Raw genomic sequence first — 51,693 nt, 5'->3', positions numbered from 1 at the left:
GCCGTGGCGTGATACCGCCACCCCTGCTCGAACAACGCGACAACCGCACCACGCTGCCCCTCGGTCAACGAACTACGAGGATGCAAAAAAGTACTCCCCAGAACAAGGAACTGAACTTCTCAGTCCAACTTCTGGGGAGCACTTCAGTTCAGGGGGTTTCGTGTCTGCTCGCGCAGAAAGGCTCAGACGGAGGCCTTCAGGTCGTCGACCTTGTCGAGCTGCTCCCACGGCAGTTCGATGTCGGTACGGCCGAAGTGGCCGTACGCGGCGGTCGGCGCGTAGATCGGGCGCAGCAGGTCCAGGTCGCGGATGATGGCGCCGGGACGCAGGTCGAAGACCGAGGTGATGGCCTTCTCGATGCGGGCCGGGTCGAAGTGCTCGGTGCCGAAGGTCTCGACGAACAGGCCCACCGGGGCCGCCTTGCCGATGGCGTAGGCCACCTGGACCTCGACGCGGTCGGCCAGGCCGGCAGCGACGACATTCTTGGCCACCCAGCGCATCGCGTACGCGGCGCTGCGGTCCACCTTTGACGGGTCCTTGCCGGAGAAGGCGCCGCCGCCGTGGCGGGCCCAGCCGCCGTAGGTGTCGACGATGATCTTGCGGCCGGTCAGGCCGGCGTCACCCATCGGGCCACCGACCACGAAGTTGCCGGTCGGGTTGACGAGCAGCCGGAAGTCGGAGGTGTCCATGGTCTCGTGCGCCAGGTCGGCCAGCACGGTCTCGACGACGTGGCGGCGGATGTCCGGGGCCAGGGTGCCGTCCAGGTCGACGCCCTCGGCGTGCTGGGTCGACAGCACCACGGTGTCGAGGCGGACCGGGACGTTGTCGCGGTACTCGATGGTGACCTGGGTCTTGCCGTCGGGACGCAGGTAGTCGACGGTGTTGCTCTTGCGGACCTCGGACAGGCGCCGCGACAGCCGGTGCGCCAGCGCGATCGGCAGCGGCATCAGCTCGGGGGTGTCGTTGATGGCGTAGCCGAACATCAGGCCCTGGTCGCCGGCGCCCTGGGCGTCCAGCGGGTCGCCGGCGCCCTCGACGCGCGCCTCGTGGGCGGTGTCGACGCCCGCGGCGATGTCCGGGGACTGCGCACCGATGCCGATGTTCACGCCGCAGGTGGCGTAGTCGAAGCCCTTGTCGGAGTGGTCGTAGCCGATCTGGCGGATCCGGTCACGGACGATCAGCGGGATGTCGGCAAATGCTTCCTTGGCGTTGGTGGTCACCTCACCGACGACGTGCACCTGACCCGTGGTCACCAGGGTCTCTACCGCGACCCGCGACTTGGGATCCTGCGCGAGCAGCGCGTCCAGCACGGAATCGCTGATGGCGTCGCAGATCTTGTCCGGATGTCCTTCGGTCACTGACTCGCTGGTAAACAGCCGACCTTCACTCACGTCGCAATTCCCTTCCAAAACTTTAGTCCGGCGCATAATATCCGCGCCCGCCTAACAACTGTCGTGTACCCCCGCGCAGCAAACCCGGCTGCGGCACGGTTCAGGCGATGCTCATTCGTCGTTGCCGCGCAGGAACGCCGCGATCGCGTCGGCGATGCGGCTGCCCATCAAGGTCTTGGACCCGTGCTCCAGCGCTGACTCGGTCCCGTCCGCCGCCAGCAGCCAACCGTCGTTGACGTCGACCTCGAAGGCCCTGCCGTCCCCCACCGCGTTGACAACCAGCAGGTCACAGCCCTTGCGCTGCAGCTTGGCCCGGGCGTGGAACAGCACGTCGCCGTTGGCGTCGCCGGTCTCGGCGGCGAAGCCGACGATGGCGCGCAGGTTCGGCAGCTGACCGTCCGTGCGGGCCCGCACCGCGCCGGCGAGGATGTCGTCGGTCCGGGTCAGTTCGATGACGGGCGCGGCGTCCGCTTCACCGGGGCCGTGCTTCTTTTTGATCTTGCTGGTCGCTACCTCGGTAGGACGGAAATCGGCGACGGCGGCGGCCATCACCAGCACCTGCGCGTCGGGCACGTACTTGAACACCGAGTCCCGCAGCTGCGCGGCCGAGCTGATGTGCACGACGTCCACGCCGGCCGGATCGGCCAGGCCTGCGGTGTTTCCGGCGATCAGCGTGACCTCGGCGCCGCGCTGGGCCATGACGCGAGCCACGGCGTAGCCCTGCTTGCCGGAACTGCGGTTACCGATGAACCGGACCGGGTCGATGGCCTCTCGGGTGCCACCAGCGGTGACGACGACCTTGACCCCGGCCAGATCATGGGGCAACGCATCACCGCGCTCCAGGAGGAGCTGCGCGAAGGTGGTGATCTCCTCGGCCTCCGGCAGGCGTCCGGGGCCGCTGTCGGCGCCGGTGAGGCGCCCGGAAGCGGGGTCCAGCACCACGACGCCGCGACGCCGCAATGTCGCGACGTTCTCGACGGTGGCGGGGTGCAACCACATCTCGGTGTGCATCGCCGGGGCGAACAGCACCGGACAGCGCGCGGTGAGCAGGGTGGCGGTCAACAGATCATCGCCGCGGCCCGCCACCGCACGTGCCATCAGGTCGGCGGTGGCCGGCGCGACCACGACCAGGTCGGCCTGCTGGCCGAACCGGACATGCGGTACCTCGGAGACGTCCTCGAACACTCCCGTGTGCACGGGATTGCCGGACAGTGCTTCAAAGGTGGCGGCGCCGACGAACTTCAGCGCCGACTCGGTCGGCACCACGCGGACCGAGTGGCCGGCCTCGCTCAGCTGACGAACCAGGGTGCACGCCTTGTAGGCGGCGATACCTCCGGCGACTCCGACGACGATGCGCTTGCGGTCGGCCATGTTCGGCGCCTACGCGGCCTTACTCGCCCTCGGTGTGCTCGAGCAGGTCGCCGTGGATCTCGCGCATGGCGATCGACAGCGGCTTCTCCTGCAGACCCGGCTCGACCAGGGGGCCGACGTACTCGAGGATGCCGTCACCGAGCTGGTTGTAGTAGTCGTTGATCTGGCGCGCACGCTTCGCGGCGTAGATCACCAGCGCGTACTTGCTCGACACGCGATCCAGCAGCTCGTCGATGGGCGGATTGGTGATACCCAGCGGCGTGTCGTAGGCGATGGCGGCGTCGGAGTCGATGCTCTCGACAGTGGTGCTCACGAAGTGTTCTCCCGGCGTTCGGTGTGAAGATTGGAGTCGCTATCAGCGATATCTGGGCGTTAAGCGCAGACCGCTCAGCGGCCCACCAGCAAGGATACCAATTCTGCACAGGCGGATTCCAACTGACTGTTGACAACAGTCACATCGAAACTGTCCTGAGCGGCCAGTTCGGCCCGCGCGGTAGCCAGACGACGGGCCTGGACCTCGGCACTCTCGGTGCCGCGGCCGATGAGCCGGCTCTCCAGCGCTTCCCAACTGGGCGGCGCGAGGAAAACCGTCAGCACCTCCGGCATGGCTTGTTTGACGGCCCGAGCGCCGGCCAGATCGACCTCGATGAGGACGGGTCGACCAGCGGCGATGGCCTCCCGGACCGGCCGGGCGGGGGTACCGGAGCGCTGCAGTCCCCCATGAATTTCGGCCCATTCGAGCAGCTCACCGTCATCGATGAGGCGCTGGAACTCTTCGGCCGAGACAAACGTGTAGTCGACACCGTCGACCTCGCCCGGACGCGGTGCACGCGTCGTGGCGGAGACACTGAAATGCAGGTCGGGCACCTGCTCACGCAGGCAGCGCACGACCGTGGATTTACCCACGGCAGAGGGGCCGGCCAGCACAACAACACGGTTCATCGCCGTCCGGCCCCTACTGCTCGTCAGTCTTGCGTCAGATCAGGAAAAGTCGAACTTTTCCAGCAGGGCCTTGCGCTGACGGTCGCCCAGTCCGCGCAGACGGCGGGTCGGAGCGATCTCCAGCTCGGTCATGATCTCCTGCGCCTTGACCTTGCCAACCTTGGGCAAGGCTTCCAGCAGAGCGGAAACCTTCATCTTGCCGAGAACCTCGTCGGTCTCGGCGTCCGTCAGGACCTGCTTGAGGTTGGTGCCGCCGCGCTTGAGCCGGTCTTTCAACTCGGCACGTGCTCGACGTGCGGCAGCAGCCTTCTCCAACGCTGCCGCGCGCTGTTCGTCGGTCAACTGGGGAAGGGCCACGGGGTTCCTCCGTATCTCCGTCAAATAATTTCTGTCACGGCTGGGGTGAACCAGCCAGCGACGACGACCGTACCCACGCTCGCCGACAAGCGCTAACCCCACCCCCCGGGTAACGAAGCTAAAAGCCCAGCGTGTAGTGCGAACGGCGGCTCCAGATGGCTGCGAAGTGCAAGCTCGGCAGGGGCTGCGCTCAAGCGCTCCAGCCACAGATCTGCCTGCGTATCAAGGGTTTTGAGCACTCAGTGGGACGACGGCCGCTCGACCGGGACCGTGTCCGGCCGATTTTCGGGCCGTCATCCGGGGCGATTCAGGAAAATTTTCGCAGGTCACGGCGTGTCGGGCGTGTCGGTGCCGAGTCCGATCGGGTCGGTGCACCGCCGGTGACGCGCTGGTGGCCCAGAGCCGCGATTTGGGTGGTTGGACCGCCCAAATAGCCCCATTTCGGCCCGCTCAACGGCCGGTTCGGCACCCCGGGAGTCGGGCAACACCGCGCCGATGTGCGCTGCCACGCAAACTCCGCAAACTCGGATGCGTCATGATTCCCGCGGCAACCGAGCCGGCTCGGCGCCGGACCCGTGGCACGGTCGTGATGAAACTGTTTCCTGCCCAACGTTTTCCCATGTGGTCGCACTTCCCACAGGCAACGATCAGCGCCTCGTGGCCAAACTGTTGCGGCACGCACAGCACACACCTAATGACGCCAAAGTGCACACACATTAGGCGGTCCTAACTTGAGTTCCAGTGTGGCGACAACCCGCCCACCACATGGAAGAGGAAGGTGAGCCGCGATGAACTTCAAGCGAGCGTTGACCGCATCCACCCTGGCTGCCGGTATCGGTGTCGCCGGATTGTTCGGCGTCGGCCTGGCCGGCGCCAATGCCGACCCGGGGTGCCCACCGAACGCGCCGTGCGGCCAGCACGACAACAACCGCGGTCCGGGTGACAACCGCGGTCCAGATGACAACCGCGGCCCTGGCGACAACCGTGGCCCGGCCGCCCCGGTCGGCCGTGACGACGGCTGGCACGACAACCAGGGCCGCGACTGGCAGCACCGCGGCATCGACGACGCCCGCTTCGACCACCAGCCGTTCGACTACAACGGCCAGTGGGTGAACCCGGTATGGGACAACGGGCACAACGCCTGGGGCTTCTGGCTCGGCCCGATCTGGATTCCGCTGTGATCGAGGCCTGGTAACCGGACCTGCGGCAAGACGGCCCGCCACGTCATCGTGGTGGGCCGTCTGGCATCTGCAGGGCAAACTCGGCGTGCACGATCGCAACTTCACGACGGCATCGAACCAGCGAGACATCGGCGACGAAAATTGCTCCCGCACAATGCCTTCCCAGACTCCCCGGAAACCAACAGGAAACGTTCAGCGCGGCGTTCCCGCAACGTGACCGCATACACAGCACACACCTAAGTTCAGCTAAGTGCACGCCCATCGGGCCGCCATAGCGTCAGCTGCATGAAGATCAAACAGGCATTGACCGCGTCCACCCTGGCGGCCGGCATCGGCGCCGCCGGACTCTTCGGCATCGGCCTGGCGACCGCGAGCGCCGACTGGTGCCCCCCGGGAGCACCGTGCGGGGGGCATGACGACCACCGCGACGACCGCGGCGGCGACCGAGGCGGCTGGGGTGGCGACCGTGGCGGCTGGCAGCGCGGCATCGACTGGCACAACGACCGGGACGGCTGGCGTGACGACCGTGGCCGTGACTGGCATGGCCGCGGCATCGACGACGGCCGCTGGGACCACCAGCCGTTCAGCTACAACGGCCAGTGGGTGAACCCGGTGTTCGACCAGGGCTTCAACGCCTGGGGCTTCTGGCTCGGCCCCATCTGGATTCCGCTGTGACCTGAGGCGCGCGGCCGGTACGTTCATGCCGATGGCTGTCGCGTACCGGTTGCTGTGCGTCTCGATGCTGATGTTGGCCTCCCTGACGGCGAATATCGCAGCTCCGGCATGGGCCTGCGGCTGTGGCGCCTACATCCCCGACCGCGCCGGGGCCGCCGTCGTCGACGAACGGGCGCTCATCGCGTGGGACGGCAGCACGGAGAACATCCTCATGTCGTTCGGGATTCGCGGCGCCTCGGATCGGGCCGCCTGGGTGATGCCCGTCCCGTCGGCCGCCCAGGTCACCTTGGGCGACGCGACGGTATTCGACGAGCTGGCGCGCATCACCGCGCCGCGGATCGAATACCGGGACGACTGGTGGCCCACCTTCGACTGGCTCACCGGAGGTTCGCGGGGTGCACTCGAAGGGGCGGGCGCGCGTCCCGGCGGCGTCAACGTGTTGTCCAGCCGGCGGATCGGGCCGTTCGACGTCACGCGCCTGGCAGCCAACGACCCGGCCGCCCTCACGAGCTGGCTGACAGCCAAAGGCTTCCCCCACCCCGACGGACTCGACGCCAACCTGGCGTCCTACGTCGCGGCCCATTGGGAGATCGTTGCGATCCAGCTCGCGCCGGACGCCGCTGACACCACGCTGTCGGGAACCTTGCAGCCGCTGCGGCTGTCGTTCGCGTCCGACACCGCCGTCTATCCGATGCGGCTGTCGCGGTCGGCGACCGGGCCGCAGAGTGTCGACCTGTACGTGCTGGCCGACCACCGGATGGATCCGAGCTCGGTACCCGTCGCCGGGAACGCCCCGACCCTGCAGTACGCCGGCCGGACCGACTCACCGGCCCTGGCCGGCTACCGGGGCCACTACCTGACCCGCTGGACCAACTATCTCGGCCAGCCCCAGCTCATCGACAGCGACTACGTATTCACCCGTGCCGCAACGGATTCCGACTACGCGCAGGTCATCTACCGGACCCGCGACCGCGGCGGCGTCACGGGTCTGGCACTGATCGCAGCCGCACTCGGCGGCGGGGTGTTGGTCGCGGTGCTCTGGATTCGCCGGCGCCGCAGGCGTCAGGCCGAGTAGGCCTCAGGCCAGATAAGCGACGGCATCGCGCAACCGCTCCCCCGCGGCCCGCACGGCCGCGACGTCCGGTCCGGCCCGCAGCACCTCACGCGAGACCGCAGGCAGCAGCGTGCCGGGCTGGGCGCCGCCGAGCCCGGCCAGCGCGTCCGGACGGCCGCCCTGCGCGCCGACTCCCGGCATCAGCACCGGCCCACCCAGCTGGGACAGATCGGGCACCTCCGCCAGCGTCGCGCCGACCACGACGCCCACCGAGCCGTCGGCGGCGGCGTTCACCGCGGCGACGGAATCCACGATCGACTGCGCCACCGTGCGGTCACCGGCCACCGCGCGCTGCACAGAAGCACCCTCCGGATTGGACGTGGCAGCCAGCACGAACACCCCACGGCCATTGGCGGCCGCGACGTCGAGCAATGGCTGCAGCGAGCCGAAGCCGAGGTACGGCGACGCCGTCACCGCGTCGGCGGCCAGCGGCGAATCACCGGCCCAGGCCTGGGCGTAGGCGGCCATGGTCGAGCCGATGTCGCCGCGCTTGGCATCGGCCAGCACCAGCACACCGGCCTCCTGCAGCCGGGCGATGGTCCGCTCCAGGACGGCGAACCCGGCCGAACCGTAGGCCTCGAAAAACGCGACCTGCGGCTTGACGATCGCGAAACCCGCGAACGCCTCGACGCAGATGTCGCTGAACGCCGCCACGCCGTCCGCCGAAACGGGCAGACCCCAGGCGCTCAAGAGCTCCGGGTGCGGGTCGATGCCAAGGCACAGCGGACCCCGCTGTGCCATGGCAGCGCGCAGTTTTGAGCCGAAGCTCACTTGGCACCCAACTGGCTGTGCAGCTCCTGCAGCGACCGGACCCCGATGTCTCCGCGGATGCCGGCTTCGATGCCCTGCACCGCGGCCGAGGCGCCCTGCACCGTCGTCACGCACGGGATGCTGGCCGACACGGCGGCCGACCGAATCTCGTAGCCGTCGATACGCGGACCCGAGTTGCCGTACGGCGTGTTGATCACCATGTCGACCTCGCCGGCCTTGATGGCGTCGACCGCCGACATCGCCGGCCGGTCCGGGCTGGGTTCTTCGAAGTTCTTACGCACGACCTCACACGGAATGCCGTTGCGGCGCAGCATCTCCGCGGTACCCTCGGTGGCCAGCACCCGGAAGCCGAGATCGGCCAGGCGCTTGACCGGGAACACCAGCGAGCGCTTGTCGCGGTTGGCCACCGACACGAACACCGTGCCGCCCGAGGGCAGCGAGCCGTAGGCCGCGGTCTGGCTCTTGGCGAAGGCGGTACCGAAATCGCTGTCGATACCCATGACCTCGCCCGTCGACTTCATCTCCGGCCCGAGCAGCGAATCGACCTGCGAGCCATCGGCTTTGCGGAACCGGTGGAACGGCAGCACGGCTTCCTTCACCGCGATCGGCGCGTTGGACGCGACAGTGGCACCGTCGCCCTCGGCAACCAGGATGCCTTCGGCACGCAGCTGGGCGATGGTGGCGCCCAACATGATCCGGGCACAGGCCTTGGCGAGCGGCACGGCGGTGGCCTTCGAGACGAAGGGCACGGTGCGGCTGGCACGCGGGTTGGCCTCCAACACGTAGAGCACGTCGTCCTTGAGCGCGTACTGCACGTTGAGCAGCCCGACCACGCCGATGCCGTGGGCGATGGCTTCGGTGGCCTTCCGCACGGCGGCGATGTCGGTGCGGCCCAACGTGACCGGCGGCAGCGCACAGGCCGAGTCGCCGGAGTGGATACCGGCCTCCTCGATGTGCTCCATCACGCCGCCGATGTACACCTCGGTGCCGTCGCACAGGGCGTCGACGTCGATCTCGATGGCGTCTTCGAGGAACCGGTCGACCAGCACCGGGTGCTCGGGTGAGAGCTCGGTGGCGCGCTCGATGTAGCCCTGCAGGGTCTGCTCGTCGTAGACGATCTCCATGCCGCGGCCGCCCAACACGTACGACGGACGCACCAGGACCGGGTAACCGATGTCGGCGGCGATGCGGCGGGCCTGCTCGAAACTCGTTGCGGTGCCGAAGCGCGGGGCGGGCAACCCGGCCAAGCGCAGCACCTCACCGAACTCGCCGCGATCCTCGGCCAGGTCGATGGCCTTGGGGCTGGTACCGACGATCGGCACGCCGGCCTTCTCCAGCCGGTCGGCCAGGCCCAGCGGCGTCTGGCCACCGAGCTGGACGATCACGCCGACCACCCCTGGGCCGCCGGCCCCCGAGGCCTGCTCGGCGTGGTAGACCTCGAGCACGTCCTCGAAGGTGAGCGGCTCGAAGTACAGCCGGTCAGCGGTGTCGTAGTCCGTCGAGACGGTCTCCGGGTTGCAGTTGACCATGACGGTCTCGAAACCGGCCTCGCTCAACGTGGTTGCCGCGTGCACGCAGCTGTAGTCGAACTCGATGCCCTGCCCGATGCGGTTCGGGCCGGAGCCCAGGATCAGCACCTTGGGCTTCTCGGTCTGCGGGGCCACCTCGGTCTCGGCCGCGGGGTCCAGCTCGTAACTGCTGTAGTGGTACGGCGTCTTGGCGTCGAACTCGGCGGCACAGGTGTCGACGGTCTTGTACACCGGCCGGATGCCGAGCCGCTCGCGCAGCGCGCGCACGCCGGTCTCGCCCGCCAATTCCGGCCGCAGCGCGGCGATCTGGCGGTCGGACAGGCCGCTGTGCTTGGCCCGGCGCAGCAGGCGCTCATTGAGCACCGGGGCGTCGACGAGTTCGCCGCGCAGCGCCACCAGGGTGGCGATCTGGTCGATGAACCACGGGTCCACCCCGGATGCCTCGGCCACGGCCTCGACCGAACCACCAAGGCGCAGCGCCTGTTCGATGTCATAGAGCCGGCCGTCGGTCGCGGTGCGCAGTCCGTCGAGCAGCTCGTCGAGGGTCTTGTCGACATCAAGACCGGTCCAGAAGCCGGCCCGCTTGGTCTCCAGCGACCGCATCACCTTGCCGAGCGCCTCGATGAAGTTGCGGCCCAACGACATCGCCTCGCCCACCGACTTCATGGTGGTGGTCAGGGTCTGGTCGGCGCCGGGGAACTTCTCGAACGCGAACCGCGGCGCCTTGACCACGACGTAGTCCAGGGTCGGCTCGAAACAGGCCGGCGTTTCCTTGGTGATGTCGTTGACGATCTCGTCGAGGGTGTAGCCGATGGCCAGCTTGGCGGCGATCTTGGCGATCGGGAAACCCGTTGCCTTGGAAGCCAATGCACTCGACCGCGACACCCGCGGGTTCATCTCGATGACGATCAGGCGGCCGTCGGCCGGGTTGATGGCGAACTGGATGTTGCAGCCACCGGTGTCGACACCGACCTCGCGCAGGATCGCGATGCCCAGGTCACGCATCTTCTGGTATTCGCGATCGGTCAGGGTCATGGCGGGCGCGACGGTCACCGAATCACCGGTGTGCACACCCATCGGATCGAAGTTCTCGATCGAGCAGACGATCACCACGTTGTCGTGATGGTCGCGCATCAGCTCGAGCTCGTATTCCTTCCAGCCGTAGATCGATTCCTCGATCAGCACATTGGCAGAAGGCGATGCGGCCAGGCCCTCGCCGGCCATCCGCTCCACGTCCTCGTTGGTGTAGGCCATACCCGAGCCCAGGCCACCCATGGTGAACGACGGGCGAACCACCACCGGCAGACCCAGGTCGGCGACGGTGTCGCGGACCTCGTCCATGGTGAAACAGACCCGGCTGCGGGCCGATTCGCCGCCGACCTTGGCGACGATGTCCTTGAACTTCTGCCGGTCCTCGCCGCGCTGGATGGCGTCGAAGTCCGCGCCGATCATCTCGACGCCGTACTTCTCCAGCACACCGTTCTCGTGCAGCGCGACCGCGGTGTTGAGCGCCGTCTGCCCGCCGAGGGTGGCCAGTACCGCGTCGATCTTGTTCCCGCGCTCGGCCTGTTGCGCAAAAATCTTCTCGACGAAGGCCGCTGTGATGGGCTCGACGTACGTGTTGTCGGCGTACTCCGGGTCGGTCATGATCGTGGCCGGGTTGGAGTTGATCAGGCTGACCTGCAGCCCCTCGGCGCGCAGCACGCGGCAGGCCTGGGTGCCCGAGTAGTCGAACTCACAGGCCTGGCCGATGACGATCGGGCCGGACCCGATGACCAGGATGTGGTTGAGGTCTGTACGGCGCGGCATTACTTATCCCCTGCCATGAGATCGGCGAACTTGTCGAACAGGTACTCGGCGTCGTGTGGGCCGGCCGCCGCTTCCGGGTGGTACTGCACCGAGAAGGCGCGACCGTCGAGCAGCGAAACACCCTCCACCACACCGTCGTTGGCGCAGGTGTGGCTGACCACCGCGCGGCCGAACGGGGTGTCGAACTCTTCCCCGGCTTCACCTTCCAGCGCGAAGCCGTGGTTCTGCGCGGTGATCGCGATGCGGCCGGTGGCCTTTTCCACCACCGGAATGTTGATGCCGCGGTGGCCGAAGGTCATCTTGTAGGTGGACCGGCCGAAGGCGCGGCCCAGAATCTGGTTGCCGAAGCAAATGCCGAACAACGGAATTCCGGCCGACAGCACCTGCTTGGTGAACTCGACCATGTGGTCGGCGGTCGCCGGGTCACCCGGGCCGTTGGACAGGAACACCCCGTCGACCTTGAGGTCGGCGATCTCGTCGAACGTCACCGACGACGGCAGCACGTGGCTACGGATGCCGCGGGCCGCGAAGTTGCGCGGGGTGTTGGTCTTGATGCCGAGGTCGATGGCCGCGATAGAAAAGCGGTGCGCCCCATTGGGTTCCACCACATATCCGCCATCGGTGCTGACCTCGCCGGCCAGGTCCGCGCCGAGCATCGACGGCTGGTTGCGCACGCGGTCCACCAGCTCATCGACGGACGCCGGACCCGCGCCTGATGTCGCCGCCAAAGCGGCTCCGGAGAACACGCCGGCCTTCATCGACCCGAAGTTGCGCAGGTGGCGCACGATGGCGCGGGTGTCGACGCCGGCGACGCCGACGATCCCCTGACGCACCAGCTCGTCGTCGAGGGTGCCGGTGGCCCGCCAGTTCGAGGCGCGCGGCGACGGGTCCCGGACCACGTAGCCGGCGACCCAGATCTTGTCGTCGCGGCTCTCGTTGTCCTCGCCGTTCCAGCCGGTGTTGCCGATCTGCGGGGCGGTGGCCACCACGATCTGCCGGTGGTAGCTCGGGTCGGTCAGGGTCTCCTGGTAGCCGGACATGCCGGTGGAGAACACCGCCTCTCCCAGGGTCTGGCCCACGGCGCCGAACGGTGTTCCGGTGAACACCCGGCCGTCCTCCAGCACCAGCACGGCGGTCTGGTCACTCGTCACTTACTGTCCTCCTCAACCCATTTGGCCAGTTCGCGACGGTCGTCGCTGCGGAATCCGGTATCGATTTCGGTGCCCGACGGGAGTTGCCACCGGATGGCGAGAATCCCGTCGTAGGTGAGCACCTTGCCGGCGATGGCCCGCTCGGTGCGGATCGCGGTGATGGATTCCTCGGGAATCCAGATCGGGCTGCCGCCGGTGAGCTGCAGCATGATGCCTTCGGGGTAGCGCGTCAGCACGGCCTTGCTCCGAAAACCGAGGGAGCCCACGGCAATTCGGTCCTGCCAGCTCGGCGTGAAGGTGCTGCCGATGTACATGCCCTTGGTGGCCGAGACCGTCGCCGGCCCCACGCTGTCGGGCAGCGCGGGCAGCAGCCCGACCGCGCCGGCCTGGCGCTGTACCCGGTGCATCCAGCCCTTGAGCATCTGCCGGACCGCGAACCCGAGCAACACCACCACGACGGCGGCCAGAACCAGGTAGGTGATCAATGTCCCGGTATTCACGCGGGACTCCGCCCGTCCCGCGCAGTCACCTTGCCGCGCAGCATCGTCACGGTGACGGTGGCGGGCAGCGTCATCGACTCGTACGGCGTGTTGTCCGAACGGCTGGCCAGGCCGGTGCCCTGCACCGTCCAGGTGGCGTCGGGATTCACCACCGTCAGGTTGGCGGGTTCGCCGACCGCCAGCGGGCGGCCCTGGTCGGGCAGGCCGACGATTGCGGCCGGGGCCTCGCTCATCACGCGGGCCACGTCGCGCCAGCTGAGCAGGCCGGGCGCCACCATGGTTTCGACGACGACCGACAGTGCGGTCTGCAGGCCGAGCATGCCGGGCCGGGCGTGGGCGAACTCGCACATCTTCTCGTGTTCGGCGTGCGGGGCGTGATCGGTTGCGACGCAGTCGATCACCCCGTCGGCCAGGGCCTGGCGCAGCGCCTCGGCGTCGCTGGCCTCGCGCAGCGGCGGGTTGACCCGGTTGCGGCCGTCGTAGTCAGCCAAGCGCGAGTCGTCCAGCAACAGGTGGTGCGGGGTGACCTCGGCGGTGATCGAAATGCCCTGGGCCTTGGCCCACTTGATCAGCTCGACGGTGCCCGCGGTGGAGGCGTGGCAGATGTGCACCCGGGCACCGGCGTCGCGGGCCAGGATCGCGTCGCGGGCCACGATGGACTCTTCAGCCGAGCGCGGCCAGCCGGCCAGTCCCAGCCGGGCGGCGTTCGGGCCTTCGTGCGCGACGGCGTCGACGGTCAGGCGCGGTTCCTCGGCGTGCTGGGCGATCAGGACACCCAGCCCCGCTGCGTATTCCAGGGCCCGGCGCATGACCAGCGGATCGTCGACGCAGATGCCGTCGTCGGAGAACATCCGGACCTGCCCGGCGCCGGCGGCCATCAGGCCCATCTCGGTGAGCTGCTTGCCGTCGAGTCCGACGGTGACCGCGCCGACCGGGTGCACATCGACCAGGCCGACCTGCTGCCCGCGGTGCCAGACGTGGTCGGTGACGACGACGGTGTCGGCGACCGGATCGGTGTTGGCCATGGCGAACACCGCGGTGTAGCCACCGAGAGCGGCTGCCGCCGAACCGGTTTCGATGTCCTCGGCGTATTCACGACCGGGTTCGCGCAGGTGGGTGTGCAGGTCCACGAAGCCGGGCAGCATGACCTGGCCCGCGGCCTCGATGACCTCGTCACCTGTCAGGCCGGTCCCGATTTCGGCGATCTGCCCATCAGCGATCAGCACGTCGACCGGATCGCCCTCGCCGTACAGGCGGACGCCACGAATCAAGACACTCATGCGATCACCTCCCGGCCGGCGCCCACGAGAAGCTGGAACAGCACTGCCATGCGCACATGCACCCCATTCGAAACCTGTTGCAGTACAGCTGATTGCGACGAATCCGCGACCGACGACGCGATCTCCATGCCACGCAGCATCGGACCGGGGTGCAGCACCACCGTGTCCTCGCTCAAGCCGGCCAGGCGCTTCTCCGACAGCCCGAAGCGCACCGAGTACTCGCGCGCCGACGGGAAGAACGCGCCGTTCATCCGCTCGGCCTGCACCCGCAGCATCAGCACCGCGTCGGCGGCCGGCAGTTCGGCGTCCAGGTCGTGCGAGACGGTCACCGGCCAGTCCGCGACCCCGACCGGCAGCAACGTCGGCGGTGCCACCAGCACCACCTCGGCGCCGAGTGTCGACAGCAGCGAGACATTCGAGCGCGCCACCCGGCTGTGCAGGATGTCACCGACGATCACCACCCGCCGGCCCTCGATACCGCCGAGGCGCTGACGGATGGTCAGCGCATCCAGCAGGGCCTGCGTCGGGTGTTCGTGGGTGCCGTCGCCGGCATTGATCACGGACGGACCGCCGTGCTCGTCCAGTGTCCAGGCCGCAAGTTGTTGTGCCGCACCGGAAGCCGGGTGCCGGATGATCAGCGCGTCGGCTCCGGCCGCGCGCAGGGTCAGCGCGGTGTCACGCAGCGACTCCCCCTTGGCCACCGAGGATCCGGAGGCGCTGACGTTGATGACGTCGGCGCTCATCCACTTACCGGCGACCTCGAACGACACCCGGGTGCGGGTTGAGTTCTCGTAGAACATGGTGATCACGGTGCGGCCGCGCAACGTCGGCAGCTTCTTGACGTCGCGGCCCAGCAGCGCTTCGCGGAACCTGTCGGCGTCGTCGAGGATGGCCGTGGCCTGTTCGCGACTCAGGTCCGAGGCGGACAGCAGATGCTTCACCTGGTGGGTCCTCCGTAAGGGGCAATGGAGACGTGGTCGTCTCCGCCGTCGGTTTCAGACAATCGCACCTTGACGTTCTCGCTGCGCGACGTCGGGACGTTCTTGCCGACGTAGTCGGCCCGGATGGGCAGTTCGCGGTGGCCGCGGTCGACGAGGACGGCCAGCTGCACCATGCGGGGGCGGCCGATGTCGCGCAGCGCGTCCAGGGCCGAGCGAACAGAGCGGCCGGAGTAGAGGACGTCGTCGACGAGGATCACCGTCGCGTCGTCGATGCCGCCCTCCGGAATCGAGGTCGAGGCCAGCGCCCGCGGCGGCTTGAAGTTGAGGTCGTCGCGGTACAGCGTGATGTCGAGCGCTCCGGTGGGCAATTCGGTACCGGAGAATTCCTTCACCTTCTCGGCGATCCGGGCGGCCAGGGTGACACCGCGGGTCGGGATGCCGAGGAGCACGACGCGCGGTGCGTCGGGCGCGTCGAGCGCGGTCTTTTCGATGATCTGGTGCGCGATGCGCGAGATGGTCCGGCCGACGTCTGCCGCGGACAGCAATTCCCGGTCGGTGGGGTCACCGGACACGCCAGTTTCGTGAGCAGCCACGAGTACCTGACCTCCTTCTCCGCCTCTCTGGACGGATCGTTAAAGGACGTCTAACTAGCCGCGTAGCTTAGCAGGCCGCCACCGCGTCGCCGTCAGGCATGGTGTCCTGCGCTTCGTCGAGCACCGCCCCCCGGGTTTCCGGCAGCACCAGCGTGCAGACGATGCTGACCAGCACGAAGACGGCGATCATCAGGCCAACGGCCCAGCTCCCGAGGGCGGCGACCAGCGGCCCGGCGACCAGCGGCGGCAACGCGCCGCCGACGATCCCGGCGAGGTTGAAGGCCATGCCGGCACCGGTGTAGCGGTAGCGGGTGGCGAACGTCTCAGGCAGGAACGCCCCGATCGGTCCGTAGGCGAGCCCGAAGATGCAGAAGATGCCGGCGATCGCCACCGCGAAGGCCACCGGGGACCCGGAGTCGATCAGCGGCATGACGAGGAATGCCCACGGCAGCGCCAGCCCGAAGCCGACCAGGATGATGCGGCGCCGGCCGTACCGGTCGCACAGCACGGCCGAGATCGCCGAGAACACCATGAGCGATACGCCCGCGAGCACACCGACGGCGAGGATCAGGGTCCGCGGATGGTGGATGCGGGTGCTGGCGTAGCTCATCAGGTAGGTACCGCCGAGGAAGCTCATGGTGAAGATGCCGACCATGCAGCCGGCACCGAGCAACACCTGCTTGCTCTGCCGGCGCATCAGTTCCGACAGCGGCGCACGGGGCACCGTGCCCCGCTTCTGCTCCGCCACGAACACCGGGGTCTCGTCGATGCTCAACCGGACGTACAGCGCCACGGCCAGCAGCACCGCGCTGAACAGGAACGGCAGCCGCCAGCCCCAGTCCAGGAACACCGGGCTCTTCTCCCCGATCGTCACATTGGCGATCAGCACCACCAGGTTGCTGACCGCCAGGCCGGCGCCCGCGCCCAGTTGGGTGAACATCCCGTACATGCCGCGTTTTCCGGCCGGCGCGTATTCGGCGGACAGCAGTGCCGAACCGGCCCATTCCCCGCCCACCGCGAAGCCCTGGAACACGCGCAGCGTCAGCAGGATGATCGGCGCGGCGATGCCGATCGACGCCGAGCTGGGCACCAGGCCGACGCCGACGGTGGACAGGCCCATGATGAGCAGCGTCGCGACGAGAGTCTTCTTGCGGCCCAGGCGATCTCCGAAATGCCCGAAGACTGCCGCGCCGATCGGGCGGGCCAGGAACGCGACCGCGAAGGTGGCCAGCGACGAGATGGTCGCCATGGCGGGCGGCAGGTTCGGGAAGAACACCTGCGGGAAGATCAGCGCCGCGGCGGTCCCGTAGATGTAGAAGTCGTAGAACTCGATCGCGGTGCCGATGAAACTGGCGAACGCCACCTTGTTCATCGGAGTGTGCGGGGTCGACGGGTCTGCAGCCACGTCAGGCAGTATCGCCTACCGCCGGTCTGCTGCTGATCGATTTACTTCCCGATGGCTCGGATGGCGCCGCGAGCGCCCCGCTGTCACCGGCTAACGTGACCGGGGTGAATCTCGACGCGAACACCGAATCGGTCAGCGCGGCGATCGACACCGGCCTGCTGGCCGGTGCGGTCACGCTGGTGTGGCAGGACGGCGCGGTCCGGCAGGTCAACACCCTCGGTCACCGTGACGTGGACGCCAAGCTCCCGATGGAGCGCGACACCGTCTTCCGTATCGCGTCGATGTCCAAGCCCGTCACCGTCGCCGCCGCGATGACGCTGGTCGACGAAGGCCGGCTGGCGCTGACCGATCCCATCGCGAACTGGGTGCCCGAGCTGGCGAACCCGCGCGTGATGACGAGCCTCGACGGGCCGTTGGACCGCTCTGTGCCTGCGCGACGGCCCATCACCATCGAGGATCTGATGACCCACCGCGGCGGCCTGGCCTACGGGTTCACGGTGCCGCCGCCACTGGGCAAGGCCTACAACAAGTTGCAGTCGCTGCAGGATCCGGACCGCTGGCTGGCCGAGCTCGGCCAACTGCCGCTGGCGCACCAGCCCGGTGACGCGCTGACCTACAGCCAGTCGACCGACGTGCTGGGCTTCATCCTGTCCCGCCTCGAAGGCAAGCCGCTGCCAGATGTGTTGGCGGAGCGCATCTTCAAGCCGCTCAACATGGTGGACACCGGTTTCGCGGTAACACACTCGGGCCGGCGGCGGGCCGCGACCATGTATCAGCTGGCCCCCAACGGGGACACGCTGACGCTGCAGCCCGGAAAAATGGGGCCGCCCCAGGTGATGCCGCCGACGTTCTGCGCCGGCGGCGGCGGACTGTGGTCGACCGTCGACGACTATCTGACGTTCGCGCGCATGCTGCTGGCCGGCGGCGAGGTCGACGGGGTTCGGGTGCTGTCGGAGGAATCGGTGGCGTCGATGCGCACGGACCGGCTCACCGCCGAGCAGAAGCACCAACAGTTCCTGGGCGCGCCGTTCTGGATCGGCCGCGGCTTCGGGTTGAACCTGTCCCTGGTCACCGACGAGGCCAAGGCCACACCGTTCTTCGGTCCGGGCGGCCCGGGCACCTTCAGCTGGCCGGGCGCGTTCGGCACCTGGTGGCAGGCGGACCCGAGCGCGAATCTGATCCTGATCTACCTGATCCAGAATCAGCCGGAGCTCAGTGTGGATGCCGCCGCCGCGGTCGCCGGCAACGCCTCGCAGGCCAAACTCCGTTCGGCGCGACCGAAATTCGTGAAGCGGACGTATCAGGCGCTGGGCTTGTAAGTCAGCCCGCCCGGGCGACGGTGAGCCGCTGCATGTCGGCCATGCCCTGCTCCTGGGCATCGTGCATCCAGGCCGGCAGCGGCGCCCGCAGCTCGGGCAGCACCTCGTTGTCGAGCAGCCCCTGCAGCTTGGCCTGCTTGCCGCTGCGACCCGCCTGGTTGTCGAGTTCCTGCGCGCCCGAGGGTGACTCGTAGTCGTAGAGCTCGTAGTCGATCTTGCGGGTGCGGTCGGTCTCCATGCCGCCGGGCTGCCAGTACGAGTAGCGGCCGAACTTCGCGTCGGGCGTCCGGACCGCGACGATGTGGCTGGGCGCCGACGTCGGTATCTCGGTGGAGATCGGCCCGCCCCCCATCATCTTCTGCACCGCAGGCGATTTCATCAGTGCCGCCATTTCTTCCACGGACATGTCGTCGGTGGCGTGCGCGACCCAACGGCGGCCCGCCGCACCGGGATTCGCGGCGATGGCGGCGATGTCACCCCGCGCCTGCAGATAGCTGAAGCGGCTGTCCGAACGCCAGCCGTTGCCGCCGGTGGCGACGGTCAGCAGCAGCGGCGCGATGTCCACGCTCGAGGTCAGCTGGCCGCGGCGCTCGCCGGGTTTGGGGGTCAGGTGGCCGGCGGGGTCGTGCACGTACAACGGCACCCGGATCGATTCTTCGTAGATCGCCGCGCCCTTGCCGCGCAGGCCGTGCGAGCCTGCGTACTCGCCGTGGTCCGAGGTGAACACGACGACGGTGTCGCGCTCCACGTCCGGGCGTGACGCCAAGGTGTCCAGCACCCGGCCGATCTGGGCATCCACCTGCTGATGCAGCCACAGATAGTTGTCGAGGCACCGGGCCCACTGTGCCGCCATCTCCGGACCTGAATACGGCACCGGGCCGGTCATCAGCGGCGACATGAAGTTCATGTAGTCGATCTGCAACTGCGGCTTACCGCGGCGGCGCATGTCCTCGGGCGTCTCGAAGTTGATCGGCATCCCAGAGAACACGTGCGGAACATCGTCCGGCAGTGGGTTTCTCGGCCACCAGCAGATGTCGTGTGGATTCACCAGGGACACCGTGGTGCACCACGGGCCGCTGCCGGCGTGGTCGGCGAACCAGCCGTCGAACTGGTCGACGATGGTGTGGTCGACCTGCAGACCCTGGTTCGGGCCGCCGTTGGGCGACGGATACGTGCCGCCCGAAAAACCGTGTGCGTCAAGTCCGTCCGGGGTGGTGTCGGAAACGTGGCCCAGGTGCCACTTGCCCCACCACCACGTCCGGTAACCCTGCTCGCGCAGCATGGTGCCCCAGGTCGGGAAGCGGGGCGCCAACGTGGACTCGGTGGGTCCCTCACCGGTGTACAGGCACCCCGTCTGGTGCGAGTAGAGCCCCGTGGTCAGGACGCCGCGCGACGGTGTGCACATGTTGGATGCCGAGTAGTGCCGCTCGAAGGACACGCTGCGCTGCCGGAGCCGGTCCAGGTTGGGCAGTAGTTCGCCGAGTCGTTTCGCATCGGGAAACCACTGGGGCGCGCGCATCTGGTCCACGATGACCACCAGGATGTTGGGCCTGCCCGCCGAACGCTCGCGGCCCGCGCGGGACAACAGCTGGTAGCCGCCCACTCCCGCCGCGGCCACCCCCGCTGCCGCCGCTGTGCCTTTGAGAACTGTGCGCCGGTCGATGTCCGCCATGGGGCCAGCCTAAGAGTCATCGATTAGAGCGGCCTGTGAATGCCGGGATGGGCCACATGCCATAGGCTTTCGCTGTGACCCAGCCGACCGTACTGATCAGCGGCGCCGGGATCGCCGGACCTGCACTGGCCCACTGGCTGGCCGGCAACGGCTACCGGGTCGTGATCGTCGAGGCGGCTCCGGCCATCCGCCCGGGCGGGCAGACGGTCGACCTGCGCGGCGCCGGCCGTGAGGTCGTCACGCGGATGGGCCTGTTGACGGCGATGACCGAGCGCTGCCTGTTTCAGCGCGGCATCGCCTGGGTGCGTTCCGACGGCACTCGGCGCGCGGAGATGCCGGTCGAGGCCTTCGACGGCAATGGCATCGTCTCCGCACTCGAGATCCTGCGCGGCGACCTCACCGATGTGCTCTACCAGGCCACCCGCGAGTCGGCCGAATACCGATTCGGCACGCGGATTTCCGCGATCGAACAGGACGACGACGGTGTCCGGGCCACGCTGACCGATGGCGACGTGATCCAGGCCGACCTCGTCGTCGGGGCCGACGGCCCGCATTCCGCGGTGCGGCAGTTGGCATTCGGACCGGAAGAGCAGTTCATCCGGCGGTTGGGCGGCTACAACGCCTGGTTCACCGCACCGGACATGATCGGCCTGGATGGCTGGTTCCTGATGTTCCAGGCCGCCGGCGGGCTCAACGCGTCACTGCGGCCGGCGCATGACGCGGCGACAGCCAAGGCCGGCTTGGCGTTCCGGTCCGAACCACTCGAATACGACCGCCGAGACCCGGACGCGCAGCGTGCACTGCTGGCCGAACGGTTCCGCGACGCCGGCTGGTACTGCGACGAATTACTCAGGGCCGCAGAGCAATCCGAAGATTTCTATTTCGACGATTTCGTCCAGGTGCACATGGACACCTGGTCGGCGGGCCCGGTCACGCTGTGCGGCGACGCCGGCTACTGCGCGTCGCCACTGTCCGGCATGGGCACGAGCCTGGCCCTCGTCGGCGCCTACGTGCTGGCCGGAGAACTCGGGCCGGCCGCGACGCTCGACGCAGCCGGCATCGAGGCGGCGCTGCGGCGATACGAGGCGGTCATGCGACCGTACGTCGACCGGTGCCAGGCCCTGCCCGGCGGACTCGACGGGTACGCGCCGATGTCCGAACGCCAGATCGCCGGGGCCGCGTCCGCCATGAAATGGGTGCAGCGCTGGCCGTTGCGCCTGTACGCCGGCCGCAAGTGGTTCTCCACTGCCGAGTCGATCGACCTGCCGGATTATCAACCGGTCTAGGTGGTCGTCCGGTCGTGCGTCGGCGGATGCCCGGTCCATTTGATGTACGCCCGGCGGAATTCCCGCGGGTCGGTGAACCCGACTTCGGTGGCGATGGCATGAATGGGCATCGCCGTCTCCCGGACCAGGTAGCGCGCCCGTTCACTGCGCACCTTGTCGCGCAACGCGATGAACTGCTGCCCGCCGGCGCTCAGGCGACGGCGCAGGGTGCGTTCCGTGACGCCCAGCCGCTTGGCGACCTCAGCCATGGTCAGCGGATCGCGCACGCTGTCGCGCAACATCGTCTCGACCGTCTGCACCACGTCATTGGGCTGGTCGCCTCCGGCCAGCATGTCGCGGCAGGCGGCCACGGCGACCGCGTGCGTCGCCGGATCAGCGCGCGGTAGCCGCTGCGACCACAGCGGATCCGGGAATGCCAGCCGGTTGGCATCGGCGTTGAACAGGACCGGACAACCGAAGAACTCGCGGTACCGCTGCGCGTACGCGGGCGGCGGGTAACTCACCTGGACGTACGCGGGCGTCTGCTGGGGCAGCTCGAGCACGGTCCTGACGGTGATCAGCACGCTGCAGAACAGTTCCTCGCACAGGAAGGGCAGCAGCTCCGGTTCCGGATGGCGCTCGTAGGCCCGCAGCGCGAAGCTGTCACCGATGAGCTCGGCGCCGACGTCCATCAGGCTGCCGGCGCTCTGATGCAGTTCCAGGCCGACTTGCATTGCCGCACCGAGGTTTTCCGCGGAGCGAATGGCCAGTCCGAGCACCCCGAACGACACGAACATGTCGCGGGCACCGACATCGATGCCGAGGCCCCGGTCCGGCATGGCTCGCACCGCATGACGCAGGACGTGCGCCGCTTGCCGGAAGGAGACCCGGGCATCGGGGGCATTGAGCGTCTCTGCGGACAGGCCGGTCGTCGCGAGCCACCGGTCGGTGGGCAGGCCCGCCCGGTCGGCGACGTCGACGACGTTGACGAGCACCGACGTCGGGATCAACGCCGCGCTTTCCTGGCCCACCTCACCTCCTACACGTGTCCGGTTTTCCCCCCATTGTGGTCACCAATGCCCTCGTGCGCACCCAGCGACATGCGGTTAGCTCCCGATCCATGGTCACGTCACTGCCGGTCGATCTGTCGAAGCCGCCCTCTGTCGAGGGGTCGTGGGCGCGCTCCGACACGTATTGGCCGGCATTGACGGCGGCGACTGCACATCTGGACCCGCCGTTCGCAGCCATCGATCTCGACGCGCTGCACCACAACGTGCACGACCTGCGCCGCCGCGCGGCGGGGACGCCGATCCGGGTGGCGTCCAAATCGGTTCGGTCGCGGGCGATCCTGGACGGCGTCACAGCCCTCGACGGCTATGCGGGCGTGCTGGCCTTCACGTTGCCCGAGGCGCTGTGGCTGGCCCAGGGCGACGACGAGCACCCGCCGCACGACGACGTCGTCGTCGGCTACCCGACTGCCGACCGCGCCGCGATCGCCCGCTTGGCGGCGTCGCCGGAGTTGGCGGCGCGGGTGACACTCATGGTCGACGACCCGGCCCAACTCGATCTGATCGACGACGTCGCCGCACCGGCGGCGCGGCCCGCGCTGCGGGTCTGCCTGGATCTGGACGCCTCATGGCAGGCACCCGCGCTCGGGCATCTCGGGGTGCGCCGCTCCCCCGTCCACACCGCCGCTCAGGCCCGCACCCTGGCCGCGGCCATCGCCGCCCGCCCAGGCTTCTCGCTGGTCGGCCTCATGTCCTACGAAGCTCAGATCGCCGGGGTCGGTGACGATGTCCGGGGCCAGGCCGCACGGTCGCAGTTGGTCCGCTGGATGCAGCGACGTTCCAAGGACGAACTGCTCGAACGTCGCGGTCTGGCAGTGGCCGCGGTGCGGCAGGTGGCGGATCTGGAGTTCGTCAACGGCGGCGGTACCGGATCGATCGAGTTCACCGCCTCGGATCCCGCGGTCACCGAAATCGCGGCCGGCAGTGGCCTTTTCGGCCCCCACCTGTTCGACACGTACCGCGGGTTCACACCCGCGCCGGCTGCCGCGTTCGCGCTGTCCGTGGTACGCAAGCCGACACCGCAGATCGCGACGGTGCTCGGCGGCGGCTGGATCGCATCCGGACCGCCGGCCAAGGATCGGGTGCCGCTGCCGGTCTGGCCGCCGGGGCTGAGTCTGCTGCCGGCGGAGATGGCCGGGGAGGTGCAGACGCCGGTCACCGGAAAGGCCGCTGCCGCACTGAAAATCGGCGACCGCGTGTGGTTCCGGCACTGCAAGGCCGGTGAGCTCAGCGAGCACGTCGACCGATTCTTGTTGGTCGACAACGGAAAAACCGTCGGTGCCACGCTCACCTACCGAGGCGAAGGGCAGACGTTCCTATGAGCGGGCAGCAGTGGACCAACTGGGGTCGGTGCGAGACCGCGCAGCCGACGGAGGTGCTGCGGCCCACCACCGTCGCGGAGGTGTGCGACGCCGTCACCCGCGCCAGCGCGGCCGGCCGCCGAGTCAAGGTGGTCGGCTCCGGGCACAGCTTCACGGGCATCGCCGTCGCGCCCGATATTCAAATGGACCTGGGCGCCTTGGCCAGTGTCATCGCCGTCGACCGGGACCGCAAGCAGGTCACCGTCGGCGGCGGGACACCGCTGTGGCAGCTGACGCAACTGCTGGCGACGCATGGACTCGCACTCGAGAACATGGGCGACATCGATCGCCAGACCATCTCGGGAGCCATCTCGACCGGCACCCACGGCACCGGTCTGACCTTCGGTGGCCTGGCAACCCAGGTGGTGGGGCTGACCCTGGTCTCGGGCACCGGCGAGCTGGTCCGGATCGATCAGGAGCAGGGCAGCGAATTGCTGCCGGCGGCCCGGGTCGGCCTGGGCGCGCTGGGGATCATCGTCGAGGTGACGCTGCAGTGCGTCCCCGGGTTCGCGATCCACGCCATCGAACGTGTCGAACCGGTCGACGACGTCGTCGCCGCGTTCGATGAACGCTGCACGCAGACAGACCATTTCGAATTCTTCTGGTTCCCGCACACCGACGTCGCGTTCACCAAGGCCAACATCCGGCTGCCCGCCTACACCCAGCTCGAGCCCACCAACCGGATCTCGCAATGGATCGAGGAGGAAGTGGTGGAGAACGGTGTGCTGGGTGCGATCTGCGCGGTGGGCAGCGCACTGCCGGCCGCCGTGCCCACGCTGAACCGCACCGTCACCCGGTTCCTGTCCGACCGTGAGCATACGCAGCGCTCCGACCGCGTCTTCACCTCACCGCGGCGGGTGCGGTTCCGCGAGATGGAGTACGCCGTCCCCTACGAGTCGGTGGGCGCCGCGTTCGACGAGGTGCGCAGCCTGATCGCCGAACGGGGCTGGCGTATCGGCTTTCCCATCGAGGTCCGGGCAGCCGCCGCCGACGAGAACTGGTTGTCCACCGCGTATGGGCGCCGCAGTGCGTACCTCGCGGTGCACCGCTATGTACGTGACGACCCGACCGAGTACTTCGCCGCGGTCGAGCGGATCATGCGCCGCTACGACGGGCGACCGCACTGGGGCAAGATGCATGGCCGCACCGCCGCGGACCTGCGAGACAGCTATCCCCGGTTCGACGACTTCCTCGCGGTCCGCGAAAAGCTCGATCCCAGCCGGACTTTCGCCAACGACTACCTACAACAAGTACTCGGAGAGTGAGACCACCCATGACAACGATCCATGCCTTCGGTGATGACGCGCTCGGTGACCACGACGCCGTCGCCCTGGCCCAGCTGGTTCGCGACATGCAGGTCAGTCCGGATGAACTGGCCGCCGCCGCCACGGCCCGCGCCCGGCTCGTCAATCCCGAACTGCAGGCGGTGGCGTGCGAGACGCCGCCGCGGCACAGCACCGATCCGAACGCCGAATTCTTCGGTGTCCCAACGTTCATCAAAGACAACACCGACGTCGCCGGCCTGCCCACCACGCACGGCTCGGAGGCGTTCACGGCCCGGCCCGCGAAGAAGGACGGCGCCTACACCACACAGTTGCTCAGCACCGGCATGACGCTGATGGGCAAGACCCGGATGCCCGAATTCGGTTTCAACGCCACGACCGAATACATGACCGGGGAGCCCGTCCGGAACCCGTGGCACACCGAGTACTCGGTCGGCGCCTCGTCGGGCGGCTCGGCCGCGCTGGTCGCCGCGGGCGTCGTGCCCATCGCGCACGCCAATGACGGCGGCGGCTCCATCCGTATCCCCGCCGCGTGCGCGGGTCTGGTCGGTCTGAAGCCGAGCCGGGGCCGGCACCGCGACGGTGAGCAGGCCGGTCACCTGCCGATCAACATGATCTCCGAGGGGGTCCTGACCCGGAGTGTCCGCGACACCGCGGCGTACCTCGCCGCCTGCGAGAACCATTGGCGCAACCCGAAACTGGCGCCGATCGGCCGGGTGAGCGGACCGGCGCAGCGCACCCTTCGCGTCGGCGTGCTGTTCGACAGCGTCACCGGTGAATCGGTCGACGACGCCACCCGCGCAGCAGTCGAAGACACCGCGGCGCTGCTGGAGGCCGCCGGCCACGTCGTCGAGCCGATCTCGCTGCCGGTCACCGCCCAGTTCGCCGACGACTTCGTCCAATACTGGGCGCTGCTGGCCGATCTCGCGGTCGGCACCGGCCGATTGATCCTGGACCGGTCCTTCGACGCCGCCAAGGCCGACGGCCTGAGCCTGGGGCTGCGTGCTCATCACCGCCGGAATCTGCACCGCACCCCGGGCGCGCTGCTGCGGCTGCGCGGCATCGCCGACCAGTACGCGCGGATGTTCGAGCGGCACGAAGTCGTGCTCTCGCCGGTGCTTTCGCACACCACGCCCCGCATCGGCTACCTCGCGCCGACGGTCGACTTCCCCGAGCTCATCGACCGCCTACGCCGGTACGTCGCGTACACCCCGCTCAACAACATCGCGGGCACCCCGGCGATCTCGCTGCCGCTGCACCGGTCCCCCGACGGCCTACCTGTCGGCGTCCAACTGTCCGGCGCCTACGGGGATGAACGCACCCTGCTCGAGCTGGCCTTCCTGCTGGAGGCCGAGCGGCCGTTCGCCCGGATTCAGGAGCTCGCCAGCGCGTGCCGGGCGTAGGCCCGCACGTCGGCATCACCGTCTTCCAGCGCGATACCGAGCGCCGTCCGGGCAGCCTCCTCGGAATCGGCCCACCGGGTCAGGCTGAGCACCGCGGCCTTGCGCACGTCCAAGTGCGGGTCGTGCAGCGCCTGCGACAGCGGTTCGACCGCGACCGCCGGCACCGCGCCGGACAGTGCCCGCACCGCGCCCTGACGAATCTGCCACGCTGATTCCCGCAGGGCGCGTTGCACTTCCGGCACATCCTGCTCGGCGCAGCCGACGGCGGCCAGGGCGGCGAGCGCTGCCGCACGCACCAGCGGGTCCCGGTCGGCCAGCAACTCCCGCACCGTGTCGGCGCCGGACCGCAGCGTCGCCAGCCCGTTGCCGGCCGCGATCCGCACCTCACGGTTGTCGTCGGCCGCTGCCGCGGCCACGCCGTCGACGTCATCGACCGAGACCAGCGCCCGTACTGCTTCGATGCGCACGCGGTGGTCCGAATCCGTCACGGCGGCACGGTAATCGGGGGCCGCACCGGCGCGACGCGAACTCAGGACGTACAGCGTCACCGCCCGCACCACCGGGTCAGCGGAGGCCAGGTACGGGGCGACTGCCGCCGCATCGGGCAACACCTCGACCAGTTCCCGCAGGGCATCGGCCGCGGTGGCCCGCACCGCGCCGTCGTCGTCGCCGAGGGCAGCGACGAGCGGCGGCTGGTAGCCGTCCGGCAGGTTCTCCACCAGCACCGCGACAGCGGCGCGGCGAACACCCGCGTCGGAGTCCTGCAGGAACCCCGCCAGATCGGCGAGCGCCGGTTCCTCCAGCGCGATCACCTGTGCGATACGCGGCGACGGCGGCGTCGCCGGTTCGGTCGGCCGCAGGCGCGATCCCGCGGTCGCCGGCGCCTTGCCGCCGACCAGGTCCGGCTGGTGCACGTGCTGCACCGCGTGGTCCGACGGCAGGTGGTCCAGGTCGGGCACCGGCACGAAATACGGTGCCACCGGCCGCTTCAGGAACTCCATCTCCCCGTTCGCGTCCTTGCGCAGGTTCAGGTGATAGCGCCACTCTTCGTCGTCGCGCTCGGGGATGTCTGCGCGATCGTGGTACAGACCCCACCGCGATTCGGTTCGCGTCAACGACGACCGGGCCGCCATCTCGGCGCAGTCCCGGATGAACGACACCTCGACCGTCCGCATCAGCTCGTGCGGGGTGCGGGCGCCCATCTGCTCGATCTCCTCGGCCATCCGCTCGAAGGTGCGCACGGCGATGGACAGCTTGGTCGCCGTCTTGGGCGGGGCCACATAGTCGTTGACGAAGCGGCGCAGCTTGTACTCGACCTGCGGCTGCGGCGGGCCGTCCGGATGCCGCAGCGGACGGTAGATCAGCTCATGCGCCTCGGCCAGCTGATCCTGCGGAAGATCCCCGAGTGCTTCGACGTCCGCGAGCGTGGACGCGGCGTGCTCGCCGGCCAGGTCACCGTAGACGAACGCCCCGATCATGTAGTTGTGCGGAACGCACGCCATGTCACCGGCCGCGTACAGCCCCGGCACGGTGGTACGGGCGTGCTCGTCGACCCACACCCCGGACGCCGAATGCCCACTGCACAAACCGATCTCGGAGATGTGCATCTCGATGTCGTGGGTCCGGTAGTCGTGTCCGCGGTTGGCGTGGAACGTGCCGCGCGTCGGGCGTTCGGTGGTGTGCAGGATGTTCTCCATCGCGGTGATGGTCTCGTCCGGCAGGTGGGTGACCTTGAGATAGATCGGGCCGCGGGCCGATTCGATCTCGCTCTTGACCTCGGACATCATCTGGCCCGACCAGTAGTCGGAGTCGACGAACCGCTCTCCCAACGCGTTCACCTGGTATCCGCCAAAGGGATTGGCGACGTAGGCGCAGGCCGGTCCGTTGTAGTCCTTGATCAGCGGGTTCACCTGAAAGCACTCGATGCCCGACAGTTCCGCCCCGGCGTGGTAGGCCATCGAGTAGCCGTCACCGGCGTTGCAGGGGTTTTCGTAGGTGCCGTACAGATATCCCGAGGCCGGCAGGCCCAGCCGGCCGCTGGCTCCGGTCGCGAGGATGACGGCCTTGGCCCCGACCGTCACGAATTCGCCTGTGCGCGTGTTGAGCGCAGCAGCCCCGACCGCCCTGCCGTCCTGCACCAGTACGCGCACCGGCATCAGCCGGTTCTCGATCTGAATCTTCTCGCGCATCGACCGCTGCCGCAGCACGCGGTACAGCGCCTTCTTGACGTCCTTGCCCTCGGGCATCGGCAGCACATACGAACCCGAGCGGTGCACCCGGCGCACCGCGTACTCGCCGTGCTCGTCCTTCTCGAACTTGACGCCGTAGCGTTCCAGCCGCTGCACCATGGCGAAGCCACGGGTCGCGGTCTGATAGATGGTGCGCTGGTTGACGATTCCGTCGTTGGCCCGGGTGATCTCGGCGACGTAATCCTCCGGGGTGGCCTTGCCCGGGACGACGGCGTTGTTGACACCGTCCATGCCCATGGCCAGTGCACCGGAGTGCCGCACGTGGGCCTTCTCCAGCAGCAGCACCTGGGCGCCGTTCTCGGCGGCGGTCAGCGCCGCCATGGTGCCGGCGGTGCCGCCGCCGATCACCAGGACGTCACAGTCCAGGCGGACGGGAGTGGCGAGGTCGGGGACCTCGAGGGTGCTCATTGGTGTAGTGCTCCAAGGATTTCGGCCCGCAGCTCGGTGCGGGCAACATCGGCATCACGGGGACTGGGAACGTCGAGCAGCGCGCGCAGCGGCTGCCCGGCGCGGCCGAGGACAGCCACCCGGTCACCCAGGGCGAGGGCTTCATCGACGTCATGGGTGACGAATACGACGGTGGTCGGATGGGCCTGCCAGGTGTCGATCAGCAGGTGCTGCATGGCATTCCGGGTCTTGGCGTCGAGCGCACCGAACGGCTCGTCCATCAGGACGGCCCGCGGCGCCCCGGCCAGTCCACGGGCCAGCTGGACCCGCTGGCGCATGCCGCCGGACAGACTCTTCGGCAGGAAGTCGGCGAACCCGGTGAGCCCGACCTCGTCGATCCAGCGTTCGGCACGTTCACGGCGGCCGGCACGCGGCACACCGCGCAGCTGCAGCGCCAGCTCGATATTGGATCGCACGGTGCGCCAAGGCAACAACGCACTGTCCTGGAACACCATGCCGCGGTCCCGCGACGTGGTGGTCACGAGCGCGCCGTCCGCGAGGACCCGCCCCGCATCGGGCTTCAGCAGCCCGGCCAGCGCCCGCAATACCGTCGACTTGCCACAGCCCGACGGCCCGGTCAGCACCAGGATCTCCCCCGGCTGCACCGTCAGGCTCAGCCCGTCCACGACCGGCTCGCCGGTGTAGGACAACCGGATTCGGTCGAGTTCGAGGCGCAGGCCCGCAATCCTGGGCTCGGTCACTACAGCGGTCATCGCGCGTTCTCCTCACCACGCGGCAGCCAGCGCGTCAGCCGCCGGCCGATCAGTTCCACCGCGGCCGACGTGCCGAAGCCCAGGGCTCCGATGGTGATGATGCCGACGAAGACGCTCGGGTAATCCAGCACGGTGTAGGCCTGCCAGGTGCGGTAGCCGACACCGAGCCGGCCGGAGATCATCTCCGCGGACACCACGCAGATCCAGGCCACACCCATACCGACCGACAATCCACCGAACAGCCCGGGCAGCACACCCGGAAAGACGACCTGCCGCAACACATCCCAGCGCGAACCGCCGAGGGTGCGCACCGAGTCCTCCCACAGCGTCGGCAATGCTCGCACCGCGTGCCGGGTGCTCACCATGATCGGGAAGAACGCCGCCAGGAACGTGATGAACACGATGCCGGCCTCGTCGGTCGGGAACAGCAGGATGGCCACCGGGACCAGCGCGATGGCCGGAATCGGTCGGGCCAGCTCGGTCAACGGTCCGACGATGTCGGCGAACAGCCGAGACCGGCCGAGCGCGATCCCGACGCCGGCGCCGATCACCGCGGCCAGTCCGAAGCCGCTGACGATCCGGATCACCGACTGCGTCAGATCCAGCCAGTACTGGCCGGTGCCCACGGAGGCGACGAACTTGGCGGCGATCTGGGTCACGGTCGGCAGGTTGTCGAACCGCAGCCAGAACCGGACGTGGCCCGCGGTGAGCAGCTGCCAGATGCCCACGGCCGCAGCGACCGACAGCGCCTTGATGGCGTAACTGCGCCAGGTGGCCGGAACCCGCCGCCGCGCCACCTCAGCCTCGGCGGTGCGGGCAGGCAATGACACCGCCGCTTCGACGCCGCCGGCTATTGCCGTCATGCCGCACCGACCAGAGCCTGCTGGTACGTCACCACCGACGAACCGGGATGGGCCGCCTGGTAGCGGTGCGCACCTGCGGCGGTGTCGAACGGGACGAACTCCGCACCCTGCTGCACCCACACCGATTTGTCTGCCAGCCAACGCGTTCCGAATTCGGCGTCCGGCACGTAGGCGGCACGCACCTTGGCGCCCGTGGCCTCGGCCGCACGGATCGCCTTCAGCAAGCAGGTCGGGTTGGCCGCCGGCTGCGTGGTGTCCGAACCGTCCAGCCACAGCTCACCGGCCAGTGCCGGGTTGTCGGCCGCGATGTTGCACACCGGGTCGGTACCGTGCACCACCGACGGATTCGCGGTGCGGGCGACCTCGGTGTTGTAGTCGCGGCCCCGCTCGGACAGCGCCTTGCGCAAGGGTCCGTCCTCGACGAACTTGGTGACGTCCAGATCGGCGAAGTCACCGATCGACTTCAGGTACGGCACATCGCCTTTCAGCGCATCCACGAGCGATGGCTTCAGCGTGGTGTCGAACCGGGTGCCGCCGGGGCCGTTGTACAGGTACACGACTTCCTGTGGCAAGCCGCTGCCCTGCGCGACGATGCGCGAGGCCTCGAGCGGTTTGGTGTTGAGGAAGTCGGTGGCGTCGAGCTGCGCCTGCAGGAAGGCGTCGAGCACCTCGGGATGCGCACCGGCGTAGGCCCGTCGCACCACGACGCCGTGCCAGGTCGGGTAGTTCAGCTCGGCCCCGTCGTACAGCAGCCGCGCCTTGTTCTGGAAGACCAGCAGCCCCGGCCAGGCGACGAACTGCGAAAGGGCCTTGACCTGGCCGGATTCCAGTGCCGACGCGCCGATCTGCGGCTGCTGGTTGAGCACCTCGACGCCGGTCTTCGGGTCGATGCCGATCTTCGACAGCGCCCGGACCAGCGTGCCGTGACCGGCCGAGCCGACGCTGGCCGAGACCTTCTGGCCGGCCAGCTCATTCAGCGACTGCACCGGCGAATCCGGGGACACCACAACCATGTTCAGCGATCCGGTGGGGCTGGACCCGGTCACCGACACCAGCTCGGTCTTGGCGCGTTCGTTGCTCTGGGTCTTGGACCCGTTGATCAGCATCGGGTAGTCGCCCATCGATCCGATGTCGATCTTCTCGGCGACCATCTGGGCGGTGATCGGTGCGCCGGTGTCGTAGTCCTGCCATTCGACGTGGTACTTCTTGCCGGTCTTAGCAGATATGTCACTGAGCCGATGTTCCAAATAGCCTTGCGCACGAAGCAATGTCCCGGCGGTGACGGTGTTGATGGTCTTGGACTGGTAGCCGACGACCACATTGACGACGTTGTCGTCCTTGCCGGCCGAATCGACCGAGCAGCCGGTGGCGGCCAGCACGACGCTGGCGGCCAGGGCGGAAAACCGGGCGAGATGCTTGCTTGTCATTGGGCTGGAGTCCTTAGCGGATGAGGTAGGGCATGTTGACGGAGACAGCGCCGGTTGGGCAGCGTGCGGCGCACGGCCCGCAGTACCAACACTCGTCGACGTGCATGTAGGCCTTACCGTTGTCGGGGTTGATGGCCAGCGAGTCCAGCGGGCAGATGTCGACGCACAGGGTGCAGCCCTCGATGCAGAGCGACTCGTCGATCGTCACCGGGACATCGACTCGTTGGTTGTTGACCAGCGTCATGATTCACTCCGTAACAGGTTGCCGCGCATGGTGATTCGGTCACCACGCAGTCGGATGTATTCGAGGTCGACGGGGCGCCCGTCGTCGAGCGTGGTGAGCCGTTCGAGCATCAGAATCGCTCCCCCGGCCGGGATGTCCAGGGTGGCCGCGGTGTGCGGATCGGCCGAAACCGCTTCCAGCGCAATGTCCGCCGTGCCCAGCCGCTGTGCGGTGACCTGCTCGATCAACGCGAACACGTCGTTGGTCTCCAGCGAGTGCTCGAGCACCGCAGCGCCGATGTCGGGCGCCAGGTATGTCAGATCCAGGCTCAGCGGCAGGTCGCCCAGGTAGCGCAGTCGCTCGATGAAGACGACGGGCTCACCGGGACCCAGCTGTAACCGGCGTGCCACCGCCGCGGGCGCCGGCAGCTGCGTCGCGGCACGGACCTCGTTGCGGACCTCGCCGAAGTCCTTGAAGGTTTCCTTCAGACCGACCAGCGCGTGCAGCCCGTGATCGTACTTGCGCTGGGCGACGTGGGTGCCGACTCGCGGCCCCCGGTCGATCAGTCCTTCGGCCTTGAGGATGGCCAGGGCTTCGCGCACGGTGTTGCGGGATACCGAGAACTCGGCGACCAGCTCGGCCTCGCCGGGCAGACCGTCCGAGTAGATCCCGTCGCGCACCTGATGTCGCAGCACGTCGGCCACCTGCCGGGCGCGGTCGGCGCGCCGGCGCAGCGGGGTCGGATCGGTCGGCTGGGGCGAGCGAAGCGACGGGGACGACGTTGACATGCGGTTGACCGTAGGGACCTGCAGGTGTCAGGTCTGCCCCCGCAAATCGGGTGGCTCGACAGTACCCGCATTGCGCCGCCCCGGTACCGCGCTGACCAGTGCAAACACCACCTTCAACGACCATTGCGCCACCTCGAAAACCTGCGACAGTTCGAATCTCGATGAATCGAAACTCGCGGTGGCACCGAGGTTCATCCGTGGCGGGTGGCCTCCTGCGCCAGTTGCACCCGCGATGACAAGCCGAGCTTGGTGTAGACATGCGTCAGATGGGCCTGCACCGTCCTCGGCGAAACGAACAGCCGCGCACCGATCTCCTTGTTCCCCAGCCCTTCACTGACGAGCCGAACCACGTCATGCTCGGCTGGGGTCAGCGATGCCCAACCACTCGCCGGCCTCTTGCGTTCGCCGCGACCCCGCTGCGCGTACGCGATCGCCTCCTGAGTGGACAGCGCCGCCCCCTCGGCCCACGCAGCGTCGAAATCGCTGTTGCCCAGAGCCTCACGAACCGCAGCGACGGCGGCGTCATACCAAGCGTCGTAAACCTTGAACCGGACCACGCCGATTCGGCGCCGCACAGCATCCGCGGCGCCGAACAGTCGAGCGGCTTCGCGGTGGCTGTCGGAGTCACGCGCGACTGAGGCAAGGCACTCCAAGGTATCCGCGGTCGTCACGTGGTTGTCGAGGGCGGCAGCCACGGCCATCGCCTTGTGCGCGTCGCGCTCTGCATGTTCGACGTTGCCCTGCGCGATCTCCACCCGCGCGCGGGTCAACAGAGCCATCGCGGCGTATACGCCGGTGGACCGCGAAACCGCCTCGTCGGCATGACATTTGGCCGTAACCACATCTCCGCAGGCGAGCGCGGCATCGGCGATCGGGTTGCCGTGGGCAGCCGCCAGCGGGTACGCGGCCCAGCGCTGCCTGGCTATCTCCGCTGCCTCGGCCGCGGCTTCGGCGTCTCCCGCGGCGAGCTCGGCGCGAGCCAGGGGCGCGTAGGCAGCACCCTCCATGAAGCCCCCGAACTCAGCCGCCAGGTCGACCGCTTTCCGCGCCGCTGCCCGCGCGCCATCGGGGTCGCCCGCAAACGTCAGGGTATTGGCAAAGTGCGCCAGGTGACCGACCTGCGCGAACGGATCGTGGGCCGTCTCGGACTCGATGATCAGTTCACGGAATTGCGTTGCAGCGGCAGCCAACTCGCCCTGCAACATCAGTGCGGTGCCAAGCCGCGACCGACACATCCGGGAGACGAACCGATCGCCGATCTCGTCGGCCAGCCGGTAGCCTTCCTCGGCGGCCTGGCGCGATACTTGAGGGGCACCCGCCAGGACAGCGACGTAGGACTGCCACCACAAGACTTGGCTCAGGCTCCGGCTGTCTCCGGCCGAGCGCGCAAGCTCGCCGGCCTCAGCGAGGTACGGGCGCGCCACGTCGGGGTTGAAAGCGGCAGTGGAGCCACAGGTGAGCAACGCACGCAGCAGAAGTCGCGGCTCGCCGGCCTCTCGGGCAATGCCCAACCACTGTTGGGCACGTTCCAGCGTGTCCGGTAGTCCCAGTACCGAGGTGAGGTACGCGGTGTCCACGAGTGCGCGGACGTGGACAGCGGGTCCGACGTGCGCCAACTGCGCGCTCGGGTCGTTGAGGACGCTGTAGAACCACGACAGCCCCTCCATGATGCGCCCGCACAGCCAGACGGGCTGCAGTGCCGACGCCAGCCGCAATGCCGCATCTGCGTCTGCGGTTTCGCAGCTCCAGACGAATGCGGCCCGCAGATTGTCGATCTCCGCCGCGGTCCGCTCGACCCGATGCCTGAGCCCTTCGGTGAGCGGTTCTTCGAGCAGCATCGCCGTCGCGCCGTAGTGGTCTCGATGGCGGTTACGGACCTCGGCGGCCTCGCCCGACTCACCCAGCTTTTCCAGGGCGTACTGCCGCACCGTCTCCATCAACCGGTAACGCGTTCGGCCGCTGGGGTTTTCGGCCACCACAAGAGATTTGTCGACCAGCAGCGCGAGCAGATCGAGCACCTGGTAGCGGCGCAACGACGCGTCACCCACGACGGCTTCGGCAGCATCCAGATCGAATCCACCCACAAATACCCCGAGTCGGCGAAAGACCAGCCGTTCGAGGTCGGTCAGCAGCGCGTGCGACCAATCGACTGATGCCTGCAAGGTTTGTTGACGGCGCACCGAGGTCCGCGCACCACCGGTCAACAGCCGGAAGCGATCACGCAGGCCATCGAGAATCTCGGACACCGTCAGCGCCCGCACCCGCGCCGCAGCCAGTTCCAGGGCCAGCGGCATGCCGTCGAGGCGGCGGCAGATCTCCAGCACCGTCAGGTCGTCATCGGTGACGGTGAAGTCGGGTCGGGCATGTCTGGCGCGGTCGGCGAACAACTCGACAGCCTCGCCGGCCAGCGACAGCGACGGCACCCGCCAGCTGACTTCACCGGGGACGCCGATCGGTTCGCGACTGGTCGCCAAGATCGTCAGACCAGGGCATCCGCCCAGCAGTGCAGTGGTCAGCGCCGCAACCGCGTCGATCAGATGCTCACAGTTGTCCAGCACAACCAGCACGTGCCCGTCTCCGATGAAACGCACCACGGTGTCCGTCGCCGAACGCCCGAGCTGGTCCGGCAGACCCAATGCACGTGCTGCTGCGAGCGCCGCGAGGGCCGGATCGGTGATCGGCGCCAGGTCGACGAACCACACGCCACCACCGAACTCGGCCGCCACCCCGCCGGCCACCTGTAGGGCAAGCCGTGTCTTACCGACTCCTCCCGCGCCCGTCAGCGTCACCAACCGGTCCGCGCCGAGCAGACCCCGTACCTCGGCTTGCTGCCCCTCGCGACCGACAAAGCTCGTCAGCTGCGCCGGAAGATGCTGTGCCGCACCGATATCCGATGTCCGAAGCGACGGAAACTCGATCGGCAGGTCGGGATGGCACAGCTGCATGATGTGTTCCGGACGAGGCAGATCACGGACGGTGTGGCTGCCCAGGTCGGTCAGCCAGGCATCAGCGGGCAGGTGGTCGATCACCAAATCGCTTGTCGTGGCCGACATGATGGTCTGGCCGCCGTGCGCCAAACCGCGCAACCGCCCGCACCGGTTGATCGTCGGGCCGACATAGTTGCCCTCGTCGCGCAGCTGCACCTCTCCGGTATGCAGGCCCATCCGCATCTTGATCGGGGCAAGTGGCGCCAGCTGCAGGGCCAGCGCGCACGCCACCGCGTCGGACGCACGCGAGAACGCGATAACGAAGCTGTCGCCCTCACCCTGCTCGATCGGCCGCACTCCGTGATGCGCCGACACCAGCTCGGCCAACGTCCGGTCCAACCCAGCGATCGCCGCCGTCATCGCCTCGGGCTGGGTCTGCCACAACCGGGTCGACCCCTCGACATCAGCGAGCAGCAGCGTCACCGTTCCGGTCGGCACCAGCTCGCTCACACCAAGATCGCTCCAGCTCAGAGGATCGACTTGTCTCATGCTAGCCAGCATCGACCTGCCAGTACACGGAAACATCAGCGCATTCGCGTACTTCGCCGCGGTGCTCAGCGCAGCGGGTGCCGCATTCCCTGGCTCCCCACGGCCGACACCGTCACCGGAATCCCGTTGAGCGCACCGTTACCCGACGGCTCGTCGATGAAGTCCGGCAGCGACAGGATGTTGGTGTTCACGCCGGGCGACGCGTTGGCGATACCGAGCCGGGTGCCCGGCTGTCCGTGCCCCCAACCGTGCGGCATGGACACCACACCCGGCTTGATCGCGTCGGTCACCTCGACGGGCACGACGATCTTCCCGGCACCAGAGGCGACTTCGGCGTCGTCACCGTCCACGATGCCCCGCTCGGCAGCGTCGCGACTGTGCATCAGCAGCGTGCAGCGGTCGCGGCCCTTCATCAGCGCACCGACGTTGTGCAGCCAGGAGTTGTTGGACCGCAGATGCCGCCGGCTCACCAGCACCAGCTCGTCGTCGGCACGCTCGAGCCGCGCGACCAGCCGCGGCAGGTCGTCGAGCAGATACTGCGGCGCCAGGCGAATCTTCTGGTCCGCGGTACCCAGCACCTCGGGCACCCGCGGCACCATCGGGCCGTAGTTGATGCCGTCCGGGTGGGCCTTGAGCTTCTCGAGCGTCAGCCCGTCGGGGTTCTCGCCGTACCGGTCGCCGAACGCGGCGGTCCGCAGCGTCAGGTCGAGCATGCGCTCCGGGCCGCCGCGGTCGTACTTCTTGCGAATCTCGGCGCCGTCGAGCCCCTGGGTGAAGCACAGGTAGTCGAACCAGCCGTCGTCCAGCGCGGCGATGTCGACATCCTCGGCCGGGGTGCCGGTGCACAGCCCGGTGAGCCGGATCAGAATCTCCCACTCCTCCGGCGCATCGGGGTCCTCGCGATGGAACACCGGCGGCGAGTACCGGGCGAAGCTGTTGATGGCCGCGCCCAGCAGCAGGTCGGCGGAGTGCGCCTGCTCGAGTGCCGACGGGCCGGGCAGGATCACGTCGGCATGCCGGGTGGTCTCGTTGAGCCACAGGTCCACCGAGATCATCGCGTCCAGGTGCGGCAGCGCCTCGTCGAGTTTGTCGCCGCCCGGCGTCGACAGCACGGGGTTGCCCGCCACCGTGATCAGGGCCTTGAGCTGACCCTCGCCCGGTGTGGTGATCTCTTCGAGCATGCACGAGACCGGTACCTGGCCCAGCACTTCCTTGGCGCCGCGGACCCGGGTCTGGTAGCGGCCGAAGTTGGCGGCCCCGTCCTCCAGGCCCGGGATGGTCTGGCTGGTGACGGTCCAGGCGGTCGGGGTGGCGAACATCGCGCCGCCGGGAACGTCGAAGTGTCCGGTGACGATGTTGACGACGTCGATCAGCCAGCTGGCGAGGCTGCCGAATTCCTGGTTGCAGGTGCCGATCCGGCCGTAGACGACGGCGCGGGGCGTGCCGGCCAGCTCGCGGGCCAGTTCCCGAATTCGCTGCGCCTCGATACCTGTTGCGGCAGAGACTCTTTCGGGCGACCAGTCGGCCACGGCCTGCTGCAGTTCGGGCACCCCGTCGAGGTGCTGCTCGAGTTGGCCGAGGTTGGCCAGCCCTTCGTCGAACACCGCGTGGATGACGCCCAGCAGCAGCGCCGCGTCGGTGCCCGGGGTGATCGGCAGCCACTCGTCGGCCTTGGCGGCAGTCTGCGTGCGGACGGGGTCGATGACGATCACTTTGCCGCGCTTCCGGATTCCGCCGATGATGCCCATGATGTCGGGGGCGGCCAGCAGCGATCCCTGCGAGGCCGCGGGGTTGGCGCCCATCACCACGAGTAGGTCGGTGCGCTGCAGGTCCGGGGTCGGGAAGGCCCACCAGCTCCCGTACATCAGGTGCGACGACAGGTTCTTCGGCCACTGGTCGATGGTGCCGGGCGAATAGGTGATCGGCATGCCGGACAGGCCGAGCAGGATCGCGGCGTACCGCGACAGCGAAAACGAGTGCGCGAGTGGGTTTCCCGTGTACGCGGCGACCGCGCCGATGCCGTGCTTCTCGATGACCGGCGCCAGCAGTTCGGTACAGCGGCGGAACGCGGTATCCCAGTCGACTTCGTGCCACTGGCCGTCGACCTTGATCATCGGCCGGCGAATCCGGTCCGGGTCCTGGTGCAGCGCACCCAGGGAGGCGCCCTTGGGGCAGATGTGGCCCGCGCTCCACTCGTCGGCCTTGTTGGGCCGGATGCCGGCGACCTTGCCGTCCGTCACTTGAATCTCCAAGCCGCACATGGCTTCACAGAGGCAGCAGGCGTGCAGGTGCAGTCCGTCTTCGCCGACTTCGGCGATCAGTCTCGGCTGGGTTCCCATCGTTCGACTGTAACGGTGTTACTGAGACCTGCGTCACGAATGGTCCCAGTGTCCGGGAGGGCGACTGCTACGCCGAGCGTGTGGGTTGACGAGGAAAATTCGCAGAATTGTCACGTCATCCCCCACGCTCGATGAGTAGTGATCAGACCCAACAGGCACGCGACCACTTCCGGCCGGGCTAGAGCGCGTGTGAAAGCTCCCGGCCGAACTGCAGCAGCCGCTGCATCTGGGCCAGGCCGCCGTCGTCGACGGACTTCGTGTACCGGAACGACTCGCAGAAGAAATCGGTGTCGATCGCGGACTTCTGCCGGCTGCGGGTGATCAGCTGCGTGTACATCCGCAGCCGGACCTCGGCCAGTCGCCGGGTGCCGTCGGCCAACACCTCGAACTGGGTGGTCAGGATGTGGTCGGTGATGGTGGACAGCAGGATGGTCCGCACCGAGGTGTCCAACGTCCGGCGCAGCTGTTCGTCCTCGCCGCTGGCGTCGTCGTCGGCCCGCCACATGATCAACCGCTCACCGTCGGTGAGGACGACCTCCTGCCACACGGCGTCGCCCCAGGACTCCTCGGACGCGCCGCGCGACATGATGAAGGACTTGATCGACCGGAAATCGACCACAGAGCGGAGCTGTTCGAGCGCCAGCTCCGGATCCCGCAGGTAGACCTTCGCCGCGTCCTCGACACTCGAGTACGGCGCCCAGTCCTGCGGTTCGTCCACTGCTACTCGCCCCGCACTGCCGCGGCGGCCGCCCGAATCTGCGGCGTCACCAGCATCACCTGGCCGAGGACACCGTTGACGAAACCGGGTGACTCATCGGTGGACAGCGTCTTCGCCAGCTCGACCGCCTCGTCGACGGCCACCGGCTCGGGCACGTCCGTCGCGTGCAGCAGTTCCCACACCGCGACGCGCAGGATCGCCCGGTCCACCGCGGGCAGCCGCTCGAGCGTCCAGCCCTGCAGGTGCGCGGAGATCAGGTCGTCGATGTGCGCCGCGTGCTCGGTGACACCGTCGGCAACGGTCACCGTGTACGGGTTCAACGCCGAGACCTCGGGGTCGCTCTCGGCGATGGTGTTGCGCAGCTTCGCACCCTCGGCCGCAGTGATCCCGCGGGCCTCGGCCTCGAACAGCAGGTCGACGGCGCGCTTGCGCGCCTGGTGCCGACCCTTGTCGGAACGACGGTCAGGCATTGACCCGACTGATGTAGCTGCTGTCGCGGGTGTCCACCTTCAGCTTGTCGCCGATGTTGATGAACAGCGGGACCTGGATCTCGGCGCCGGTCTCCAGGGTGGCCGGCTTGGTGCCGGCGTTCGAGCGGTCGCCCTGCAGGCCCGGCTCGGTGTGTGCGACGACGATGTCGATGCTGACGGGCAGTTCCAGGTACAGCGGTGCGCCGTTGTGGAACGCGATCTGCACCTGCAGGTTCTCCAGCAGGAAGCCGGCGGCGTTGCCCACCAGGGCCTCCGACAGCGGGTGCTGCTCGAAGTCCTCGGCATCCATGAAGACGAAGTCGCTGCCGTCGCGGTACAGGTAGGTGGCGTCACGACGGTCGACGGTCGCGGTCTCCACCTTCACGCCGGCGTTGAACGTCTTGTCGACGACCTTGCCCGTCAGCACATTCTTGAGCTTGGTGCGCACGAAGGCCGGGCCCTTGCCGGGCTTGACGTGCTGGAACTCGGTGATCTGCCACAGCTGGCCCTCGATGTTGAGGACAAGACCATTCTTGAAGTCGGCGGTAGATGCCACGGTCGGTACTGCTCCTAGCTCTCTGTCGTCAGAGGATGGCCAGTTCCTTGGGGAACCGGGTAAGCAACTCAGGTGTGTGTGTCGTATCGCTGCCCACGACCAGCGTGTCCTCGATCCGGACGCCGCCCCGGCCGGGCAGGTAGACACCGGGCTCCACGGTTACCACAGAGCCAGCAAGCAGTGTACCGGCGGCGGCGGAGTTGATTCCCGGCGCTTCGTGAATCTGCAGCCCGACCCCGTGCCCGAGCCCGTGGGAGAACTGCTCGCCGTAGCCGGCATCGGTGATGACCTGCCGCGACGCCCGATCCACGGCCGACAACGTGGTGCCCGGCACCAGCGCCTCCCGGCCCGCGCGTTGCGACATCGCGACCAGGTCGTAGATGTCGCGCTGCCACTGCGCCACGGGCGCCAGGACGAACGTGCGGGTCATGTCCGAGTGGTAGCCCTCGACCAGCGCGCCGAAGTCGATCTTCACGAAGTCGCCGGCCGCCAGCACCGCGTCGGTGGGGCGGTGGTGCGGGATCGCCGAGTTGGCGCCCGTCGCGACGATGGTCTCGAACGACGGGCCGTCGGCACCGTGGTCGAGCATCCGCGCTTCCAGTTCGCGGCCGACCTCCTTCTCGGTCCGGCCGGCCCGCAGCCCACCGGATTCGATCAGGTCCGTGAGCGCGGCGTCGGCAGCCTCGCAGGCCAGCCGCAGGATCGCGATCTCGCCGGCGTCCTTGACCTCACGCAGTGACTCGACCATGCCGGGCACCCGGACCAGCTCGATGTCGCCGCTGACGCGTTGCAGTGCCGCATGGGCGTCGACCGTCATGACGTGGCTTTCGAAGCCGAGCCGCTTCACTCCGGCGGCTTCGGCAGCGCGCACCAATTGCGGTGCGCACGCCCGCTCGATGACGATCTGCGCGTCGGGGGCCTGCTGTGCGGCCTGCGTCCGGTACCGCCCGTCGGTGGCGAGGACAAAGGTGTCCCCGTCTTTGTCCTGGTCAATGGGAATCAGCAGGGCAGCGTTGGATCCGGTGAATCCGGACAGATAACGCACGTTGACCAGGTCGGTTACCAGGATCGCATCCAGCTCGGCGGCCGCCAGCTGGCGACGCAGAATGTGGCGCCGGTGGGAAATTGTCACGATATGTGACGCTACTCGCTACGCTGTCTGCTCATGAGTAAGTGGTTGCTGCGCGGAATCGTCTTTGCGGCGTTGATGGTGATCGTCCGATTGCTGCAAGGCGCGATGATCGGGGCCTGGGAAAAACAGTCTCTGATGATCAGCATCACGCTGGTCGTGCTGTACATCATCGCCGCATTCGCCTGGGGCGTGTTCGACGGACAGAACGACGCGAAGGCGCAGCCCGACCCCGACCGCCGCGAGGACCTGGCCATGGCATGGCTGGTCGGCGGCCTGTTCGCCGGCGTCGTGAGCGGCTTCGTCGCCTGGCTGATCGGACAGGTCTACGACAACATCTACGTCGACGCGCTGGCCGCCGAGGTCACCACGTTCGCCGCGTTCACCGCGCTGATCGTCTTCGTGGGCGGCGTCTGCGGCGTATCGCTCGGCCGCTGGCTGATCGACCGCCACGCCCCGCCGCCGCCGAAGCACGACGGCAGCCGCGGCGAGGGCGATCGCGCCGACACCGACGTCTTCGCCGCTGTCGCCGCCGACAAGAACGAAGAGCAGTCCTAGGCACCCACACAACAATCGCGGCCAGTCATCTCGACTGGCCGCGATTTTTTGTTGCTGGTCTGCCCTGCGGTGAGTCCTTCGCGAAAAAGTGTCAGACTCGCGCGACGTAACTCCTCTTACCAGTGAGAGCGGCTCAACCAGAGCCGCAAACCTGGAAAGACGAGCACATCATGAACACCAAGCGCAATCGCACGAAGTCCGTCACCGCCACCCTTGGCGCGGCAGCCGCCGCCCTGGCCGCCCCGGCAGTGTTGTTCCTCGGAACAGGAACCGCGCAGGCCCTGTCTGCGATCGATACGACAAGTGACGCCGCGGGCGTCACGGTCCAGATCACCTCGACCGGGAGCGAAGGCTTGTGCTTCTACTCCGCCGAACCGTGGTTCGGCTGGCAGGCGGTCAAGCCCTTGCCGGTGTACAAGGTTCCGTTCCAGCTGCAGGCAGGCCAAAGCCACAACCTGTGGTTCCCGGGCATTCAGACGGGCACGACGTGGAAAGCCAAGGTTGAATGCCCGGTCGGCGGCACCGACTATTTCAATCCCGTCTACTGAACGCCGTCGGCATGGTGGTCCGGAACAACTCGCGACCACCATGCCAGTTGGCGTTCAGGAACCAGATCAGTCCTTCGCCACCACTGAATAGGCCGCCGCCAACAGCGACGGGTCCGGCCCCTCGAGCCGGCCCGGCTTGGCCAGTCCGTCGAGCACCACAAAACGGAGGACGCCCGAACGGGTCTTCTTGTCCCCCGCCATCGACTCGAGCAGCTGCGGGAAGGCGTCGCCGTCGTAGCTGACCGGCAGGCCCAGCGCGGTGAGCACCCGGCGGTGGCGGTCAGCGGTGTCGTCGTCGAGGCGACCGGCCAGCCGGCCCAGCTCGGCGGCGAACACCAGGCCCACCGACACCGCGGCGCCGTGGCGCCACTGGTAGCGCTCGCGCCGTTCGATGGCGTGCGCCAGGGTGTGGCCGTAGTTGAGGATTTCGCGCAGTGCCGATTCCTTCTCGTCGGCGGCGACGACCTCGGCCTTGACGGCGATGGCCCGGCGGATTAGCTCGGGCAGCACCGTTCCGGTCGGATCCAGAGCGGCCTCCGGATCGGCCTCGATCAGGTCCAGGATCACCGGGTCGGCGATGAAGCCGGCCTTCACGACCTCGGCCATGCCGGCGATGATCTCGTTGCGCGGCAACGATTCCAGCGTCGCGAGGTCGACCAGTACCGCCAGCGGCTGGTGGAAGGCGCCGACGAGGTTCTTGCCGGCGTCGGTGTTGATGCCGGTCTTGCCGCCGACCGCGGCGTCGACCATGCCGAGCAGCGTCGTGGGCACGTGCACGATGTCCACGCCCCGCAGCCAGGTCGCCGCGGCGAACCCGGCGACGTCGGTGGCCGCGCCCCCGCCCAGGCTCACGACGGCGTCCTTGCGGTCGATTCCGATGCGCCCCAACACTTCCCAGATGAAGCCGACGACGGGCAGTTCCTTGCCCGCCTCGGCGTCCGGGATCTCGATGCGGTGCGCGTCGATTCCGTTGTCCGCCAGGTAACTACGGATCGCTTCGGCGGTCTGGGTCAGTACCGGCTGGTGCAGGATCGCGACGCGGTGCCGTCCCTGCAGGACCCGGCCGAGGTCGCCGAGCAACCCGGTTCCGATGATCACCGGATAGGGCCGGTCGACGTTCACGTTCACAACTACAGGGTCGACGACAGCTTCAGTCACACTGCGAGCCTTTCAAACGTTTGGCCAGTGCCGCAGGACTCGGCGGGGCCTCGGTGGTCGGTCCGGGGTTCAGGACCGTGGGCAGCCGGCGCCMCGCCGAACGGCGGCGGCGCCGGGAGTGCTCGTCGCAGCGCGGCTGCTCGAGACGGTGCACGATGTGGCGTACCACGGCACCGGGATTGCGTCGGTTGGTGTTCACGCGGAGCGTGGCGACCTGCCGGAACAGCGGCACGCGCTGCGCCATCAGCTCGCGGTACTTGGTGCCCGGGTCGTCGCCGGCGAGCAGCGGACGGCCGCCGCCCGCGGTACGCCGAACACCTTCTGCCGCACTGATTTCCAGGTAGACGACGGTGTGGCCGACTAGCGCTTCACGCACCTCCGGGGTGGTCACCGCGCCACCGCCCAGCGAGACGACGCCGTCGTGTTCGGCGAGCGCATCGCGGATGACGTCGGCTTCGATCTTGCGGAACACCGGTTCACCTTCGGCGAAGATGTCGGCGATGCTGCGACCGGTGGTCTCGACGATCTTGGCGTCGGTGTCGAGCATCGGCACCTGCAGCGCCTTCGCCAACCGCCGACCGATCGTCGACTTGCCCGAACCGGGCATGCCGACCAGTACAGCCTTGGGAGTCATAGATTTATCCGGACATCTGCGGTTCGCGCTCATGCACCGCACGGAGGTAGTTCTCGACGTTGGCGCGGGTCTCGGTCAGCGAGTCGCCGCCGAATTTCTCCAGCGCGGCCCGGGCCACGACCAGCGCCACCATGGCCTCGACGACCACACCGGCCGCGGGCACGGCGCACACATCGGAACGCTGGTGGATGGCGACGGCCTCTTCGCCCGTGGCCATATCGACGGTGGCCAGCGCGCGCGGCACGGTCGAGATCGGCTTCATCGCGGCGCGGACCCGCAGCGGCTGGCCGTTGGTCATGCCGCCTTCCAGGCCGCCGGCGCGGTTGGTGGAGCGCGTGATGCCGTCGGGGCCCGGGTAGATCTCGTCATGGGCGACGGTGCCACGGCGCCGCGCGGTCTCGAAGCCGTCACCGATCTCGACGCCCTTGATGGCCTGGATGCCCATCACGGCCGCGGCCAGCTGGCTGTCCAGCCGGTTGTCGCCGCTGATGAACGAGCCGAGGCCGATCGGCAGTCCGCTGACGACAACCTCGACCACACCACCGAGGGTGTCGCCGTCCTTCTTGGCGGCCTCGATCTCGGCGATCATGGACTCCTCGGCGTCCTTGTCGAAGGCACGCACCGGGCTGTCGTCGATGGCGTCGAGATCCTGCGGCCCCGGGACCGGACCCTCGTAGGGCTTGGACGCGCCGATTGAGATGACGTGCGAGACGACCTCCACGCCGAGGGCCTGCTTCAGGAACGCGCGGGCAACGGTGCCGGCGGCGACACGGGCCGCGGTCTCGCGGGCGCTGGCGCGCTCGAGAACCGGGCGGGCGTCGTCGAAGCCGTACTTGAGCATGCCGGCGTAGTCGGCGTGACCGGGCCGGGGCCGGGTCAGCGGCTCGTTGCGCGCGGTGTTGGCCAGCGCGGCCGGGTCGACCGGGTCGGAGGCCATGACGGTCTCCCACTTGGGCCATTCGGTGTTGCCGATCTGGATGGCGATCGGGCCGCCCAGCGTCTGGCCGTGCCGAACACCGCCGAGCAGCGTGACTTCGTCCTTTTCGAACTTCATCCGGGCACCGCGACCGTAGCCGAGACGACGCCGCTGCAACTGCGTGGCGATGTCGTCCGAGGTCACCGAAAGACCGGCCACCATGCCTTCGAGCATGGCCACCAGGGCGCGGCCGTGGGATTCACCTGCTGTGGTCCATCGCAACACGTGTCCCATTGTCCCATGAGGGGGTTTACCGGCTGAAATCCGTCAGCGCAGGCTGCATTGCAGCAGCACGGTGTCGATGTCGCGGCCGTGCTTGTGGCCGACCTTGCGCAGCCGGCCGGCGTCGTCGAAACCCAGCTTCTTGTGCAGCGCGATGGACGACGGATCGCCACTGTCGGCGATTACGGCGATCACCTCGCGCACACCCGCGGCGCGCGACGCCTCCAGCAGCGCGCGCAGCAGTTCCGAGCCCGCGCCCTGTCCGGTGGCCCACGGCGCCAGGTAGATCGAGTCCTCCACCGTGCCCCGATAGGCGGGCCGGGCTTTCCAAGGCAGGCAGTAGGCGTACCCGGCGACCCGGCCGTCACGTTCGACCACGAGGAAGGGCAGGCCGGCGGCGGCGACCTTCGCGAACCGCGTCTGCCACTCATCAGCTGCCGGCGCTTCGAGTTCGAACGACGCCACGCTGTTGACTACGTAGTGCGCGTAGATGTCGGCGATGGCAGACAGATCAGCAGTGGTGGCAACGCGGGTACTCATGATGCGGGACAGGCTAACTCAACCGATCGCCAGCACGACGGCCGTGGCACTCGCCAGGCACATCGACGGGCCGTGCGGCACAGTCCGTCCCGCCCGTCGCATCAGAGCGACCGCGGCATAGCCCGCGGTGAGCAGCGGCGCCCCGATGGCCGCGAGCACCCACACGTCGGCGCCGAACATCCCGGTCAGCGCGCCCAGCCCGAGCGCGAGTTTGACGTCACCGCCGCCCATCGCGCGTGGGCTCAGCAGATGGATCAGGAGATACAGGCCGAAGAGGGCCACAGCACCGGTCAGTGCTGCGGCCCCACGGTGCAGGGCAACGGCGGCCAGCAGAATCGCCGCCGCCCCGGGCAGCGTCAGCCAGTTCGGTAGGCGTCGCTCCCGGAGGTCGTAGACACAGAGCGCGACCATCCAGGCCCCAACGATCAAGCCCGCCCCCATCTTTCGAGGCTAGGCGAGTTACGCGGGGCGTCCCGACACCAAAACAGGGCGCCGGGCGTGTCGGCTCTCCCTGGGACATGTGCGATCTGAACCTGTCAGCTTCGGCTGACATTGTCAGCACATGATGACAATGTCACGGTTTGTGACAGCTCTGGATCAAATGCCTTGGGGTGAGGCGCTCACGTCGCCGCGAGCGCCGCGGCCATGGCCTCGCGCGGCGCGGGCATCCCGGTGAACTGCTCCACCTGGGCGAAGGCCTGGTTCAGCAGCATCTGCAGGCCACTGACCACGCGGCCACCGGCGGCGGCAACAGCGGCGGCCAGCGGCGTCGGCCATGGGTCGTAGATGGCATCCAGCAGTACCGCGGTGCCGGCGACAGTCCCCGAGAACTCGCCCGCCACGTCCGCCGGCAACGTATTGACCACCACGCCAAGGGAATTCAGCGGTTCACCCAGCGCTACCCATCGGGCCTGCACGCCGAGCTTGTCCCCCAGTTCCACCAGAGATGCGGCCTTGTCGGCATTGCGGGCCACCACGGCGATCTCGGCGATCCCCAGAGCAGCCAAGGCCACCATCGCGGCGGGCGCCGTGCCACCGGAGCCCAACACTGCTGCGGCACCCGACACCTCACCGAGCGCGCCGACGACCCCGTCGACGTCGGTGTTGTCGGCCCGCCAGCCGCCGTCGATGCGCACCAGGGTGTTGGCCGAGCCGACCAGCTCAGCCCGCGCGGTGCGTTCCGTGGCGAACCGCAGCGCCGCGAACTTGCCGGGCATCGTGACCGAGACACCGACCCACTCCGGACCGAAACCGCCTACCAGGCCGGGCAATTGGGCCTCGGTGCACTCGATGCGGTCGTAGGTCCAGTCGGTGAGACCGAGCTCGCGGTAGGCCGCCAGATGCAGCTGCGGGGACCGCGAATGCGCGATGGGCGAACCCAGTACCGCAGCTCTCATCGGGCACTGTCGAGCACGCCGTTGCGCTTGGCGAGCTCGATGCTGGCGAGGTGCTGCTGGTAGTCCCGGGTGAACACCGTCGTGCCCTGCAGGTCGATGGTCACGAAGTACAGCCAGTCCCCCGGCGCCGGGTCCTGCGCCGCGACGACGGCAGGCTGACCAGGCGAGCAGATCGGCGTGACCGGAAGGCCTTCGCGTGCATAGGTGTTCCACGGTGTCGCCTGCTCGCGGTCGGCATCGGTGGTGGCCACCTCCTGCCGGTCCAGCGGGTAGTTCACCGTCGAGTCGAACTGCAGCCTGCGATGATCAGGGGTGGCCAGCCGGTTGTAGATGACGCGGGCCACCTTGGCGAAGTCCTGCGGGTTGGACTCGCGCTGCACCAGCGACGCCACGATCAGGATCTGGTACGGCGTCATGTTGGCGGTCGCGCCGGCGTCGAGCAGGCCGCCCTGTTCGTACTGGTGACCGCTCGAGCTGATCAGGCTCGCCAGAATCGACTCCGGCGTGCCGGCCGGGTCGACGTTCCAGGTGCCCGGCGCGATGAGGCCCTCGAGCCTGCGGTGGTCGGCGCCCAACGCCTTCACCGGCCCGGCCGCCCAGCTCGGCACCATCAATGCCGAGACATCGGCGGCGCCGGCGGCCTTCTTCAGCTCCGCGGCGGGCACGCACTTGTGCTTGCCGTCGAGGTCGACGCACGAGGCTGCCGAGATCAGGCTGAAGATGCCCTGGTTGATCTTGTTGGTCTTGACGTCGGTGGTGTCGTCGAGCTGGCGGCCCTCCGGGATCACCAGCCGGCCCACCCGATTGTTCTTCTCGGTGAGCCGGGACACCGCGTTGGCCGCCGAAATCTCGGTCCGCATCTTGTAGAAGCCGGGCTGAATCTCGGTCATCGCCTTGTTGCCCTCGGCAGCCTGGACGAACGTCTTCACGTTCGCCACGACGCCGTGATCGAGCAGGGTCTGCGCGATGGCCGTGGTCGAGTCGCCGTTGTGCACCTCGATGACGAGGTCGCTGCCACCGTCGCCGGAGTAGTCGTTGCCCGATCCGAAGACGCCGTGCCACAGCCGGGATCCGAGGAACACCGCGCTGACCACGACGACGATGAACACCGTCAGCGCCACGATGCTGCGGCGACGGCGGCGCTTGCGGTTGCGCTCGGCGCGGGCCCGCTCGGCCCGGCTCATGCCCCGGCGGGGCCGGCCCACCGATTCCGGCTTGATGCGGGTGCTGCCCCACTCGTCGTCGTCATTGGGAGCGTCGGGAATCATGTCCTCGGCCGGGCTCATTCGTCGGCCTCATTGCGTGCCGCGGCGGCCAGCACAGTGCGGCGCAGGTCCAGCCAGTTCTGCAGGATGCCGACGGCTGCGACCTGATCGATCATCTGACGTTGCCCCTTCGCGCGCACACCGGCCTCCCGCAGCGAGCGCTGCGCGGTGACCGTCGTCAAGCGTTCGTCGGCCATCCGCACCGGGGTCGGAGCAACCCGGAGCGCCAGCGCGTCGGCCACCTCGATCGCATCCAGCGCCGAGCTGCTGGCCCTGTCCTTGAGTGTGCGAGGCAGTCCGACCACGATCTCCACCGCGTCCTGCTCACCGGCCAGTTTCACCAACCGAGCCAGGTGCTTGTCGGTCTTGTCGCGACGCACCGTCTCCAAGGGCGTCGCCAAGATGCCATCCGGGTCGCACACCGCGACGCCGATCCGCACCGTACCGACGTCGATGCCGAGCCGGCGACCGCGACCTGGGTCGTCGGCCCCGGGGCGGTCGGGCATGCGGTCGGAATCGGCCAAAGCTAGCTCCGGCCCAGTTCAGCGCGTAGCGCGGCCAGACCCGCGTCGATACCCGCTGCCCCCTTACCGGAACCCTGTGCCAGATCGGCCTTTCCACCACCACGACCATCGACCGCGGTGCCCAGCTGCTGCACCAGTTCGTTGGCCTTCAATCCCAGGTCCTGCGCGGCGGCGTTGACGGCCACCACGTACGGCACCGAGTCGCCCGAATCGGCGATGAGTGCGATCACCGCCGGGTCAGAGCCCAGCTTGCCCTTGATGTCGCCGACCAGGGTGCGCAGGTCACCGCCGGAGAAGCCACCGGCCATCCGCTGCGCGACGAGGCGCACCTTGCCGATGACCTCGGCGCCTGCCGCGGCGTTGGCGGCGACGGCCTTGGCGCCGGCCAGGCGGACCTTGTCGAGTTCCTTCTCGGCGGCCTTGAGCTTCTCGACCAGGGTGGCCACGCGGGCGGGCACCTCTTCCGAGGGCACCTTCAGCGACGAGGCCAGGCCTGCCATCAGCGCACGTTCCTTGGCCAGGTGCCGGAACGAGTCCAGCCCGACGTAGGCCTCGACGCGACGCACACCCGAACCTACCGACGACTCGCCGAGGATGGTCACGGGGCCGATCTGCGCCGAGCGCTGGACGTGGGTACCACCGCACAGCTCCATGGAGAACGGTCCACCGATCTCCACCACGCGGACCTCGTCCGGGTAGGACTCGCCGAACATCGCCATGGCGCCCATCGCCTTGGCCTTGTCCAGCTTCTCGTTGAAGGTGTGCACCTCGAAGTCGGCCTGCACCGCCTCGTTGGTGACCTCCTCGACCTGGCTGCGCTGCTCGTCGCTCAACGCGCCCTGGTAGTTGAAGTCGAACCGCAGGTAACCCGGACGGTTCAGCGAACCGGCCTGAACAGCGTTGGGGCCCAACACCTGTCGCAGTGCCGCGTGCACCATGTGCGTGCCCGAGTGCCCCTGGGTGGCGCCGCGGCGCCAGGTCGGGTCGACCGCGGCGGTCACGGTGTCGCCCTCGACGAACTCACCGGACTCGACGTTGATGGTGTGCACCCACAGCGACTTGGCGATCTTCTGCACATCGGTGACCGCGGCCTTGGCCGTGGCCGAAGACCCAGTGCCGGTGATCGTTCCGGTGTCGGCGATCTGGCCACCCGACTCGGCGTACAGCGGGGTCCGATCCAGCACGAGTTCAATACGGCCGGACCCCACCGCCTCTTCACCGCCGTGCGTCACCACCGGAACGCGCTTGCCGTCCACGAAGATGCCGAGAATCCTTGCCTCGGAAGTCAATTCGTCGAAGCCGGTGAACTCGGTCGGGCCGGCGTCGACCAGGTCGCGGAAGGCGGACAGGTCGGCGTGCGCGTGCTTGCGAGCGGCGGCGTCGGCCTTGGCGCGCGCCCGCTGCTCGGCCATCAGGCCGCGGAAGCCCTCTTCGTCGACGGACAGGCCCGCTTCGGCCGCCATCTCGAGCGTCAGCTCGACCGGGAAGCCGTAGGTGTCGTGCAGCGTGAAGGCGTCACTGCCGGAGACGACGGTCTTGCCGGCGGCCCTGGTGGCGGCGGCCGCATCCTCGAACAGCCGCGAGCCCGCCGCGAGGGTGCGGTTGAAGGCGACCTCCTCGGCGACCGCGATGCGGTTGATGCGCTCGAAGTCCGTGACCAGCTCGGGGTACGACGGACCCATCGTGTCGCGCACGGTGGCCATCAGCTCGGACATGATCGGCTGCTCGACACCGAGCAGCTTGGCGGCGCGGATGATGCGGCGCAGCAGGCGGCGCAGCACGTAGCCGCGGCCTTCGTTACCCGGGGTGACGCCGTCGCCGATGATGATCGCGGCAGTGCGGCTGTGGTCGGCGATGACGCGGTAGCGCACGTCGTCGGCATGGTTGCCGGCGCCATAGTGCCGGGGCGCCACCGAAGCGACCATGTCGATCACCGGACGGACCAGGTCGGTCTCGTAGACGTTGTCGACGCCCTGCAGCAGGCAGGCGATGCGCTCGACACCCATGCCGGTGTCGATGTTCTGCCGCGGCAGCGGGCCGAGGATCTCGAAGTCGGTCTTGCTGGTGCCCTCGCCGCGCTCGTTCTGCATGAA

The 51,693-nt window shown here is 68.4% G+C and carries 46 protein-coding genes (1 of these 46 cut by a window edge); 10 read left to right on the top strand and 36 right to left on the bottom strand.

Annotated features, from left to right (window positions below):
* Window positions 1-182: 182 nt before the first annotated feature.
* The 5 genes from metK to mihF form a co-directional block, all read right to left on the bottom strand.
* On the bottom strand, window positions 183-1,391 hold the full coding sequence (gene metK, locus AC1U2B_RS03875) for a methionine adenosyltransferase (RefSeq protein ID WP_043392665.1): 1,209 nt from the start codon (window positions 1,389-1,391) through the stop codon (window positions 183-185).
* A 111-nt stretch (window positions 1,392-1,502) separates the two neighbouring features.
* Window positions 1,503-2,762, bottom strand: a complete 1,260-nt coding sequence (gene coaBC, locus AC1U2B_RS03870) for a bifunctional phosphopantothenoylcysteine decarboxylase/phosphopantothenate--cysteine ligase CoaBC (RefSeq protein WP_480215721.1) — start codon at window positions 2,760-2,762, stop codon at window positions 1,503-1,505.
* A gap of 19 nt (window positions 2,763-2,781) precedes the next feature.
* The gene (gene rpoZ, locus AC1U2B_RS03865; protein ID WP_020101623.1) at window positions 2,782-3,075 is read right to left on the bottom strand and encodes a DNA-directed RNA polymerase subunit omega; all 294 of its coding nucleotides are present in this window, start codon (window positions 3,073-3,075) and stop codon (window positions 2,782-2,784) included.
* Between the two features lie 74 nt (window positions 3,076-3,149).
* Window positions 3,150-3,704: a guanylate kinase gene (gene gmk, locus AC1U2B_RS03860; protein WP_480215720.1), complete on the bottom strand. Its 555-nt coding sequence runs from the start codon at window positions 3,702-3,704 to the stop codon at window positions 3,150-3,152.
* A gap of 39 nt (window positions 3,705-3,743) precedes the next feature.
* Window positions 3,744-4,061, bottom strand: a complete 318-nt coding sequence (mihF, locus tag AC1U2B_RS03855; RefSeq protein WP_011894593.1) for an integration host factor, actinobacterial type — start codon at window positions 4,059-4,061, stop codon at window positions 3,744-3,746.
* Between the two features lie 788 nt (window positions 4,062-4,849).
* On the opposite strand from mihF, the gene AC1U2B_RS03850 reads away from it, so the two are divergent.
* From AC1U2B_RS03850 to AC1U2B_RS03840, 3 genes are all read left to right on the top strand, one after another.
* Window positions 4,850-5,242, top strand: a complete 393-nt coding sequence (locus tag AC1U2B_RS03850; protein WP_480215719.1) for a hypothetical protein — start codon at window positions 4,850-4,852, stop codon at window positions 5,240-5,242.
* Between the two features lie 285 nt (window positions 5,243-5,527).
* Entirely contained in the window at window positions 5,528-5,917 is a 390-nt protein-coding gene (locus tag AC1U2B_RS03845; RefSeq protein WP_260939077.1) for a hypothetical protein, read from the top strand.
* A gap of 31 nt (window positions 5,918-5,948) precedes the next feature.
* On the top strand, window positions 5,949-6,992 hold the full coding sequence (locus AC1U2B_RS03840; RefSeq protein ID WP_480215718.1) for a DUF2330 domain-containing protein: 1,044 nt from the start codon (window positions 5,949-5,951) through the stop codon (window positions 6,990-6,992).
* A gap of 3 nt (window positions 6,993-6,995) precedes the next feature.
* Here AC1U2B_RS03840 and pyrF read toward each other — a convergent pair whose 3' ends face one another.
* From pyrF to AC1U2B_RS03800, 8 genes are all read right to left on the bottom strand, one after another.
* Window positions 6,996-7,802, bottom strand: a complete 807-nt coding sequence (gene pyrF, locus AC1U2B_RS03835) for an orotidine-5'-phosphate decarboxylase (RefSeq protein ID WP_480215717.1) — start codon at window positions 7,800-7,802, stop codon at window positions 6,996-6,998.
* Window positions 7,799-11,140, bottom strand: coding sequence for a carbamoyl-phosphate synthase large subunit (carB, locus tag AC1U2B_RS03830; RefSeq protein WP_480215716.1), 3,342 nt, complete (start codon window positions 11,138-11,140; stop codon window positions 7,799-7,801). Before carB ends, pyrF begins: the two co-directional genes overlap by 4 nt.
* Window positions 11,140-12,291 carry a glutamine-hydrolyzing carbamoyl-phosphate synthase small subunit gene (gene carA, locus AC1U2B_RS03825; RefSeq protein WP_260939084.1) on the bottom strand — a complete coding sequence of 384 codons (1,152 nt, stop codon included), beginning with the start codon at window positions 12,289-12,291 and terminating at the stop codon, window positions 11,140-11,142. Before carA ends, carB begins: the two co-directional genes overlap by 1 nt.
* Window positions 12,288-12,791, bottom strand: a complete 504-nt coding sequence (locus tag AC1U2B_RS03820) for a PH-like domain-containing protein (RefSeq protein ID WP_480215715.1) — start codon at window positions 12,789-12,791, stop codon at window positions 12,288-12,290. The genes carA and AC1U2B_RS03820 overlap by 4 nt, the downstream gene beginning before the upstream one ends.
* Entirely contained in the window at window positions 12,788-14,071 is a 1,284-nt protein-coding gene (locus tag AC1U2B_RS03815; protein WP_480215714.1) for a dihydroorotase, read from the bottom strand. The genes AC1U2B_RS03820 and AC1U2B_RS03815 overlap by 4 nt, the downstream gene beginning before the upstream one ends.
* Complete coding sequence (locus AC1U2B_RS03810) at window positions 14,068-15,012, bottom strand: aspartate carbamoyltransferase catalytic subunit (RefSeq protein ID WP_071287638.1); 945 nt, start codon at window positions 15,010-15,012, stop codon at window positions 14,068-14,070. Before AC1U2B_RS03810 ends, AC1U2B_RS03815 begins: the two co-directional genes overlap by 4 nt.
* Window positions 15,009-15,605, bottom strand: coding sequence for a bifunctional pyr operon transcriptional regulator/uracil phosphoribosyltransferase PyrR (gene pyrR / locus AC1U2B_RS03805; RefSeq protein ID WP_276525135.1), 597 nt, complete (start codon window positions 15,603-15,605; stop codon window positions 15,009-15,011). The genes AC1U2B_RS03810 and pyrR overlap by 4 nt, the downstream gene beginning before the upstream one ends.
* 67 nt (window positions 15,606-15,672) lie before the next feature.
* Window positions 15,673-16,977, bottom strand: coding sequence for an MFS transporter (locus AC1U2B_RS03800; RefSeq protein ID WP_043392698.1), 1,305 nt, complete (start codon window positions 16,975-16,977; stop codon window positions 15,673-15,675).
* A 137-nt stretch (window positions 16,978-17,114) separates the two neighbouring features.
* Here AC1U2B_RS03800 and AC1U2B_RS03795 point away from each other — a divergent pair, with 137 nt between their 5' ends.
* On the top strand, window positions 17,115-18,329 hold the full coding sequence (locus tag AC1U2B_RS03795; protein WP_043393072.1) for a serine hydrolase domain-containing protein: 1,215 nt from the start codon (window positions 17,115-17,117) through the stop codon (window positions 18,327-18,329).
* Between the two features lies 1 nt (window position 18,330).
* Here the strand turns inward: AC1U2B_RS03795 and AC1U2B_RS03790 are convergent, their stop codons facing one another.
* Complete coding sequence (locus tag AC1U2B_RS03790) at window positions 18,331-20,001, bottom strand: sulfatase-like hydrolase/transferase (protein WP_480215713.1); 1,671 nt, start codon at window positions 19,999-20,001, stop codon at window positions 18,331-18,333.
* A 74-nt stretch (window positions 20,002-20,075) separates the two neighbouring features.
* Between AC1U2B_RS03790 and AC1U2B_RS03785 the strand changes: the two genes are divergently transcribed.
* Entirely contained in the window at window positions 20,076-21,287 is a 1,212-nt protein-coding gene (locus AC1U2B_RS03785; RefSeq protein WP_480215712.1) for an FAD-dependent monooxygenase, read from the top strand.
* Here the strand turns inward: AC1U2B_RS03785 and AC1U2B_RS03780 are convergent.
* On the bottom strand, window positions 21,284-22,297 hold the full coding sequence (locus AC1U2B_RS03780) for an AraC family transcriptional regulator (RefSeq protein ID WP_480215711.1): 1,014 nt from the start codon (window positions 22,295-22,297) through the stop codon (window positions 21,284-21,286). The genes AC1U2B_RS03785 and AC1U2B_RS03780 overlap by 4 nt on opposite strands.
* 89 nt (window positions 22,298-22,386) lie before the next feature.
* Between AC1U2B_RS03780 and AC1U2B_RS03775 the strand changes: the two genes are divergently transcribed.
* The 3 genes from AC1U2B_RS03775 to AC1U2B_RS03765 are packed head-to-tail and all read left to right on the top strand — an operon-like array spanning window position 22,387 to window position 26,380.
* Window positions 22,387-23,655, top strand: coding sequence for an amino acid deaminase/aldolase (locus tag AC1U2B_RS03775; protein WP_480215710.1), 1,269 nt, complete (start codon window positions 22,387-22,389; stop codon window positions 23,653-23,655).
* Window positions 23,652-24,959 carry an FAD-linked oxidoreductase, L-gulonolactone oxidase family gene (locus AC1U2B_RS03770; protein ID WP_480215709.1) on the top strand — a complete coding sequence of 436 codons (1,308 nt, stop codon included), beginning with the start codon at window positions 23,652-23,654 and terminating at the stop codon, window positions 24,957-24,959. Before AC1U2B_RS03775 ends, AC1U2B_RS03770 begins: the two co-directional genes overlap by 4 nt.
* A gap of 8 nt (window positions 24,960-24,967) precedes the next feature.
* Complete coding sequence (locus AC1U2B_RS03765) at window positions 24,968-26,380, top strand: amidase (protein WP_480215708.1); 1,413 nt, start codon at window positions 24,968-24,970, stop codon at window positions 26,378-26,380.
* Here the strand turns inward: AC1U2B_RS03765 and AC1U2B_RS03760 are convergent.
* The 12 genes from AC1U2B_RS03760 to AC1U2B_RS03705 form a co-directional block, all read right to left on the bottom strand.
* Entirely contained in the window at window positions 26,350-29,037 is a 2,688-nt protein-coding gene (locus AC1U2B_RS03760) for a fumarate reductase/succinate dehydrogenase flavoprotein subunit (protein WP_480215707.1), read from the bottom strand. The genes AC1U2B_RS03765 and AC1U2B_RS03760 overlap by 31 nt on opposite strands.
* Window positions 29,034-29,789, bottom strand: coding sequence for an ABC transporter ATP-binding protein (locus tag AC1U2B_RS03755; protein ID WP_480215706.1), 756 nt, complete (start codon window positions 29,787-29,789; stop codon window positions 29,034-29,036). The genes AC1U2B_RS03760 and AC1U2B_RS03755 overlap by 4 nt, the downstream gene beginning before the upstream one ends.
* A complete protein-coding gene (locus tag AC1U2B_RS03750; RefSeq protein ID WP_260972037.1) occupies window positions 29,786-30,652 on the bottom strand; it encodes an ABC transporter permease in 867 nt (288 codons plus the stop codon). The genes AC1U2B_RS03755 and AC1U2B_RS03750 overlap by 4 nt, the downstream gene beginning before the upstream one ends.
* Window positions 30,649-32,079, bottom strand: coding sequence for an ABC transporter substrate-binding protein (locus tag AC1U2B_RS03745; RefSeq protein WP_480215705.1), 1,431 nt, complete (start codon window positions 32,077-32,079; stop codon window positions 30,649-30,651). Before AC1U2B_RS03745 ends, AC1U2B_RS03750 begins: the two co-directional genes overlap by 4 nt.
* Before the next feature lie 13 nt (window positions 32,080-32,092).
* Window positions 32,093-32,323: a 4Fe-4S dicluster domain-containing protein gene (locus AC1U2B_RS03740; protein WP_260939115.1), complete on the bottom strand. Its 231-nt coding sequence runs from the start codon at window positions 32,321-32,323 to the stop codon at window positions 32,093-32,095.
* On the bottom strand, window positions 32,320-33,090 hold the full coding sequence (locus AC1U2B_RS03735) for a GntR family transcriptional regulator (protein WP_480215704.1): 771 nt from the start codon (window positions 33,088-33,090) through the stop codon (window positions 32,320-32,322). The genes AC1U2B_RS03740 and AC1U2B_RS03735 overlap by 4 nt, the downstream gene beginning before the upstream one ends.
* Window positions 33,091-33,281: 191 nt before the next feature.
* Window positions 33,282-36,578, bottom strand: coding sequence for a LuxR C-terminal-related transcriptional regulator (locus AC1U2B_RS03730; RefSeq protein ID WP_480215703.1), 3,297 nt, complete (start codon window positions 36,576-36,578; stop codon window positions 33,282-33,284).
* 53 nt (window positions 36,579-36,631) lie between these two features.
* Window positions 36,632-38,905 carry a molybdopterin-dependent oxidoreductase gene (locus AC1U2B_RS03725; RefSeq protein ID WP_480215702.1) on the bottom strand — a complete coding sequence of 758 codons (2,274 nt, stop codon included), beginning with the start codon at window positions 38,903-38,905 and terminating at the stop codon, window positions 36,632-36,634.
* A gap of 178 nt (window positions 38,906-39,083) precedes the next feature.
* Entirely contained in the window at window positions 39,084-39,623 is a 540-nt protein-coding gene (locus AC1U2B_RS03720; RefSeq protein WP_071287306.1) for a hypothetical protein, read from the bottom strand.
* A 2-nt stretch (window positions 39,624-39,625) separates the two neighbouring features.
* Window positions 39,626-40,093: a transcription antitermination factor NusB gene (nusB, locus tag AC1U2B_RS03715; RefSeq protein WP_043392729.1), complete on the bottom strand. Its 468-nt coding sequence runs from the start codon at window positions 40,091-40,093 to the stop codon at window positions 39,626-39,628.
* Window positions 40,086-40,649: an elongation factor P gene (efp, locus tag AC1U2B_RS03710; RefSeq protein WP_071287305.1), complete on the bottom strand. Its 564-nt coding sequence runs from the start codon at window positions 40,647-40,649 to the stop codon at window positions 40,086-40,088. The genes nusB and efp overlap by 8 nt, the downstream gene beginning before the upstream one ends.
* A 28-nt stretch (window positions 40,650-40,677) precedes the next feature.
* Window positions 40,678-41,781, bottom strand: coding sequence for a M24 family metallopeptidase (locus AC1U2B_RS03705; RefSeq protein WP_480215701.1), 1,104 nt, complete (start codon window positions 41,779-41,781; stop codon window positions 40,678-40,680).
* 33 nt (window positions 41,782-41,814) lie between these two features.
* Here AC1U2B_RS03705 and AC1U2B_RS03700 point away from each other — a divergent pair, with 33 nt between their 5' ends.
* On the top strand, window positions 41,815-42,336 hold the full coding sequence (locus AC1U2B_RS03700; protein ID WP_480215700.1) for a B-4DMT family transporter: 522 nt from the start codon (window positions 41,815-41,817) through the stop codon (window positions 42,334-42,336).
* 170 nt (window positions 42,337-42,506) lie between these two features.
* On the top strand, window positions 42,507-42,884 hold the full coding sequence (locus tag AC1U2B_RS03695) for a hypothetical protein (protein WP_480215699.1): 378 nt from the start codon (window positions 42,507-42,509) through the stop codon (window positions 42,882-42,884).
* A gap of 66 nt (window positions 42,885-42,950) precedes the next feature.
* On the opposite strand, the gene aroB is transcribed toward AC1U2B_RS03695, so the two are convergent.
* The 9 genes from aroB to alaS form a co-directional block, all read right to left on the bottom strand.
* Window positions 42,951-44,042, bottom strand: coding sequence for a 3-dehydroquinate synthase (aroB, locus tag AC1U2B_RS03690; RefSeq protein ID WP_480215698.1), 1,092 nt, complete (start codon window positions 44,040-44,042; stop codon window positions 42,951-42,953).
* A complete protein-coding gene (locus tag AC1U2B_RS03685) occupies window positions 44,035-44,676 on the bottom strand; it encodes a shikimate kinase (protein ID WP_480215697.1) in 642 nt (213 codons plus the stop codon). The genes aroB and AC1U2B_RS03685 overlap by 8 nt, the downstream gene beginning before the upstream one ends.
* Window positions 44,677-44,680: 4 nt before the next feature.
* Entirely contained in the window at window positions 44,681-45,877 is a 1,197-nt protein-coding gene (gene aroC / locus AC1U2B_RS03680) for a chorismate synthase (RefSeq protein ID WP_480215696.1), read from the bottom strand.
* 42 nt (window positions 45,878-45,919) lie between these two features.
* Window positions 45,920-46,414 (bottom strand): GNAT family N-acetyltransferase, encoded by a 495-nt coding sequence (locus AC1U2B_RS03675; RefSeq protein WP_480215695.1) that lies wholly within the window; start codon window positions 46,412-46,414, stop codon window positions 45,920-45,922.
* A gap of 18 nt (window positions 46,415-46,432) precedes the next feature.
* A complete protein-coding gene (locus AC1U2B_RS03670) occupies window positions 46,433-46,855 on the bottom strand; it encodes a prepilin peptidase (RefSeq protein ID WP_480215694.1) in 423 nt (140 codons plus the stop codon).
* A gap of 179 nt (window positions 46,856-47,034) precedes the next feature.
* Window positions 47,035-47,811, bottom strand: a complete 777-nt coding sequence (locus AC1U2B_RS03665) for a shikimate dehydrogenase (RefSeq protein ID WP_480215693.1) — start codon at window positions 47,809-47,811, stop codon at window positions 47,035-47,037.
* Complete coding sequence (locus AC1U2B_RS03660) at window positions 47,808-49,097, bottom strand: endolytic transglycosylase MltG (RefSeq protein ID WP_480215692.1); 1,290 nt, start codon at window positions 49,095-49,097, stop codon at window positions 47,808-47,810. The genes AC1U2B_RS03665 and AC1U2B_RS03660 overlap by 4 nt, the downstream gene beginning before the upstream one ends.
* Window positions 49,094-49,600, bottom strand: coding sequence for a Holliday junction resolvase RuvX (ruvX, locus tag AC1U2B_RS03655; protein WP_480215691.1), 507 nt, complete (start codon window positions 49,598-49,600; stop codon window positions 49,094-49,096). The genes AC1U2B_RS03660 and ruvX overlap by 4 nt, the downstream gene beginning before the upstream one ends.
* Window positions 49,601-49,602: 2 nt before the next feature.
* Window positions 49,603-51,693: the 3' portion of an alanine--tRNA ligase gene (gene alaS / locus AC1U2B_RS03650; RefSeq protein WP_480215690.1), read on the bottom strand. The gene runs 606 nt beyond the window's last position; 2,091 of the gene's 2,697 nt are visible here — the last part of the coding sequence; its start codon lies beyond the right edge, outside the window — the gene reads right to left on this strand; it ends in the stop codon at window positions 49,603-49,605.

Source organism: Mycolicibacterium sp. P4_G11, assembly GCF_056555145.1.
Note: the sequence above shows the minus strand (reverse complement) of the source record. Positions and strands in the feature narration are given on the sequence as shown.

What these genes read in the sequence shown, in the direction of transcription:
- coaBC (WP_480215721.1), bottom strand. Translation starts at nt 2,762, where the DNA reads ATGGCCGACCGCAAGCGCATCGTCGTCGGAGTCGCCGGAGGTATCGCC.
- gmk (WP_480215720.1), bottom strand. Translation starts at nt 3,704, where the DNA reads ATGAACCGTGTTGTTGTGCTGGCCGGCCCCTCTGCCGTGGGTAAATCC.
- AC1U2B_RS03850 (WP_480215719.1), top strand. Translation starts at nt 4,850, where the DNA reads ATGAACTTCAAGCGAGCGTTGACCGCATCCACCCTGGCTGCCGGTATC.
- AC1U2B_RS03845 (WP_260939077.1), top strand. Translation starts at nt 5,528, where the DNA reads ATGAAGATCAAACAGGCATTGACCGCGTCCACCCTGGCGGCCGGCATC.
- AC1U2B_RS03840 (WP_480215718.1), top strand. Translation starts at nt 5,949, where the DNA reads ATGGCTGTCGCGTACCGGTTGCTGTGCGTCTCGATGCTGATGTTGGCC.
- carB (WP_480215716.1), bottom strand. Translation starts at nt 11,140, where the DNA reads ATGCCGCGCCGTACAGACCTCAACCACATCCTGGTCATCGGGTCCGGC.
- AC1U2B_RS03815 (WP_480215714.1), bottom strand. Translation starts at nt 14,071, where the DNA reads ATGAGTGTCTTGATTCGTGGCGTCCGCCTGTACGGCGAGGGCGATCCG.
- AC1U2B_RS03800 (WP_043392698.1), bottom strand. Translation starts at nt 16,977, where the DNA reads ATGAACAAGGTGGCGTTCGCCAGTTTCATCGGCACCGCGATCGAGTTC.
- AC1U2B_RS03790 (WP_480215713.1), bottom strand. Translation starts at nt 20,001, where the DNA reads ATGGCGGACATCGACCGGCGCACAGTTCTCAAAGGCACAGCGGCGGCA.
- AC1U2B_RS03775 (WP_480215710.1), top strand. Translation starts at nt 22,387, where the DNA reads ATGGTCACGTCACTGCCGGTCGATCTGTCGAAGCCGCCCTCTGTCGAG.
- AC1U2B_RS03770 (WP_480215709.1), top strand. Translation starts at nt 23,652, where the DNA reads ATGAGCGGGCAGCAGTGGACCAACTGGGGTCGGTGCGAGACCGCGCAG.
- AC1U2B_RS03765 (WP_480215708.1), top strand. Translation starts at nt 24,968, where the DNA reads ATGACAACGATCCATGCCTTCGGTGATGACGCGCTCGGTGACCACGAC.
- AC1U2B_RS03760 (WP_480215707.1), bottom strand. Translation starts at nt 29,037, where the DNA reads ATGAGCACCCTCGAGGTCCCCGACCTCGCCACTCCCGTCCGCCTGGAC.
- AC1U2B_RS03755 (WP_480215706.1), bottom strand. Translation starts at nt 29,789, where the DNA reads ATGACCGCTGTAGTGACCGAGCCCAGGATTGCGGGCCTGCGCCTCGAA.
- AC1U2B_RS03750 (WP_260972037.1), bottom strand. Translation starts at nt 30,652, where the DNA reads ATGACGGCAATAGCCGGCGGCGTCGAAGCGGCGGTGTCATTGCCTGCC.
- AC1U2B_RS03745 (WP_480215705.1), bottom strand. Translation starts at nt 32,079, where the DNA reads ATGACAAGCAAGCATCTCGCCCGGTTTTCCGCCCTGGCCGCCAGCGTC.
- AC1U2B_RS03740 (WP_260939115.1), bottom strand. Translation starts at nt 32,323, where the DNA reads ATGACGCTGGTCAACAACCAACGAGTCGATGTCCCGGTGACGATCGAC.
- AC1U2B_RS03735 (WP_480215704.1), bottom strand. Translation starts at nt 33,090, where the DNA reads ATGTCAACGTCGTCCCCGTCGCTTCGCTCGCCCCAGCCGACCGATCCG.
- AC1U2B_RS03730 (WP_480215703.1), bottom strand. Translation starts at nt 36,578, where the DNA reads ATGCTGGCTAGCATGAGACAAGTCGATCCTCTGAGCTGGAGCGATCTT.
- AC1U2B_RS03725 (WP_480215702.1), bottom strand. Translation starts at nt 38,905, where the DNA reads ATGGGAACCCAGCCGAGACTGATCGCCGAAGTCGGCGAAGACGGACTG.
- nusB (WP_043392729.1), bottom strand. Translation starts at nt 40,093, where the DNA reads ATGCCTGACCGTCGTTCCGACAAGGGTCGGCACCAGGCGCGCAAGCGC.
- AC1U2B_RS03700 (WP_480215700.1), top strand. Translation starts at nt 41,815, where the DNA reads ATGAGTAAGTGGTTGCTGCGCGGAATCGTCTTTGCGGCGTTGATGGTG.
- AC1U2B_RS03695 (WP_480215699.1), top strand. Translation starts at nt 42,507, where the DNA reads ATGAACACCAAGCGCAATCGCACGAAGTCCGTCACCGCCACCCTTGGC.
- AC1U2B_RS03675 (WP_480215695.1), bottom strand. Translation starts at nt 46,414, where the DNA reads ATGAGTACCCGCGTTGCCACCACTGCTGATCTGTCTGCCATCGCCGAC.
- AC1U2B_RS03670 (WP_480215694.1), bottom strand. Translation starts at nt 46,855, where the DNA reads ATGGGGGCGGGCTTGATCGTTGGGGCCTGGATGGTCGCGCTCTGTGTC.
- AC1U2B_RS03665 (WP_480215693.1), bottom strand. Translation starts at nt 47,811, where the DNA reads ATGAGAGCTGCGGTACTGGGTTCGCCCATCGCGCATTCGCGGTCCCCG.
- AC1U2B_RS03660 (WP_480215692.1), bottom strand. Translation starts at nt 49,097, where the DNA reads ATGAGCCCGGCCGAGGACATGATTCCCGACGCTCCCAATGACGACGAC.